The organism is Streptomyces sp. TAA486 (genome assembly GCF_000426165.1).
This window is the reverse complement of record NZ_AUEV01000002.1, coordinates 457,268-514,050: the sequence shown is the minus strand read 5'-3', so window position 1 is coordinate 514,050 and position 56,783 is coordinate 457,268. Positions and strand designations below refer to the sequence as shown.

Genomic DNA, 56,783 nt, shown 5'->3' with positions numbered 1-56,783 from the left:
CCGACCGACCCGCCGCCGGCGGGCAGGAGTTCCCCCATGACTGTGTCCCCGCCGTCCCCGCCGTCCCCGCCGTCCCGCCCGTCGCCCTCGTCCGTCCCCGCGTCGCCGTTCGAGATGTCCGCCCGGACGCTGTCGTACCGCGACGAGCTGCTCGCCTTCATGGACGCGCACGTCTACCCGGCCGAGCCGGTGTACGAGCGGCAGATGCACGAGTCGGGCGACCCGCACTTCCACCCGCCGGTCCTCGAGGACCTCAAGGCCGAGGCCCGGCGGCGCGGCCTGTGGAACCTCTTCCATCCGCATCCGGAGTGGGGCCCGGGGCTGACGAACCTCGAGTACGCGCCGCTGGCGGAGATCATGGGGCGCAGCCGCATCGCCGCCGAGGCCTGCAACTGCAATGCGCCCGACACCGGGAACATGGAAGTGCTGACGCTCTTCGGCACCGAGGAGCACCACGAGAAGTACCTGAGGCCGCTCCTCGAGGGCACCATGGCCTCCGCCTTCGCGATGACCGAGCCCGAGGTGGCCAGTTCGGACGCCACGAACATCGAACTGCGCATGGAGCGCGACGGGGGCGGCTATCTGCTGAACGGCCGCAAGTGGTTCGCGTCGAACGCGATGCGCCCCGACTGCCGGGTGCTGATCGTGATGGGCAAGACCGATCCTGCCGGGCCCGTGCACCGTCAGCAGTCGATGATGGTCGTCCCGATCGACGCCCCCGGCGTGACGGTGGTGCGCAACCTCCCCGTCTTCGGCTACGACGACCGCGAGGGCCACGCCGAGATCACCTTCGACGATGTGCGGGTGCCGGAGCGGGACGTCCTCAAGGGCGAGGGTGAAGGCTTCGTCATCAGCCAGGCCCGCCTAGGGCCGGGGCGCATCCACCACTGCATGCGCACCATCGGCGCCGCGGAGCGCGCCCTTGAGCTGATGTGCGTGCGTGCACGCTCCCGCTCGACCTTCGGGCAGCCCGTGAGTGAACGCTCCAACGTGCAGGACTGGATCGCGGAGGCACGCATCGAGATCGAGATGACCCGCCTCCTGACGCTCAAGGCGGCGCATCTGATGGACACCGTCGGCAACAAGGAGGCCCGTACGGAGATCGCCGCCATCAAGGTCGCGGCCCCGAACATGGCCCTGAAGGTCATCGACCGCGCCATCCAGGTGCACGGCGGCGGTGGTGTCACCGGGGACTTCCCGCTGGCTTCGATGTACGCGCACATAAGGACCCTGCGCCTGGCCGACGGGCCGGACGAGGTGCACAAGCGCGCCATCGCCCGGCGCGAACTGCACAAGTACGACTCCGAGTCCGGCGTGGCGTCGTCCAACGGCACGCGGGTCGCGGTGAGTTGAGGGCGACCGGACGGGCGGCGGGGACCCGCGGGGGAGGAGCGGGCCGGGTCCGTCGCACTCTCCGGCGGCAGTGAGCGTGTTCCTGTTCAGTCGCATCGCAGCAGCGTGGCCGCGGAACACTTCGGCGCTCGTCGACGTGACGGCCCGTGGCTACGGGGGAGGGGCGAGAAGGACCCGAACCCCCACGCGGGGTGCCAACTTCCACGCGTGGGACCAAAACCCCCACGCGTGGGACCAGAACTTCAGCCCGGGAAAGCGAACTCCCGCAAGGGGCGGCCGACTTCCGCTTCCGCATCCGGCCTCAGGTGCCCTCGGCCGGCTGCTCCCGCGCCTCTTCCTTGGCCCCGTCCTTCTGCGAACCGCCGCCGTCCGAGGGCAGGTTGGTCAGGCGCACCTCGCCGCGGGCGATGTCGCGGCCCGTGTTGTCCGTGATGGTGACGAGCCAGAGCTGCTGGGTGCGGCCGCGGTGGATCGGGGTCGCTGTGGCCGTGACCGTGCCGGAGCCGATGGCCCGCAGGAAGTTGGTGTGGTTCGAGACACCCACGACGTTGCCCCGGTCGGCGTACCAGATCGCCGCGCCGACGCTGGCGGCCGTCTCGACCATCGAGCAGTACACGCCGCCGTGGACGATGCCGTAGGCCTGCAGGAGTTCGGGCGTGATCTCGCAGGTGACGACGACCTTGTCGGCCGACAGCTCGGGGAACTCCATGCCGACGGTCTTCTCGAAGCCCGTGCCGAAATCGTTCATTCAGTCTCTCCGTGGTCGAGGGCTTTCCAGTGGCGGACCCGCGTCAGGCCGCCAGGCGCCGTGTGTTCGTGGACGAGCGCGGGTGCCTCAGCTCGGCGCCGCTCCCGGGGCAGCGTTGGCAGGGCGGACCCGCGTGGGGGTGGGGGAAGGCGGTTCCGTCTCCCGTACCAGTCTGCTGTGGCCGGTGAACGTCTCCGCATCGGCCCCCGTCTTCGACGGCGCGGGCATCGTCGAGGAAGCCTCGCAGGCCCGCTCGGCGGCGTCGAGGTCCCAGGTCGGACGGGCTGCGTCGCGCCCCCGCTCACCCCTCCTCCCTCAGCGCTCGGGCCGGTCGGCTCCGGCCCTCTGGAGTCCTGGCCCGCGCCCCGTCCCGCTCCGCCTCCGTGTGGGGAGCAAGTACGCGCCGCGAAGCCGTTGGCGTGCCCATTCATTCCACACTGCTATTGACGATCGTCCAGAACATGTAGAGCATGACGCCACTGTTCCAGGCGAAGGGGAGACCCGATGACCGCCCACGGCGTGACTCCGCCCGTCACTCCCGCCACGCGCGCCGTCACCGACATGTTCAACGCCTCCGACTACCTTCTCCAGTCCGCCGTCGATCCCGGAACGGCCGGGCGTACGGCCGTCACCGGCCCGGCCGGAGAGCTGACGTATGCGGAACTCGCCGAACTCGTCAGCCACATCGCCGCGGGGCTGCGGGCGTGGGGCGTGCGCGCCGAGGAGCGGGTCATGCTGCTGATGGCCGACGGCCCCGAGACGGCCGCCGCGATCCTGGCGGCCATGCGGCTCGGAGCCGTCCCCGTTCCGGTCTCGACGATGCTGACCGGGCCGGAGCTCGCGGAACTCCTCGGGGATTCGCGGGCGAAGGTGCTGCTGGTGAGCGAAGAATTCACCGCCGCCGCGGAATCCGCCGTCGCACGCGTGCCGGGGATCCGGTACGTGGCCGTCACAGGCGATGTCGAGGGCGCGGAACCGGCCGTCCCCGCCGGGGTGCGGCTGCGCCCCTTCTCCGAACTCGTCGAGGAAGGCAGGCGGCGCGGCGGCGAGCTCCAGGACCCGTACATCACCTCCGAGGACTCCGCCGCCCTGTGGCTCTACACCTCCGGAACCACCGGCAAGCCCAAGGGTGCGATGCACAGGCACGCCAACATCCGGCATGTGGTGGAGAGTTACGCGCGGCAGGTGCTGGGCATCACCTCCGCCGACCGGTGTCTGTCCGTGGCCAAGCTCTTCTTCGCCTACGGCATCGGCAATTCGCTCTTCTTCCCGCTGGCCGCCGGGGCCGAGACCGTACTCGACCCGCAGCGGCCCACACCGCAGTCAGTCGCCGAGCGGCTCACCGAGTACCGGCCCACGCTCTTCTTCGCCGTGCCCACCTTCTACGCGGCGATGCTGCGCTCCGACGTGCCGCGCGAGGCGTTCGACTCCGTACGGCTGGCGATCTCGGCGGGAGAGGTGCTGCCCGCCGACCTGTGCCGCAGGTTCGCCGACCGGTTCGGCGTCGAGATCCTCGACGGGATCGGCTCCACCGAGGCGCTGCACATCTTCCTCTCCAACCGCCCCGGCCTCTCCCGCCCCGGCACCACGGGAACCGCCGTGGACGGCTACGAACTGCGCGTCGTCGACGGCGAGGGCAGGGACTGCGCAGCGGGCGAGCCGGGGTCGCTGCTGGTCAAGGGCGAATCGATCGCGACCGGCTACTGGTGCAGGACGAGCGTCACGCGGCAGGTCTTCCAGGGCGAATGGCTGCACACCGGCGACACCTATGTCGTCGACGACGACGGTTACTACACCTGTCTCGGACGGACCGGCGAGATGCTCAAGGCCGGCGGCATCTGGGTCGCCCCGTCCGAGGTGGAGGCACGGCTGCTCCAGCACCCGGCGGTCTCCATGGCGGCAGTGGTGGGCCTGCCCGACGCGGACGGCATCGACAAACCCGTGGCATGCACCGTGCTCGCGGACGGCGCACAGGCCGGACCGGAGGAGCTGATCGAGTTCTGCCGCGACGGACTCGCCGCCTTCAAGCGCCCCCGCGAAGTGATCGTCGTGGACGAACTCCCCACCACCGCCAGCGGAAAGCTGCGCCGTCACGCGGTCCGCGAGCTCGCCGCGGCGCGGCTGGGGCATGCCACGGAGTGAGGCGCGCGAGTTCATCCCGGCACCGGTCGGTCCCGCACTCCGGGCGTCGCACGCAGCGCCGGGGCCGTACCAACGCCGGCCAGGGACCTACCCGGCGTCCCGCCGGGTAGGTCCCTGCTGTTCTCAGCCGGCGACGCTTTCCCGCTCGTCGCCGCTCCCGCGCGGAGCCTCCGAGGCCGAACGACGACCTCGGCCCCTCACCCGCACCACCGCCACGATCACCAGCACCGCGAACGCGCCCGCCACGACGGGGATTCCCGTCCACTCGAGGCCCGCCGCGATCGTCCGCTGCATCGTGCCCGCGGTCTCGATGACCGGGTCGCTCGTCGCACCGCCGCTCAGGGACCGGATCTCGTACCAGCCGTAGTACGCCGTGTAGGCGCCGACGAGTACGAGCAGCCCCCCGCCCACGCGGGAGGCGACGGCGCCCATGCGCCGCAGACGGCCCAGGGCCGAGGTGCGCGCCAGGGCCACGGCCACCGCGGCCGTACCGACGACCGCGCCCATTCCGGCCGCGTACGCCCCGAAGAGCAGCAGGCCCCCCGCCGTCGAACCGCTTTGGAACGCGGAGACGACGGTCGCGAGGAACGGCGCGATCGTGCAGCCGAGGGAGGCGACGGCGTACGCGCCGCCGAAGAGCGCCATCGACGGCACGGAGCGGGTGACGCCGGGCGCGCGGCGGACCTTGGGCAGCAGCGTGGGCAGCTCACGCCCGGCCAGCAGCCACACGCCGACGCCCGCGAGGAGCAGCCCGAACACCACTGTGAACCACGGCAGATGCTGCTGCACCTGGCCCGCGACGGGAGCGACGACCAGGCCGAACAGCCCGAAGACCGCCGCGAATCCGAGAGTCATCGCGGCGGTCGCCGTGAGGGCCCGCCCCAAGGCAGCGCCCCGCGACGGCGAGTCCTCGCCCAGCACCAGCAGGGACAGATACGCGGGCAGCAGCGCGAAGCCGCACGGGTTCACCGCCGCGAGCATGCCCGCGGTCAGTGCCAGAGCGAGGGGCAGGTCGTCCATGGGCCTTCCGCCCGGTCAGCCGGCGAGCCCGGCCACCTGCTGGGTCAGCTGGTCAGGCGTCGTCGCGGCATCCTGCTCGACCGTCTTGCCGTTCTTGTCGAGCATGACGAACGAACTCTGCTGCGTGATCCCGAACTTCTTCCAGACGGCGCCCTTCTGGTCGTTGAGATGCGGGAAGTTGCCGACCTTCTGCGTCTTCACGAAGCCCTTGATGGGTTCGGTCTTGTCGAGCCCGGCCACGCCGATGAAGTTGACCTTGCCCTTGTACTTGTCTGCGAGCTTCGCCGTCTGCGCCGCCTGCCCCTGGCACGTCCCGCACCACGGCGCCCAGAACCACAGCACGGAAGGCTTGTCCGCGAGCGACGCGCCCTTGAAGGCCTTCCCGTCGAGCGTCCGGCTCGTGAACTGCAACGTCGCGGGGGTGGCCTTCCCGTTCGGATCCTTCTCGCCCGGGGCGACACCTTCCGGGGCGTCCTTGTCCGGTGCCTTCTTCTCGTCGTCGGCCTTCTGATCGTCCGCCGCGGCCTTGTCGGCGGGCTTCGAGGAAGCCGAGCCGCCGTCGTCCATGCCGCATCCGGCCAAGGACAGTGAACTCGCCACGAGCAGGGCAGTGAGGGCTACACGGGTACGACCGGCACGCATCATCTGAATCCTCTGGTGATGGATCGGGCTCGTCACGCTAGGACGTGGCGTGCGGCGGCAGTCGGTCTTTAGCGGCAGCTGACTAATCCGCAGGCAGGTGTGGCAATCCGGTTGTGCTCACGTCCCCGCCCTGCCGCGCAGTCACGTGAGTGCGTCCACTCCATCGCGTGACGGCCCGGCCCGGCGCGGGCGGGTCTCCCGGGGCACCGCGGCTCCGGGGGAGCACGATGCGCGGACCGTGGGCTCCGCGTGCGCCCCGGAGGAGCACGGGCCACGGAGGACACGGACGATGGACACCCACTGGCATGCCTTCAGCTACACCGGCCACGCGAGACCGAGCGACGGCGAGGCCCGCGACCCTCAGTCCCCGACGCCGCCGGTCGAGCTCAACATGTGGTTCCGCAAGCCGCGTTCGATGATGGACGGGACGTTCACCGAGGCCCCGGACGCGGCGGAATGGCTGGAGGAGGAACTGACGGAGTCCCCGCCGCCGGACACCGCGCTCCCGGTCCCGCGGCACATGGAGCCGGCCCGTGAGGCGCTCCGCCGCGGAGCGGACGCGTACGTCGGCTACTACACGGCTCATGACCGCTTCCTCGTGAGGGCGGTTCTCGCCTGCCCCCGCCGGGGAGTGCCGTGCCCGTCCCCTCCGCGGTAGACCGCGCTCCTGTTGCCCCATGCCGCGCGGCGGGCCGGGATCTCCGTGTTGCCGACCACGGGGGAGGCCACAGTGACCAGCTCGCGGCCCGGCCCGTCCCGGCATGACATATTGCGGCGATGAGCGGCGAATCGGTCACTTTGTCCCTGTGTGGCGACGTCATGCCCGGCCGCGGCGTCGATCAGATCCTCCCGCATCCGGGCGCCCCGGAGCTGCGTGAGGGATTCATGCGGGACGCGCGGGCCTACGTCGAGCTGGCGGAGACGGTGAGCGGCAGCATCCCCGCCCCCGTCGCCTTTTCCTGGCCCTGGGGAGACGTCCTTGACGTGCTGGACGAGGCCGAACCCGACGTCCGCGTGATCAACCTCGAGGCCAGCGTGACCCGGCACGGCGACTTCGACCCCCACAAGGGCATCCACTACCGGATGAACCCCGCCAACATCGGCTGCCTGACCGTCGCACGGCCCGATGTGTGCGTGCTGGCGAACAACCACGTGCTGGACTTCGGACGGTCCGGCCTCGCAGAGACGCTGAACTCGCTTGCCGGTGCGGGCCTGCGCACCGCGGGCGCGGGCAGGGACGCGGACGCGGCGCGCGATCCCGCCGTTGTGCCGCTCGACGGTGGAAGGCGACGCGTGCTCGTCCTCTCGATGGGGACGCCGTCCAGCGGCATCCCCCTGGACTGGGAGGCACGACCGGGCCGCCCGGGCGTGAACCTCCTGGACCGGCCCACCAGGGACGCGGCCGCCCTGATCTCGCGCCGCCTGCTGAAGTCGAGACGTCCGGGCGACGTGGTCGTCGCCTCCGTCCACTGGGGCTCCAACTGGGGCTACGGAGTGCCCCGCAACCAGAGGGCCTTCGCACACGCACTCATCGACGGCGGCGGCGTGGACGTCGTCCACGGGCACTCCTCGCACCACCCGCGGCCGATCGAGGTCTACCGGGGCAAGCTCGTCCTCTACGGTTGCGGCGACCTCATCGACGACTACGAGGGCGTCGAAGGCCACGAGGAGTACCGCGACGACCTGCGGCTGCTCTATCTGGCGTCGATCGACGCGGACACGGGTGGACTGACGGCCCTGCGCATGGCTCCGTTCCAGGCACGGCGCATGCGGCTCTCCCGTGCCGCGTCGAAGGACTCCGAGTGGCTGCGTGGCGTCCTCGACCGCGTGAGCGGGGAGTTCGGGGTGCGGGTGGAGCACGGTCACGACGGGATGCTGGAGCTGAGGACGGCCGCAGCGGAATCCGGCCCCGCGGGTGACGCTTAGCGACGGGGCCGTCGAGTGCCGCACAGGTCGGCCCTCAGCGACCGCATGTCACCACTCGGCGAACGCCCCGTCCCCGTACCGCCAGAGCGGGTTGTGCCAGCTCTCCGTGGTGCCGTCCGCGTCCCGTACCGCCTGCTCGTCGATCTCGACGCCCAGGCCCGGCCCCGTAGGCCGCAGCAGATGGCCGTCCTCGAAGCGGAAGACGGACCGGTCGGCGACGTAGTCGAGCAGCTCGGCACCCTTGTTGTAGTGGATGCCGATGGACTGCTCCTGGATGAGGAAGTTCGGTGTGCAGAAGGCGAGTTGGAGGGAGGCAGCAAGAGCCAGCGGTCCCAGCGGGCAGTGCGGTGCGACCGCCACGTCGAAGGTCTCGGCGAGCGACGCGATGCGACGGCACTCCGAGATGCCGCCGGCGTGGGACAGGTCCGGCTGGAGCACGGCGATCCCCGCCCGCAGCGCCGGCAGCACGTCCGTGCGGGAGAAGAGGCGTTCACCGGTGGCGACGGGCAGCGCCGTGGAGTCGGTCACCTGCCCGAGCAGATGCGTGTACTCGGGCAGCACGGGTTCCTCGACGAACATGGGCGCGTACGGTTCGAGCACGCCGACCGTCCTGACCGCGCCGGCCGTCGAGAAGCGGCCGTGGAAGTCGATCGCGAAGTCCCGCTCGGGGCCGAGGACTTCACGCGCTGCTTCCGCCCGCGCCGCCACCTCGTTCAGCTCCGAGACGGTGGGCAGCCGGCTCATCCTCCCCGAGGCGTTCATCTTCACCGCGGTGAAACCCGCCTCGACCTGGGCGGCCACCTGGTCCCGCACGGCGGCCGGTTCGTCCCCGCCCACCCAGCAGTAGGCGCGGGCACGCTCCCGTACCGGGCCGCCCAGCATCCGGTGCACGGGAGCGCCGAGCGCCTTGCCCGCGATGTCCCACAGGGCCTGGTCGATGCCGGCGACCGCGCTGGAGAGGACCGGGCCGCCACGGTAGAAGGAGCCCTTCGTCATGACCTGCCACAGGTCCTCGATGCGCGAGGCGTCCGCGCCGATGAGGAACTGGTCGGCGAGTTCGTGGACGGCGGTGCGTACGGTCTCGGCCCGGCCCTCCACCACGGGCTCGCCCCAGCCGACGAGGCCGTCGTCGGTCTCGATACGGCAGAAGAGCCAGCGCGGCGGGACGGCGAAGGTTTCGACTCGGGTGATCTTCAAGTGGTGCTCCAAAACGGTGTGTTCGGGGGCGCCCCGCTGTCCGGGGCGCCCCGGCAGGTCACCCCTTGAGGCTTCCCTCGGTCAGGCCGGTCCTCCAGAAGCGCTGGAGCACCAGCATCGCGACGGCGAGCGGGATGACGGACAGGAAAGCGCCTCCGACCGTGTACTGGAGGAGTTCGGGGATCCTGTCCTGCGAGGTCTGCCACGTGGTCAGACCCAGCGTGATCGGGTACATGCGGTCGTCGGACAGCATGACCAGGGGCAGGAAGTAGTTGTTCCAGATGCCCACGAACTGGAAGAGGAAGACGGTCACCAGTGCCGGCGACATGATGCGCAGCGCCAGCCCGAAGAAGATGCGGCCCTCGTTCGCTCCGTCCACCCGCGCGGCCTCCAGCAGCGTGTCGTCGACGGCTGATTCGGCGAAGATCCGGCACAGGTAGACACCGAAGGGACTCACGACGCTGGGGATCAGCACCGCCCAGTACGTGTCGGTGAGCCCTACCTTGTTGAACAGCAGGTAGAGCGGCAGCGCCAGCGCGGTGTGCGGCAGCAGCACACCCGCGAGTACGGTCTTGAACACCGCTTCCCTCCCCCGGAAGCGGTACTTGGCGAGAGCGAAGCCCGCCGCGGCCGCCAGGAGAGTGGCCAGCAGAGCGCCGACTCCCGCGTACAACAGCGTGTTGGCCACCCAGTACAGGTAGACGTTGTCGTCGTAGGTGAGAACCTTGCCGATGTTCTCCAGCAGACGCGGGCTGTCGAACCACAGTCCGTTGCTGCCGTAGATCTTGTCGGTGGTCTTGGTGGCGGCGATGATCAGCCAGTAGACGGGCAGCAGGAAGTAGACGGACGCGGCTGCCAGTGAGGCGACGAGCAGGATGCGGCCGGGCCTCGGCACCCGACGAGGGCCCGGTGGCGTGCTGCGTACGGGCGGGACCGGAGGCGTCACGGTGGCTTCGGGGGTGGTCGTGGCACTCACCGCTGCCTCCTTTGCTTGCGGGTGACCAGGCTGAGGAATCCGAAGGACAGGGCGCAGGCCACGATGGCGAGGATGACCGCCTTGGCGGCCGCGAGATGGATGTTGGCGTTCGCGAAGGCGTCGTTGTAAGCGTTGAGGTTCGGCGTGAAGGTGCTGGTCACCGCCGGAGTCAGTACCTTGAGCACGAGCGGTTCGGCGAACAGCTGCATGGTGCCGATGATGGAGAAGACGCAGGTGAGGACGAGTGCCGGGCGTACCAGCGGAATCTTGATCCGAAGCGCCGTCTGCCACGGTCCCGCTCCATCGATCTTCGCCGCCTCGTACAACTCCTGTGGGATCGACTTCAGTTGGGCGACGATGATCAGCATGTTGTAGCCCGCGAACTCCCAGACCACGATGTTCGCGATCGACCACAGCACGTTGTCGTAGCCGAGGAAGTCGGGCGCGGCACTGCCGAGCACCTCGGTGATCGGGCTGATCCCCGGCACGTACAGAAAGCCCCACAGGATGGTGGCGATGACGCCGGGAATGCCGTACGGCAGGAAGTACGAGGCGCGCAGCAGACCCGCCCAGCGGTTGGAGAGCTGGTCGAGCATCAGAGCCAGGGTGAGTGCGAGAACCAGCATCACCGGCACCTGTACGACGCCGAAGAGCAGGACCCGGCCGAAACTGTCGACGAAATCGGCCTGTTGGAGGGCGAGGGCGTAGTTCTCCAGACCGGCGAAACCGACGCCGGGCTTGCCGAGGCCGAGTGGCCCGCTGCGCTCCACCGTCAGAAGGCTCTGGTAGATCGCGTAGCCGATCGGCAGGACGAGGGCGAAGAGGAACAGTACGAGGAACGGGCCGAGGAAGTACCACCCGGCGCCATCGGGCCTGGCGGACCGGCGCGCGTTACGTGAGGTGGAGCCGGGTGCGCCGGACGGGCCCGGTGAGCGGGTCTCGACCGGCGAGTTGGCAGTGGCGGCCATCATGCACTCCTCACCTTGAGGCCCTTGGCCTTGAAGTCGTCGATGAACCGGCCTTGAATGTCGCCCAGGGCCTCCACGAGGGTGCCGTTTCCGGCGGCCACCCGCCCCATGGCGTCCTTGATGTGCTCGAAGGACTGACTGGTGGTCGGCGCCCACTTCCACGAGGTGTCCACGTTGCCGTCGGACTCCTGGAAGACCTCGTTGTAGCGCTGGTCGCCGAAGAACGGATCGGGCTTGCCGAGCGCGGAGTCGCCGAGGTCGATACGGGCCGCCGGCCAGCCGTAGCCCGCCTCGACGAGCAGGTCGATGCTCTTGGGGTCGGTGTTGAGCCAGTGCGCGAACTCGATGGCTTCGGCAGGGTGCCGGCTGCCCTGGGGGACCGCGGTGGCGGAACCGCCCTGGTTGGCGGAGGCGTTGTCCCCCCTCTCCCACTGCGGGAGCGTGGTGACCCGCCATTTCCCCTTGGTGCCGGGGGTGTTGCCGCGCAGCAGCGCGTCGCCCCACTGGGGACCGGGCCAGCTGGCCATGCGGCCGGTCTGTGCCGCCCTGTACCAGCCGCTGGTCAAGTCGGGCATCGCGAGAACGAGTTCGTCCCGCAGCAGTCCGTCCCAGAAGTCGGCGACTTCCCGCGACGCCGCCGAGTCGATGTCGACGATCCACGTGTCGCCTTCGGTACGTATCCACCGCGCGCCCCGCTGCCATGAGAAGGCGGCGAACCACAGGGCGCTGTTGGGTGCGAAGCTGCCGATGAGGGAGCCACCCGCGCGCTTCTTGATCTTGATGGCTGCTTCGCGGAACTCGTCCCAGGTGCCGGGGACTTCGGCGTCGCAGCGCTCGAAGATGTCCTTCCGGTAGTAGAAGCCCATCGGGCCGGACGCCTGTGGCATCGCATGGAGCTGCCCGTCGAAGACGCCCTGGCTCCACTGCCAGTCGACGTACTGGTCCTTGAGCTTGTCCACGCCGTACTTGCTCAGGTTCGTCAGGCCGTTGACGAGCATGAACTCAGGAATCGTGTGGTATTCGACCTGAGCCAGGTCCGGCGGGCTGCCGGCCTTCAGCGACGAATGAATCTTCTGGTAGCCGCCGTTGAGGCCGTTCGGCACGATCTGCAGATCGACATAGATGTCGGGATGCGTCTTGTTCCACAGGGCCACGGCCTTCTGCAGCGGCACCCACGTCCAGAAGACCAGCTTGACCTTCTGGCCGTCCCTGTGCGGCGCCTGCTTCGTGAGCCGGGCCGCGCCGGCCTGCTCGCCGCAGGCGGCGAGCAGCGGCGTGGCGGCAGCGGCGGCGCCCCAGGTGAGGACCTTCCTTCGGACCGGCATCTGACCTCCTTGTCAGACGGTCCCCCCAAGGCCGAAGGCCCAGGGGAGTGGGTCCCCCAGGCCCTCCGGCCTGGGGGACAGTCGGCTAGCGCTCCATGACCGCGACGCCGCGCGGCGGAAGCGAAACAGAGGTGACCGCGCCGGAATCCGGGCTCAGACGGTCACGCATCGGCTCCGGGAGTTCCACGACGGACGAGTCGTCGCCGTGGTTGAGCAGGAACAGGAAGCTGTGGTCCGCGTCCTCGCGGACCGTGGCCTGCACGCACTCGGGCAGTCCGGGCAGCACGGGCTCCACGCCCGCAGCCTGCCGCACGTGGTCCACCAGACGCCGCATCGCGGCCTGGCCGAGACGCGTGCCGACGTACCAGGCGGTGCCGCGGCCGTATCCGTGCCGGGTGACGGCGGGACGCCCCGCCAACTCGCCCCCGCCGAAGACCGCCACGGCCTCCGCGCCCTCCAACTCGACCGCCTCGGACCACAGATCACCCTCGGTGCCCCGCTCGTCGACCGGCCCGGCCGGCGCCACACCCTGGACGGGCACGCTCGCGCCCTCCTCCAGCGGCCAGAACTCCTCGACGCGCAGGCCCAGCAACTCCCGCAGCGGCGCCGGATATCCGCCCTGGTGGACACGGTCGCGCTCGTCGACGATGCCCGAGAAGAACGAGACGAGAAGCTGCCCTCCCTCCTCCACGTACTGCGCCAGACGACGGGCGTCCTCCGCACGGAGCAGATACAGGTTCGGGACGACGACGAGTTTGTAGGCGGACAGTTCACTCGCCGGCGGAAGGACCTCGCAGGCCACGCCCGCCTCGAAGAGCGGCCGGTGGTGCGCGCGGTTGATCTGCGCCTGGTCGAGGGCGGTCGAGGGATGAGAGTCGAGCTCCAGCGCCCACCAGCTGTTCCAGTCGGTCAGCAGCGCGACGTCCGCGTGCGAGCGTGTGCCCGCGATCTCCGGTACGGAGGCCAACTCGCGCCCCAGCTCGCTCACTTCGCGGTGGATGCGGGTGTCCGTGCCGCCGTGCGGGAGCATCGCGGAGTGGAACTTCTCCGCACCGCCCAGCGACTGCCGCCACTGGAAATACATGATCGCGTCGGCGCCCTGCGCGACTGCTTGCCAGCTCCACAGCCGCATCACACCGGGCGGCTTCGGGCTGTTGCGCGGACGCCAGTTCACCGCGCTGGGCGCCTGCTCCAGCAGCATCCACGGCTGCCCGCCGAGAGCCGAGCGCATGAGGTCGAAGTTGAACGCGGCGCGCAGGTGCTCGTCCGGGTCGTAGGGGTCCTGGTAGAAGTCCAGGGACATCACGTCCTGGTGGTGTGCCCACTCGAAGGCGTCCACCGGCTTGTGGTGCGCCATCAGATTCGTCGTCACCCGTACGTCCGGAGTGAGACGCCGCAGCACGGCCAGCTCGGCGAGATAGCACTGGCGCAGCGCGTCGTCGCTGAAGCGCAAGTAGTCGAGCTGCTGGGAGGGGTTGCCGAACGAGGGTGCGAGGCGCGGCGGCAGCACCTCGTCGAAGGAGTCGTAGCGCTGCGACCAGAAGGCCGTTCCCCAGGCTTCGTTGAGGGCGTCGACGGTGCCGTAGCGGTCGCGCAGCCAGCGGCGGAAGTCGGCGGCGGAGACGTCGCAGTAGCACTGGCGGATGTGGCAGCCGTACTCGTTGCCGACGTGCCACACCTCGAGGGCCGGGTGCTGTGCGTAGCGTCCGGCGACCTGCTCCACCAGGCGTGTGGCGTAGTCGCGGTAGACGGGGCTGGAGGGGCAGTAGTGCTGCCGGCTGCCCGGCCACTTGCGGCGGCCGTCCTCCGTCTCCGGAAGAATCTCGGGGTGCAGCCGACTGAGCCACGGCGGCGGGGACGCGGTCATCGTCGCGAGGCAGACGCGGAGACCGGCCTGCCCGAGGTTGTCCATCACGCGGTCGAACCAGCCGAAGTCGTACTCACCGGGGCGCGGTTCGACCTGCGCCCAGGCGAAGACCCCCGCCGTCACCAAGGTGACTCCGGCCTCCTTCATCAGCCGGGTGTCCTCGGCCCAGACCTCCTCGGGCCATTGCTCGGGGTAGTAGTCGCCGCCGAAGTGGATTCGCCTGTCTGACCTCTTCATGCTGCAGGGCACCTTCGGGTCGTAGGTCGCGGTCGCACGCGGGAATGTTCAATCCATTAATTATGAATTAACGTAAGTGCAGCTCGGGTAGGGGTCAACCCTCCCGGCGACGGTCCGTACAGACGCGAGGAGCAGCCCGATGACAGGGCCCACGGAGCACCCGGCGACAGGTCCGGAGACAGGCGCGACGGGGGTGGACGGGGCGCCAGGGACGACGCAGGACGCCCCGGTCCCGGCCGCTGCCGCCGCTCGCTTCCGCGGCCTGACCGCCGTCGTCACCGGAGCCGCGTCCGGAATCGGCGCCGCCACCGCATGCCGACTCGCGGAGGAGGGCGCCGCCGTCGTGGTCGCCGACGTCGACGAGCAGCGGGGCGCACAGGTCGCGAAGGACATACGCGGGAGCGGCGGTGACGCCGTGTTCGTCCGTGCCGACGTGGGAAGCGAGGACGGTTGGCGGCGCATTCTCGAAGCCGCCCACGCCTACGGGCCCGTCGGCGTCCTGGTGAGCAATGCGGTGAAGGTCGAACTCGCCCCCGCGCACGAGACCACGCCGGAATCCTGGAACCGGCAGATCAACGTCGGGCTGACCGCCGCCTACCTCGGCGTACGCGCCTGCCTGGCCGATCTGCGCGCCGGAGCCGGAGCCGTCGTCCTCGTCTCCTCCGTGCACGCACACCGCGGCATCCCCGGGCACCCCGCGTATGCGGCGGCGAAGGGCGGACTGCTGTCGCTGAGCGGCCAGTTGACGGTCGAGTACGGACCGGAGGTGCGGTTCAACACCGTGCTGCCGGGACCGGTCCTCACCGGGTTGTGGGACCGCGTGCCGGAGGATGAGAGGGCAGCCAGCGTCGCGGAGACCGCGGCCCGCCGGTTCGGCACACCGCAGGAGGTCGCCTCCGCCATCGCGTACCTGGCCTCGCCCGAGGCGTCGTACGTCACGGGAGCGAGTCTGCTCGTGGACGGGGGCTGGAGCGTCATGAAGTCCTCGGCGTGACGGGGGAGCGGGGAGCGAGGATCGGGGTGCCGGGCCGGACGCAGGCCCGGGAGATCACGGGGCGGGGTGGATCGACCATGAGAGAGAAGGCCAGGGAATGTCCGGTTACGCGCGGCGAGGGGTACACGGCCAGACCGTCGAGGTCATCGCACACCGGGTGCTGAGCGGCCGCATCGGTGAGGGCGACACGCTCGACCTGGGTGCGCTCCAGAGCGAACTCGGCGTCAGCCTCACCGCGTTGCGCGAATCGCTGAAGGTGCTCGCCGCCAAGGGCATGGTCGACGCGCGGCAGAAGCGCGGCACGTTCGTACGGCCGCGTGCCGACTGGCACTTTCTCGACGCGGACGTGCTGCGCTGGCAGTTCGAGTCCGCCGAAGGCCCGGACGCCGGAGCCGGCAACCCCCTGCTGCGTGACCTCGGTGAGGTTCGGGCCATCGTCGAACCGGCGGCCGTACGGCTCGCGGCGGAGCGCCGCACCGACGCGGACCTCGCCGCGCTGGACCACGCACTCGACGCGATGACTGAGGCCTCCGTGGTCGGCGACGAGGCGGTCGACGCGGACCTCGCCTTTCACCGGGCCCTGCTCGCGGCATCGCACAACGAGATGCTGGAGCGGATGGAGATGGTCATCGCCACGGGCCTCGCCTTCCGAGACCGGCTCGTCCACGCCTCCGGGCACCGCCCGCAGAACCCCGTGCCCAGCCACGGGGCGGTCCTCGACGCGGTACGAGCGCGCGACGCCGACGGGGCGGAGGCGGCCATGCGGGCCCTCCTCGACCAGTCGGCCAAGGACCTCGACAAGATCCGCGGCAAGCGAGACGGGTGAGGGTCGAGCCCGGCGCCCTCAGCGTCGGCCGGCGTCCGCGACGAATCCCACGAAGGTCGCCCACTGCCGCGACGGGACCGAAAGCACGGGCCCCTGCGCGGACTTCGAGTCCCTCACGTGGACCGTGCCCGCACCGGCGGCGACCTCGAGGCAGTCACCGCCGTCCGAACCGCTGTGGCTGCTCTTGAACCAGCGCAGCTCGCCGGAACCGGCCTTGTGCTGCTCGGTGTTCATAGCTCTCCCGCAAGCTGCTCGATGAATGCCGTGGACTCCCTGATGTTCAGGGCCATCGAGCGCAGCTTGCCATACCGGAGAGAGAACGAACTCACATGCGCGCGGTCGCAGACGACGTGACCGATGCCCTGCGACTCGAAGTAGCCGAAGTGCTGATGCTCTCCCGTCTCGATGAGCACCATGGGCCCGTTGAGTCCTGGGTGGAACCCGCGCCCAAGCGGCATGACCTGGATCTCCACGTTGCGCAACCGGCCTTGCGTCAGAAGATGATCGATCTGATGCCGCATCGTTTCCGGAGTCCCGAGCGGATTGCGCAGCGCCGCCTCATCGATGACGAACGAGAAGTTGACGGCCGGGCGCTTCGTAAGGAGGCGCTGCCTGTTCAACCGGGCGTCGACGTGCTGCTCGACGACCTCGTCCTCCAGGGGAGGGCATCTGCCCTCGAACACGGTACGTGCGTAGTCCTCGGTCTGCAGTAGCCCTGGAATGAGTTGCGGGTCGTACGAGCTGCGGCTCACCGCTTCCATCTCGATCAGGACGAAGTCCCGGAAGAAGGCCGGGAGTTTGGCGAAGTCCACGTCCTCCTGGAGGACTTGCAGCGCACCGCCCGCCTCCAGCACCCGCTCGGCCGCAGCGGTGAAGGGCGCTTTCGCCGGGCGGCGGCCCTGCTCCACCGAAGCGACCGACTCGTGTGAGTAGCTGATCCGTTCGGCCAACTCCTCCTGTGTCAGCCGGGCGTTCTCGCGGAAGAGCTTCAGCAACTTTCCGTAGCCGACCCAGATGGCGGGCCGGTCGTCGTTCTTCCTGCCGGTCTGCTTGCTGTTCGTGCCGCCCATGCGCGCCTCACGTCGTCGACGAAGATGTGAGGTCCAACGCCGACGTGTCCGGCAGGGCTACGGGCAGTGGCCCGTACAACCCCCGCCGACGCCCGTACACGCTGACGCTCCGGAGAGGTCCGCTGTGTTCTTCTCAGCCCGTTACGCAGCCACGGACGTCGGGTGGCTCGTCGATTACCCGGGCCCGAGGGGTTGAGCGGAATCTCCGCGAGCGGTATGCATGAGTCATGCATGATATGAACCGCACAGCCAACCTCCTCGGCGCCACCGCGCTCGCCGTGGCCGACCTGGCCCTCACCGGTGCCACCAAGGCGGCCGGGACCAGCACCAGCGGCTCCGCCGCACTGGTGGTGCTCTCCGCCTCACCGGGCCTCAGCGTCACCGAACTCGGCCGCCGCGTCGGCCTCTCACAGCCCGCCGCGGCCCGCATGGTCGACTCGCTGGAGGCAGCCGGTCTCGTCGAGCGGCGCCCGGGACCCGGACGCTGGGTCTCCGTGACGCCGACCACCGCCGGCGCCCGCACCGCACGCACGATGCTCACCGCCCGCAGCGCCCCGCTGAACGGGATCGTGGAGGTGCTGGACGAGTCCGAACGGGAGGAACTCGACGGGCTCCTGGGCAAGTTGCTGACGCGGCTCTACGCGGAGGTCGGCAACGCGGATCTGCTGTGCCGCCTCTGCGACCGCGCGGGCTGCGTGCACGGGGGCGCGGTCTGTCCCGTCGGGCAGGCCGAGCGCGACGAAGAGCGCGACCAGCGGGACGGGAACGGCGGGAGCAGTGAAGAAGCCGCGTCGCGCGGCAGCTGATGGGTGCCCTCCTCGCCCTCGCCTCCGCCGTCTTCTACGGAATGGCCGACTTCACGGGCGGCCTGCTCTCCCGCCGTGCGGGCTTCGCCCTGGTCGCCCTCACCGGCCAGGCCGGCGGACTCCTGCTCGCCCTCGCGGCGGCCCCGCTGTACCCGGCGCCCTCACCGGCGTTCCCCGATCTCGCCTGGGGGGCGCTCTCCGGGGTCGGCACCGGGCTGGGCATGATCTTCCTCTACCGGGGGATGAGCCGTGGCGCGATGAGCGTCGTGGTGCCCGTCAGCGCCGTGGGAGGCCTGGCCCTGCCCGTACTGGCAGGAGTGGCGGTCCTCGGCGAACGCCCGTCCGCGCTGTCCTGGCTGGGCATCTTCGTCGCCGTGCCGTCCCTCTGGCTGGCGTCGCGCACCGCTCCCGCACTCTCCACCGCGCCCGCGGCCTCCCTGGACGGACTCACCGCCGGGGCCGGCATCGCCCTCCAGTACGCGGCACTCGCCCAGGCCGGCCAGGGCTCCGGCATCTGGCCCGTCACCGCCGGCCGTCTCACCGCCCTCGCCGTGATCCTGCCCGCCGCGCTGCCGCCGCTGCGCGCCGCACTGACCCGGCAGCGGACCGGGCCTTCCGGGCGGACGGGGAGGACGAGGCGGGCAGCGCGGACCGTGCTCCCGCTGCGCCAGGCGGCCGGGGCCGCCGCGACGGGCATGGCCGCTGCGCTGGCCCTGGTGTTCTATCTCCTGGCCACGCGCGAGCAGATCGTCACGGTCGCCGTCGTGCTCTCCTCGCTGTATCCCGCGATCCCGGTGCTCCTGGGGCTCACCGTCCTGCGTGAACGTCCCACCCGGCTGCAGACCGCGGGCCTCCTCGGCGCGGCCGTCGCCACGGGACTGCTCACAGCGGGCTGAAGCGGTCCGGGAAGAGCCCCGGGAAGACCGCCGCGCACGTGTTGCAGGGCCTTTCGGGGGAACCCCGACCGGAAGCTTCATGAAGCCGACACAGCGTGGCCCGGCCAGCTCGGGTCAGCGGGACGGATTCCAATGACCAGCGGGTACATGGGTCCCGAGGACTTCGGCAGGGACCCGTTCGGAGAGTACATACGGCGGATCCTGGAGGGCGCCGACTCGTCAGTCGGTGGCAGCGACAGCGGCAGCGGCAACCGGGATCCCCGCTACTACGACTTCCTCCGTCTGATGAGCGAACCCGCGCGGCAGCTCATCTCCGAAGCGGCCTCGTACGCGGCGCAGCGCGGCAGCAGCGATCTGGACACAGAGCATCTGCTGCGCGCGGCGCTCACCACCGAACCGACCCGCACCATGATCAACCGCGCGGGCGCGGACACCGACGCGCTCGCCCACAACATCGACCGCGAGGTGGGGGAGGGAGCGCCGCGCAAGTCCATCGCCGTCAGCCCCGCCGTCAAGCGCGCGCTCCTGGACGCCCACGACATCGCCCGTGCGCGGGGCGCCTCCTACATCGGCAGCGAGCATGTGCTCATCGCGCTCGCCGCCAACCGCGACTCGACTGCCGGGCAGATCCTGGGCGCGGCCCACTTCGACCCGCGTGCCGCCTCCTCCGGCCCCTTCCCCGGCCACCCGGGCCAGCCCGGCCAGCCGGGGCACCCCGGTCAGGGCGGGCCGCAGTACCCCGGAGGACAGGCCCCCGGCCCGGAGGCGCCTCCCGGCAGGGGACCACAGGGCAAGCAGCGCTCCGAGACGCCCAACCTCGACAAGTACGGCACCGACCTGACGGAGATGGCACACGACGGGCGCATCGACCCCGTGATCGGCAGGGAGGAGGAGATCGAGCAGACCATCGAGATCCTCGCCCGCCGCGGCAAGAACAACCCCGTCCTCATCGGTGAGGCGGGCGTCGGCAAGACAGCCATCGTGGAGGGACTGGCCCAGCGCATCACCGACGGCGACGTGCCGGACAGCCTTCTGGGCCGCCGCGTCGTACAGCTCGACGTCTCCGGCGTCGTCGCGGGCACCCGCTACCGCGGCGACTTCGAGGAGCGGCTCAACAGCATCATCGACGAGATCCGTGAGCGCTCCGAGCAGCTGATCGTCTTCATCGACGAGCTGCACACCGTCGTCGGCGCCGGCGGAGGCGGAACCGAGGGCGGCTCGATGGACGCGAGCAACATGCTCAAACCGCCGCTCTCCCGAGGCGAATTGCACGTCATCGGCGCCACCACGCTCGAGGAGCACCGCCGCCACATCGAGAAGGACGCGGCGCTCGCACGGCGCTTCCAGCCCGTCCTCGTCTCCGAGCCGAGCGTGCCCGACGCGGTGGAGATCCTGCGGGGCCTGCGCGACCGCTACGAGGCGCACCACCAGGTCCGCTACACCGGGGACGCCCTCATCGCCGCCGTCGAGCTGTCCGACCGCTACCTGACGGGCCGTTTCCTGCCGGACAAGGCCATCGACCTCCTCGACCAGGCCGGCGCCCGCGTACGGCTGCGCACCGCGACCCGCGGCACCGACATGCGGGCACTGGAGCGCGAGGCGGAACGGGTCAGCCGGGACAAGGACCAGGCCGTCGCAGCCGAGGACTACGAGCGCGCCACGCAGCTGCGGGACCGCCTCACGGAGCTGGAGGAGGAGATCGGCCGCGGCGAACGCAAGCAGCATCCCAACGGGCGCATCGCCGAGGTCACCGTCGAGGACATCGCCGACATCGTCGCCCGCCAGACGGGCATCCCCGTCAGCAACCTCACCCAGGAGGAGCGGGAACGGCTGCTCAGCATGGAGGACCGGCTGCGCGAACGCGTCATCGGTCAGGACGAAGCCGTCTCCGCCGTGGCCGACGCCGTGCTGCGCTCCCGCGCCGGCCTGGCGAGCCCTGCCAAGCCCATCGGCAGCTTCCTCTTCCTCGGCCCCACCGGCGTCGGCAAGACCGAACTCGCCCGCGCGCTCACCGAGTCGCTCTTCGGCACCGACGAGCGGATGGTGCGCCTCGACATGAGCGAGTACCAGGAGCGGCACACCGTCAGCCGGCTCGTCGGTGCCCCTCCCGGCTACGTCGGGCACGAGGACGCGGGCCAGCTGACCGAGACCGTGCGCCGCAACCCGTACTCCCTGCTGCTCCTGGACGAGATCGAGAAGGCGCATGCGGACGTCTTCAACCTCCTGCTCCAGGTGCTCGACGACGGACGCCTGACGGACTCACAGGGCCGCACCGTCGACTTCACCAACACCGTCATCGTCATGACCAGCAACCTCGGCTCCGAGGCCATCACCGGACGAGGCGCCGTCCTCGGCTTCGGCAGCGGCGACGAGGAGGAAGAGGAGGACGCCCGGCGCGAGCGCGTGATGCGGCCGCTGCGGGAGAACTTCCGCCCGGAGTTCCTCAACCGCATCGACGAGATCGTCATCTTCCGGCAGCTCTCCGACGAGCAACTGCGCACCGTCACGGACATGATGCTGGACGAGACGCGACACCGGGTCCACGCACAGGACCTGACCGTCGAGTTCACCCCGGCCGCCGTCGACTGGCTCGCCCACCGCGGCTACCAGCCCGAGTACGGGGCGCGGCCCCTGCGCAGGACCATCCAGCGCGAGGTGGACAACCGGCTCTCACGGATGCTGCTCAGCGGTGAACTGAAGCCGCACACCGGGCTGTTGGTCGATGCGGAGGCCGACGAACTGGTCTTCAGGCCGCAGGGCGACGTCGCGTCGGCCGGTTCGGACGACCGGCGCATGCCGTGAACGATCACGGGCACGAGGGACAGCAGCGGTCCTGACACAAGGAGGCGATCATGCCGCTGACGTTCCGTAAGAGCTTTCAGGTTCTGCCCGGGGTCAAGCTGAACATCAACCGCAAGTCGTGGTCGGTGACCACGGGCGGCAAGAAGGGCCCGCGCCGCACCGTCAACTCGAACGGTCGCCAAACGACGTCGATGGACTTGCCGGGCCCGTTCGGCTACCGGCACACCACCTCGTCCTCCTCCAGCCGCCGGACCAGCCGGGGGAGCAAGCTGAAGTACCTCACCCGGGTCATGCGGGGCGGGAAGGGCTAGGCCCCTGGCAGACGGGGCTTATCTGCTGGGCTTCGCGCCCGGGATCTCACCGGTCTCGGTGACGATGTGGACGATCTCGCGCAGCTTGGTGTTCCGGTCCTGCGAACTCTTCTTCAGCACGGCGAAGGCCTGGTCCTCGTCGAGGTGGTAGCGCTCCATGACGATGCCGATGGCCTCGCCGATGTTGTGCCGCGTCTCCAGCGCCGTGTGCAGCTGCGCGTGCGTACGTGCGCTGGAGAAGGCGACCGCCGCATGTGAGGCGAGCAGCCAGCCGACGTGCTCGGACTGCCGCGTGAAGGCATTCGGCTCCGAGGAGTAGATGTCGAGGGCTCCGAGGTTGTCCTCCTCGGTGTAAAGAAGGAAGCCCATCATGCTTCCGATGCCCAGCTTGCGGGCCTCGGGCGCGTAGCGGGGCCACCGCGTGACGGTCTCGGTCATGTCCGCGACCCGGTAGACCTCCTTCGGCGTCCGGGCGGCATCGAAGCAGGGGCCCTCGTTCACCTCGCCCTGCATGCGGTCCGAGGCACGTACCACGTCACTGCTCGTGGCCAGCGTCCTGACCTGCCGGTTCTCCACGGTCATGACACCTGCGGCCTCACACCCGTCCACCAGGTCCACGGCGTGTGCCACGACACGGTCGAGGGTCTTCTGCACCGAATCCTGGGCGAGCAGATCGCGGGCCATGTTGGCCAGGCCTGTGGCGAACTCCTCCAGCTCGTCGGCGGACATACCCGTTCCCTCATCAGTCGTCATCGGTGGCGCCCCTCCCCAGGTCCGAACAGTATGCCCTGCTCTGGCAGCGTCAGGCTTTGTGGCCTGGGGCTACTTCAGCAGCCGCGACATGCGGCGGTCTGCGAGCGGCTTGCCGCCTGTCTGGCAGGTGGGGCAGTACTGCAGGGCGGAGTCGCTGAAGGAGACCTCCCGCACGGTGTCGCCGCAGACAGGACACGGCTCGCCCTTGCGGCCGTGCACCCGCAGCCCTGTCTTCTTCTCCGACTTGAGCTTCCCGGCGGCCAGCCCCCGCGAGCGTTCGACGGCATCGCGGAGGGTGGCGCGCAGCGCCTCGTAGAGGCCGGAGATCTCCTCCTCCGTGAGCTCGCCCGCGATCTTGAACGGTGACAGCCGTGCCGCATGCAGGATCTCGTCCGAGTAGGCGTTCCCGACCCCGGCGATCACGCTCTGGTCGCGCAGCAGCCCTTTGATCCGGTGGCGCTGCCCCTGCACGAGGCCGGCGAAGACCTCCCTGGTGAAGTCGTCGGCGAGCGGGTCCGGCCCGAGCCGCTCGATGCCCGGAACCTGTGACGGATCGTGCACGCAGTAGACCGCGAGGCGCTTGCGCGTCCCGGCCTCGGTGAGATCGAACCCGCCGCCGTCGCCGCCCTGCTCCGGGCCGGCCAGTGACAGCCTCAGGGCCAGTGGCCCCTTGCCCGGGCGGGGCGGACCCGGCGGGACGGAATCGCGCCAGCGCAGCCATCCCGCCCGGGCCAGGTGTACGACCAGATGCAGGCCGCCCGCCTCAAGGTCGAGGAACTTCCCGTGCCGGGACACACCCGTGACCGTCTGCCCCTCCAGCGCGGAGGGCTGCGGCTCGTACGTCTTCAGCACGCTGATCGCCACGGGCGTGACGCGCTCCACCGTGCGCCCCGTGAGGCGGTCGTCCAGGAAGTCGCGCAGCGCCTCGACCTCGGGCAGTTCCGGCATCTCTCCTCCGCTCCCGTACGGCAGCGGGAGGCTCGTACCCGCTTGCCGCCCGGCTCAGCTCAGCTTGGCGGTCAGCGTGATGGTGGTGCCCGAAAGGGCCTGAGAGACGGGGCAGTTGGCCTTGGCCTCTTCGGCCGCGGCGGTGAAGGAGGCCTCGTCGATGCCGGGGACCTCGCCCTGCACGGTGAGGTGGATGCCTGTGATGCCGGTGCCGGGCTGGAACGTCACGTCGGCCCGGGTGTCCAGCCGGGTCGGGGGCTTGCCCGCGGAGTTGAGCCCGTTGGACAGGGCCATCGAGAAGCAGCTGGAGTGCGCGGCCGCGATCAGCTCCTCCGGGCTCGTCCTGCCGTTCGGTTCCTCCGCGCGCGACGCCCAGGTGACGGACTGCGTACCGATGCCGGAGGAGTCGAAGGTGACCTCACCCGACCCCTTCTTCAGGTCCCCGTTCCACACGGTGTGAGCGGTGCGTGTCGTCGCCATCGTCGTACTCCTCGTCGCCTGTGCGTCTCTACCAGTGTGCCGGGTGCGGCCGCTGCCGCACCCGTACCGATCCTCGCCGCCGGGCGCCACGGGTGCCGGGGGACGCGCCGGTGAAGGCCCCGCGGGCAGAGCCGCGTGATCGCCCGGAGTGACCGATCGGCGCCCCACGGTGGCCCGTTCGGGGGTACGGTGCGCCGGGTTGCGGGTATCGGAACTGATGACCGCGCGGCCGGACGGCAGAAGGAGTGCATGGTGATCAAGGGCGTCGACGTCTCGAGCTACCAACCGTCGGACTACAGCACGAAAGGTCTCGACTTCGTCTTCATCAAGATCACGGAAGGCACGTCGTACACCAACCCCAAGTGGGTCGCCCAGCGCAAGACCGCGCGCGATGCCGAACTCGTCACCGGCTTCTACCACTTCGGCCGCGCCGGGAGCATGAAGAAGCAGGCCGACTACTTCATGTCGAAGATCAACCTGGTCAAGGGCGACATGCTCGTCCTGGACTGGGAGGACTCCGAGGTCACCAACGCGGAGAAGGACTACTTCATCAAGTACGTCCAGAAGGAACGCCCCCACACCAGGGTCCTGCTGTACTGCAACACCAACTTCTGGTTCAACCACGACACGACATCGTTCGCCGGTGACGGGCTGTGGATAGCCCACTACAACGGCAAGCCCGGCAAGCCCGGAATCAAGCACTCGTGGCGCTTCCACCAGTACACCAACGACCCGATCGACACGAACCTCGCCAAGTTCGACACCCGCGCCGATCTGCGCAAGTGGACGCACAAGGAGCCCTAGCAGGCGGGGAGTTGGGGCGCCGTCCGGGTTCTCTCCAGGGGCGGGCCGGTCGTTCCGGTGCCCAGGGCGGCCCTCGCGCGACACGCGGTGCCGAATGCGGATAACCTCCCGGCATGCCCGAAGCGAACATAAGCCCGCCGACCGAAGACGAGACCACCGAGGACGGGGCCGCCGCGGTCACCGGGGGAGAAGAGCCCGGGCCCGCGCCGGGTGAGGAGGGGGAGCCGGCCGAGCAGACCGGACCGGCCGCTCGTACCGGTCTGACACCGCGGCAGGCACGCAGGGTCCGCGCCGTCGTCTCCGGCGTCGTCATGGTGGCGGTGGCCGTCGCACTCGTCGTACGGCTGGGCAGCGCACCCTCCGTGCTCACCATGGGCTTCTACGGCATCGCGCTCATCCTCTCCGGCACCGCGATCGTGCTGAGCCGCCGTGGCCGGACCAGGGTCGCCACCGGGGTGTTGGTGCTTGGGTTCGCGGCCGTTGCCCTGGCCGAGTGGCTTCTCGCGTCCGTCCAGTAGCCGGTTCCGGAGGCCACTGTGCGTAATAGGGTGACCACATGAGTGACGAGCACCCGGACATGCGCGCTTCGGACGCCGAGCGGGAGCGCGTCGCGGACGTGCTGCGCGATGCGCTGGCCGAGGGGCGGCTCGGCATGGACGAGTTCCAGGAACGCCTCGACAGCACCTACCGGGCCCGCACGCGCGGGGAGTTGGTTCCTCTCGTGCGCGATCTCCCGCACCACTCGGACGAGGACGCCTCCGGCGGCCGCTTGCCGGAGGTGACGGGTGCGCAGGATGCCTCGCCTGCCCCGTCGCTGCGCAAGACGCGACGCTGGGCGGAGCGGATCGGCGGAAGGGCCACCTCGCGCTGGGGCATCGGCGTCATGGGCGGATTCGGCCGGCGCGGACAGTGGACCGTGCCGCGCGTCTTCACCGGCATCGGCATCATGGGCGGCGGTGAACTGGACCTGCGCGAGGCCCGTTTCGAGGACCAGGACGTCGTCATCCGCTGCTTCGCCCTGATGGGCGGCTTCAGCGTCACCGTGCCGCCAGGAGTTGGCGTCGAGGTTCGCGGCGTCGGCATCATGGGCGGATTCGACTCCTCCGCCTCCGGATTCGGCGACGCCGACGCACCGCGCGTGGTGATCACCGGCGTCACGGTGATGGGCGGCGTCGGAGTCGTACGGAAGATCCCGCGCGAGGAGAAGCTCAAGTTGCGCGCCGAGCGGCGCCAGCAGCGGGAGCTGGAACGCCGCGAGCGCAGGGAAGGGCGGGGCCGCCGCGGACACGGCGGGCCCCACGGCGGTCATGGGAGCCACGGAAGCAGCGACCGCGGCGGCAAGTCCCTGTAGGGGAGGTCGCCGACCCCCGGGTGGCCGGCGAGTCGGACCGGCCTGCGGTCGCCCCGCCCGGATCACCACCAGCCCGGATCACCACCAAGCAGCGGGATCCGTGCCGGGCATGCCGGGCGGGTGCGGCCAGTCCGCGGGGGAGCCGTCATAGGCGACGGGTGGCAGCGCATAGCGCAGACGGCCCAGCGGGCTGTCCGTCTCGGCCAGCCAGGCTGCCGGATCCACCGGGTCCTGGGCAGCGGCCTCCGCCGCTTGGGACAGGGCAAAGGGTGAAATCTGCGAAGTCAGCCCGTTCATCAGCCAGTTGGCGGTCTGCGAGAGGGCCAGCCGAACGAGCCTCGAGCCGCACCGGCCACGCCGCTGCTCGGTGAGTGCCCGCATCAACGCGGCTGCCAGCAGGTAGCCGGTGCCGTGGTCGAGGGCCTGCGCCGGCAGGGCGCCCGGGATCCCCTCGCCCGCCTCGTCCTGCTGCCCCTCGATGATGGAGATTCCGCTTGCCGCCTGCACGAGGCTGTCGAAGCCGCGTCGCCTGTGCCAGGGCCCGTACGCGCCCCAGGCGCTGAGCTGGCCCACGACCACTCCCGGCCGGCGGTCGGCCAGGGACTCGGGTGCCAGACCGAAGCGGTCGAGCGCCCCGGGACGGTAACCGGTGACGACGACGTCCGCCGCCGCCAGCAGTTCGTCGAACGCCGTCTGTCCGGACCGGGACGAGAGGTCCAGGAGGGCGGAGCGCTTTCCGGCGCCGGTGTCGGCGTGCGTGTCCAGGTTCTCCGGAAGCTGTGGGGCGTCGACGCGGAGCACGTCAGCGCCGAACAGGGCAAGCGCGCGGCTGGCGACGGGACCCGCAAGGACTCTGGTGAGGTCCAGCACGCGCACCGCGTGCATCGGGCCCTTGCCCGAGGGGTCCGGCAGGGCGCGGACGGGCGCCTGGTCCATGCGTGCCGTTGTCAGCAGCGGACGGCGGGACGCCTGCACGCCCTGAGGATGTGCGGCCCACTCCTTGGCCGTGCGCACCGCGACGGCGAGGCCGCCCGCAGCGTGCACCGTCTCCTCGACCTCGGCGGCGTCACGCTGGGCCAGTTCCGTGGCCAGGATCTCCGCCAGCGTGGTGTCGTCGCGGTCCTCGACCGAGATTCCGAGGGCGGAAAGCAACCGCGTGCGGTGGTGCGGGTAGTTCGCGTGGGTGCGCAGCCAGCCGTCCGCGGTGCGCCAGAAACGGGACAGCGGGGAGAACGTCACCGGGGCGCGTCCGTCCGCTCTCAGATGACGCCCGCTGGTGAACGAGGTCGCCACCGCTCCGTCGTCCACCTGTACGGACGGCACCGCCCGAACGCCGCTGCCATTGCCATTGCCATTGCCATTGCCCCCGCCCGCGGTGGGGCCCGTCCCGGTTCCTCCGGACCGTACGGACGACAGCTCGGCCGCGGCCAGTGAGCACACCGCGACCGATGCCCGGGCCAGTTCGAGCACCGGCAGCCGGGACGGAAGCACCGCGCGCTGTGTGCAGGAGATCCTTTCGAGCAGCGCGCCGTCACCTCCCAGTGCGGCCCAGGCGTGTGCGATGCCCGGAAGACCGGCATCGGGGCCGGCACCGGCTGCCTCGGTCTGTGCCCTGGCGGGGTCCGTGCCCACCGGGTCACTGCCGGGACCGCTCGCCGGGCCGGAGGGGATCGCTGTACCGACTGCCGCTGAGGAAGATCGTTCCATGCTGGGCATTCTGGCACTGGCGGTGCGCTGTACAGAGGCAACGGACTCGCAGGTCGGCTCCGCGTCGTCGGCGACGACGTACCCGAGCGGCCATGCGGGCGCCGGACGGGTGGCAGGCGGGTGCCGGGCGGACGCACGCCGCCATGCGTACGCGTGAGCCCGCCTTCGGGCTGCCGCTCAGCTCTCGGCCATGGGCGGCGCGGCCGTCACCACACGCAGCCCCTGGTCGGTGAATTCCTGCCGGGCGGCTTCGTCCATGGCCGCGTCGGTCACGAGCGTGCCGAAGACGTCCGCCCCGCCGACGCGGGCGAAACAGCGCAGGCCAAGCTTCGAGGAGTCCGCGACGACAACGGCACGGGCCGCCCGCTCCGCCATGAGCCTGTTCGTGCTGGCCTCGGCCTCGTCGTGGACGGTGCCGCCCCACTGCGCGTCGATGCCGTTCACACCGATGAAGGCGACGTCCAGCGTCAGCTGCCGCAGCACCATCTCGCTGTAGGGACCGGTGAGTTCGAAGGAACGGGAATGGGCCACGCCGCCCGTCAGCACGATCCTGATCTGCGGGCGGACCGCCAACTCGTTCGCGATGTTGAGGGAGTTGGTGACAATCGTCAGACGCGCCTGCGGGCCCGCCTCCGCGAACTCCGGCCGGGTCGCGAGCGACCGGGCGATCTCCGTCGTCGTCGTGCCGCCGCTGAGTCCGACGACGTCGCCCTCCTCCACCATCGTTGCCGCGGCCTCGGCAACGGCGTGCTTCTGCGCCGCATGGTGACCGCGCTTGTAGCGGATCGGCAGGTCGTAGGCGACAGGGGCGAGCACGGCGCCGCCACGGGTGCGCTTGAGCAACTGCTGCTCGGCAAGTGCGTCCATGTCGCGGCGCATGGTCGCGACCGACACCTCCAGGGATGTCGCGGCCTCCGCCACGTCGAGCCGCCCACGCTCGCCGAGGAGTTCCAGCAGGGCGTTCATGCGCTCGTGCCTTCTCATGAGGCGGGTGCCCCCAGCAGGCGCAGCAACCGCTCGGCCTCCCGCGAGACCGCGTCCCTGGCGGGGCCCACGTACTTGCGGGAGTCGATGAGCGACGGACTCTCCGACAGCGTCCTGCGCACCTCACCGGTGAACACCGAGACCAGGTGTGTGGAGATGTTGATCTTCGTCATTCCGGCGGCGACGGCCGCACGCAACTCGTCGTCGGGGACCCCTGACGAGCCGTGCAGTACCAGCGGTACGGGGAGGCACTGCCGCAGGGCGCGGATCAGTTCCTTGTCGAGCACGGCCGTCCGCTCCCGCATCGCGTGCGAGGAGCCGACGGCGACCGCGAGGGCGTCCACCCGCGTGGCATCGACGAAGGCGAGCGCTTCCTCCGGATCCGTACGAGCGCCGGGGGCGTGCACCCCGTCCTTGCCGCCGACCTCGCCCAACTCGGCCTCGACGTAGACCTGTTCACCGTGACACCAGTCCGTCAGCTCCGCGGTGGTGGCGACGTTCTCCTCGTACGGCAGGGCGGATGCGTCGATCATCACCGAACGCACCCCGGCGGAGACGCCCTCCCGCACCAGAGCCGCGTCGGTGATGTGGTCCAGGTGCACGGAGACGTCGGCCTCGGAGGCCTCCGCCAGGGCGAGCGTGGCGCGCAGGACCGGCAGCAGACTCCCGTGATACCGGACGCAGTTCTCGCTGATCTGGAGGATGAGCGGGACGCCCGCGCGCTCCGCCGCGGCGACCAGTGCCTCGGCGGTCTCCAGATGCAGCACGTTGAAGGCGGGAGCGCCGAAGCCCGCCGCACGCGCCGGACCGACGACCGCGTCGGTGGAGACAAGGGGCATGCTGCGACCTCCGTTGAGGGCGGGAAAGTGCAGGGATCAGGAAGGGGGAGAGCGCCAGGAACGGCGGGGGAGTGGCCCCCGGACGGGCTCTGCCTCGGCGGTCAGGGAGTCTCCAGCATGACCGAGCGGGTCAGGCTGCGGGGTGCGTCGGGATCGAGGCCGCGCGCCCGTGCGCGCGCCAGCGCCACCCGCTGCACCAGGACCAGTTCCGCCATCGGATCGCGCTGCCCGTGGTTCACGAACAGGGCCCCCGTGCGGGCGACTTCCTCCTCCAGTCCTTCCGGTGACGGGCCGAACAGCCAGGTCACGCGCCCGGGGGCGGCGATGGATATGGGCCCGTGCCGGTACTCCATGGCCGGGTAGGACTCCGTCCAGGACTGCGAGGCCTCACGCATCTTCAGCGCCGCCTCGTGCGCCGCCCCGACTCCCCAGCCGGTGCCCAGGAACGTGAACTGCTCGGCATCCACCCACTCCTGCCGGATCTCGGCAGTGAGTGCCTCCTCGGCGTCCCGCACGGCCGCCGTGACGTCCTCGCCGAGGTGTGTCCGGAGCAGAGCGAGCGCGCTCGTGGCGAACCGCGTCTGCACGACGGACTCTTCGTCGGCGAAGGGCAGCGCGACCATCTCGTCCGAGACTCCGGTGGCCGGGGTGTCCGGGTCGCCCACGACGGTGACGGTGGGGATGCGCCCTCGCACCGCCTCCAGCAGGCGGAGGACCTCTGTCGTCGTCCCGGAGCGGGTGATGGCAAGCAACCGGTCGTAGAGCCGGCCGGCTCCGAGCATCGCCTCGGAAGCCGCGAAAGCGTCCGTCACACCGAGTCCGGTGCTCTCACGCAGCGCGGCGTACGCCTGAGCCATGAACCAGGACGTGCCGCATCCGACGACCGCCACCCGCTCCCCGGCGCGGGGCAGCGGAGCCTCCGCAGCCAGCTGCGCGGCCGCGCGCCATGTCTCCGGCTGGCTGCGCAACTCACGCTCCATGTGCGTGGTTTCGCCCATCGACCCCACCTCTCCGTGCCTGCCCGGCACCGTCTCCGCCCCGTCTGCTCGTCCCGGAATCCGTTGATCCGGTCGTCCGGCGGTGGCCTGGAGATGACGCACGAGCCAGAGTGCGCGAACATGCACTTTTCCACCGCGGTTCAATCAGTATCGCGCATGGCTTCACGTCGTGCCAGGCCACGTATGGGTGAGCAGGTGCGCACGGCATTGACGCCCTCGCTTCCGCGTTCAGTGACTGCCCGGGGCGCCGCCCGGTGGGCCTGCTTCCCGTGTGGCGCATGCCACGGCACGGCCGGTGCTCCGCCTGCCGTCCGGGCTTGTGGAATGCGCAACGCGTCCTTAGCATCACTGGTGTTACATCAGTTGTGTCAAAGTGTCAGGGGACGGGCGTGATGACAGCAGCGGCGTCGGGCGGCGAAGGTCCGCTTCGCGGTGTACGCGTCGTCGAACTGGCCGGGATCGGCCCCGGGCCCTTCGCGGCGATGCTGCTCGGCGACCTGGGCGCCGATGTCGTGCGCGTCGACCGCCCCGGCGGTCCCGTCCTGGGAATCGACCCGTCCAGCGACGTGACCAACCGCAACAAGCGTTCCGTCACGCTGGACCTGAAGGATCCGGACGGACTCGCGGCCGTCCTCGACCTCGTCGAGCGCGCCGATGTCCTCGTCGAGGGCAACCGGCCCGGCGTCGCCGAACGCCTCGGCGTCGGCCCGGATGCCTGCCTCGCTCGCAATCCCGCCCTCGTCTACGCACGCATGACGGGCTGGGGCCAGGACGGACCGCTCGCCCCGCGGGCGGGACACGACATCGGGTACATCGCCCTGACCGGTGCCCTCGGGATGACCGGTCCCGCCGACGGCCCTCCCTACGCCGCCGCCAATCTGCTCGGGGACTACGCGGGAGGTTCGCTCTACCTGGTGATCGGCGTGCTGGCCGCCCTGCAGCACGCGCGTACCCCGGGCGGGCGCGGCCAGGTCGTCGACGCCGCCATCGTCGACGGAACGAGCCACCTCACCGCCATGATCCACGGGATGCTCGCGGCGGGTGTCTGGCAGGACCGGCGGGGTGCCAACCTGCTGGACGGCGGCGCCCCCTTCTACGGCACCTACGAGACGGCCGACGGCGGCTTCATGGCCGTGGGCGCTCTGGAGCCGCAGTTCTACCGGGAGTTCACGAGGCTGCTCGGTGTCGAAGGGGAGGTGCCGGGGCGCGACGACCCGGCCGCCTGGGGCGAGTTGCGCGCCGCTGTCGCGGACCGCTTCAGGACCCGTACGAGGGACGAGTGGGACGAGGTCTTCCGCGACTCGGACGCCTGCGTCGCCCCCGTGCTCTCGTTGCGGGAGGCCCCCACGCATCCGCATCTGGCCGCCCGCGGCACCTTCGTCGAGCACGGGGGCATCACCCAGCCCGCCCCCGCGCCACGCTTCTCCGTGACTCCGACCGCCGTCTCCCGGCCGCCCGCGCTGCCCGGTGCCGACGCCGCCGAGGTGGCGCGCGACTGGCAGCTGCCCGTACTCGCCGAGCACGCCCCCTCCGACCCCGCCAAGGACAGTGACGCATGAAGATCGCCACGCCCCTCCAGTACGCAGACAACCCCCGCACCGCGGCCGAAGAGGTCGTGAAGCTGGAGGCCGCCGGTCTCGACGCGGTGTGGGTCGCCGAGGCGTACGGCTTCGACTCGCCCACCGTCATGGGCTACATCGCGGCCCGCACCGAACGCATGCTCATCGGCGCGGGCATCCTCAACGTCTACTCCCGCACCCCCGCCCTCATCGCCCAGACCGGCGCCGGTCTCGACGTCCTCTCCGGGGGACGCGCCCTGCTCGGACTCGGTGCCTCCGGTCCGCAGGTCGTCGAGGGCTGGCACGGCCGGGCCTACGACAAGCCGCTGGGCCGCACGCGCGAGACCGTCGAGCTGTGCCGGCGCATCTGGCGGCGCGAGGTCATCGACCACCACGGCATCACCGACATGCCGCTGCCCGCCGAGAAGGGCGGCAAGCTCGGCAAGCCCCTGAAGTTCCTCAACCGCCCCCAGCGCGAGGAGATCCCCCTCTACATCGCCTCCCTCGGCCCGGCCAACGTCCGGATGACCGCCGAGATCGCCGACGGCTGGCTGCCGCATCTCTTCGTCCCCGAGAAGGCGAAGCAGGTGTGGGGGACCGCGCTGGAGGAGGGCACCGCACTGCGCGCGCCGGAACGCGGCCCCCTGGAGATCTCTGCGGGCACGCTCCTGGCCATCGGCGAGGACGCGGCGGCGGTCCGGGAGCACGTGCGCCCGCTGATCGCCCTCTACATCGGCGGCATGGGCGCCAAGGGCAAGAACTTCTACAACGATGTGGCCCGGGCGTACGGTTATGAGGAGGCGGCCGAGAAGGTGCAGGACCTCTACCTCGCGGGAAAGAAACGGGAGGCAGAGGCCGCGGTCCCCGCCGAGTTCTGTGAGCTGGTCTCCCTCTGCGGTCCCGAGGGATACGTGCGTGAGCGCATCGAGGCGTTCCGCGAGGCCGGGGTGACGATGCTCAACGTGACGCCCGTCGGGTCCGACCCGGCCGAGCTGATCGAAAAGGTCAAGAGCTGGCTCTGACGGAGCCGCCGTCCCCGCGGTGCGCGGCACGGCGTACCGGTGAACAGGCGAGACGTGAAGAGCGACCACGCGAAGGCTCGAAGGGGAGCACCGACCACATGAAACGCCAGATCTTCACCGAGGACCACGAAGCGTTCCGGCGGACCGTCCGCACCTTCCTCGCCAAGGAGGTCGAGCCGCACTACGAGCAGTGGGAGAAGGACGGGATCGTCTCCCGCGAGGCATGGCTGGCGGCCGGGCGCCAGGGCCTGCTCGGGCTCGCCGTCCCCGAGGAGTACGGAGGCGGTGGCACCGCCGACTTCCGCTACGCGGCCGTGCTCGGTGAGGAGTTCGCCCGCGCGGGCGCAGCGGGCATCGCCCTGGGCCTGCACAACGACATCATCGGCCCGTATCTGACGTCTCTCGCGACGGACGAGCAGAAGCGCCGCTGGCTCCCCGGCTTCTGCTCCGGCGAGATCATCACCGCCATCGCCATGACGGAACCCGGCGCCGGCTCCGACCTCCAGGGCATCAGGACGACCGCGGAGGACAAGGGCGACCACTGGGTGCTCAACGGCTCCAAGACCTTCATCTCCAACGGCATCCTCGCCGACCTGTTGATCGTCGTGGCCCGTACGAAGCCCGAGGGCGGCGCCAAGGGGCTCAGCCTGCTCGTCGTCGAACGCGGCATGGATGGGTTCGAGCGCGGCCGCAACCTCGACAAGATCGGGCAGAAGTCGCAGGACACCGCCGAGCTGTTCTTCAACGACGTGCGCGTGCCCAAGGAGAACCTCCTCGGCGAGCTGCACGGAGCCTTCATCCACCTGATGACCAACCTCGCGCAGGAGCGGCTGGCCATCGCGGTCGGAGCCATCGCCGCCGCCGAGGAGATCCTGGAGCAGACCACCAGGTACGTGAAGGAGCGCGAGGCGTTCGGACGGCCGCTCGCCAGACTCCAGCACGTCCGTTTCGAGATCGCGGAGCTCGCCACGGAGTGCGCGGTCACCCGCAGCTTCCTCGACCGCTGCATCGAGGACCACTCGAAGGGTGAACTGGACGCCGCACACGCCTCCATGGCCAAGTGGTGGTCGACGGAACTGCAGAAGCGCGTCACCGACCGCTGTCTCCAACTGCACGGCGGCTACGGCTACATGAACGAATTCCCCGTCGCCCGTGCCTACACCGACGGACGCATCCAGACGATCTACGGCGGCACGACCGAGATCATGAAAGAGATCATCGGCCGTTCGATCCTCGACTGACCCGACCCCGACCCGCCCGACCCGTACGCACCGAAAGGCTGCCGATCTTGAGCACCGAAGCGTATATCTACGACGCGATCCGCACCCCGCGCGGCCGCGGCAAGGCCAACGGCGCCCTGCACGGCACCAAGCCCATCGACCTGGTCGTCGGCCTCATCCACGAACTGCGCCGCAGGCATCCCGACCTGGACCCGGCCGCGATCGACGACATCGTGCTCGGCGTCGTCAGCCCCATCGGTGACCAGGGCTCCGACATCGCCAAGACCGCTGCCATCGCCGCCGGACTCCCCGTCACCGTCGCGGGAGTCCAGGAGAACCGCTTCTGTGCCTCCGGCCTCGAAGCGGTCAACCTCGCGGCGGCGAAGGTGCGTTCGGGCTGGGAGGACCTCATCCTGGCGGGCGGCGTCGAGTCGATGTCCCGCGTACCGATGGGCTCAGACGGCGGAGCGTGGCACATGGACCCCATGACGAGCCTGGAGACGGGCTTCGTGCCCCAGGGCATCGGCGCCGACCTCATCGCCACCATCGAGGGCTTCTCCCGCCGTGACGTGGACGAATACGCCGCCCGCTCGCAGGAGCTGGCCACCGAGGCGTGGAAGGACGGGCGCTTCGACCGCTCCGTCATCCCCGTGCTCGACCGCAACGGCATGACCGTCCTCGACCGCGACGAGCACATCCGGCCGGGCACCACGGTCGACTCCCTCGCCGGGCTGAAGCCCTCCTTCAAGGACATCGGCGAGATGGGCGGCTTCGACGCGGTGGCGCTGCAGAAGTACCACTGGGTGGAGGAGATCGACCACGTCCACCACGCGGGCAACTCCTCGGGCATCGTCGACGGCAGCGCCCTCGTCGCCGTCGGCAGCGAGCAGGTCGGGCAGCGCTACGGGCTGCGCCCCCGCGCGCGCATCGTCTCGGCCGCCGTCTCCGGCGCCGACCCCACCATCATGCTGACCGGTCCGGCGCCCGCCTGCCGCAAGGCCCTCGCCAAGGCCGGGCTGACGGCGGCCGACATGGACCTGGTCGAGATGAACGAGGCATTCGCCGCGGTGGTGCTGCGCTTCGCCCGCGACATGGAACTGCCGCTGGAGAAGATCAACGTCAACGGCGGCGCGATCGCCATGGGGCACCCGCTGGGCGCGACCGGCGCGATGCTGCTGGGCACCGTCGTGGACGAGCTGGAGCGCCGTGACCAGCGCTACGGCCTGGTCACCCTGTGCGTCGGCGGAGGCATGGGCAGCGCCGCAGTCGTCGAACGGCTCTGACCGGCCCGAACCGGTATCCGGCCGTCCGCACGGGAGCGATGGCTCCCGTGCCGCGGCACTCCCGCGCCCACCGCACCCCGCCTTCACGTACGGAGAGAAAACCCACCATGCCTGAGTCCACGACCATCCGCTGGGAGCAGGACGGGACCGGCGTCGTCACCCTCGTACTGGACGACCCGGACCAGTCCGCGAACACCATGAACGCCGCGTTCAAGGAGTCGCTCGGCGTCATCGCCGACCGCCTGGAGCGCGAGAACGAGTCCGGCAACCTCCGCGGCGTCATCTTCACCTCCGCCAAGAAGACCTTCTTCGCCGGCGGCGACCTCAACGACCTGATCCGTGCCCGCCCCGAGGACGCCCAGCAGGTCTTCGAGAACAGCATGGAGCTCAAGCGCGACCTGCGCCGCATCGAGACCCTCGGCAAGCCCGTCGTCGCGGCGATCAACGGCGCCGCGCTCGGCGGGGGCTTCGAGATCACGCTCGCCTGCCACCACCGTGTCGCCCTCGACGCGAAGGGTTCCAAGATCGGCTGTCCGGAGGCCACCCTCGGCCTGCTTCCCGCGGCCGGCGGCGTGACCCGTACCGTCCGTCTGCTGGGGATCGCCGACGCGCTGCTCAACGTGCTGCTCCAGGGCCAGCAGTACTTCCCTGCCAAGGCCAAGGAGAAGGGCCTCGTGCACGAGGTCGTGGACAGCGAGGAAGCCATGCTGGCCGCTGCCCACGCCTTCATCGACGCCAACCCGGAGTCCGTGCAGCCCTGGGACGTGAAGGGCTACAAGATTCCCGGCGGCACCCCGTCGCATCCGAAGCTCGCCGCCAACCTCCCTGCCTTTCCCGCCAACTTGAGGAAGCAGACCGGCGGTGCTCCCTACCCTGCCCAGCACAACATCATGGCGGCGGCAGTCGAGGGCGCACAGGTCGACTTCGAGCTCGCCCAGGTCATCGAGGCCCGCTACTTCGTCGAGCTGGTCACCGGCCAGATCTCGAAGAACATGATCCAGGCCTTCTTCTTCGACATGCAGGCCGTCAACGCCGGACGCAGCCGCCCCAAGGGCATCGAGTCCCGGCCCGTACGCAAGGTCGCCGTTCTCGGCGCCGGCATGATGGGCGCGGGCATCGCCTACTCCTGCGCGAAGGCCGGCATCGACGTCGTCCTCAAGGACGTGTCACTGGAGGCCGCGGAGAAGGGCAAGCGCTACTCCGAGGGACTGCTGGAGAAGGCGCTCAAGCGGGGACGCACGACGGAGGCGAAGCGGGACGAGCTGCTCGCCCGCATCACACCCGCCGCGGACCCGCAGGCCGTCGCGGGCTGCGACGCCGTCATCGAGGCGGTCTTCGAGGACCCGGCGCTCAAGCACAAGGTCTTCCAGGAGATCCAGGGCATCGTCGAGCCCGACGCCCTGCTGTGTTCCAACACCTCCACGCTGCCCATCACCACCCTCGCCGAAGGCGTGGAGCGCCAGGCCGACTTCATCGGGCTCCACTTCTTCTCACCCGTCGACAAGATGCCGCTGGTGGAGATCATCAAGGGCCGCAGCACGGGGGAGGAGGCCCTCGCGCGCGCCTTCGACCTGGTGCAGCAGATCAAGAAGACCCCGATCGTCGTCAACGACTCCCGTGGTTTCTTCACCTCGCGGGTCATCGGGCACTTCATCAACGAGGGCGTCGCCCTCGTCGCCGAAGGCGTGGAGCCCGCGACGGTGGAGCAGGCCGCGGCCCAGGCCGGCTACCCCGCCAAGGTGCTCTCCCTCATGGACGAGCTGACCCTCACCCTGCCCCGCAAGATCCGCGAGGAGACCCGGCGTGGCCTGGAGGCCGAGGGCGTCGAGTGGAAGGCCCACCCCGCGGACGTGGTCATCGACAGGATGGTCGACGAGTTCGGACGTACGGGCCGCAGCGGCGGCGCCGGCTTCTACGACTACGGCGAGGACGGCAAGCGCGGCAAGCTCTGGCCGGGCCTGCGCGAGCACTTCAAGAAGGACGCCGACCCCGGCATCTCCTTCGAGGACATGAAGGAGCGGATGCTCTTCGCCGAGGCGCTGGACACCGTGCGGCTCTTCGAGGAGGGCGTGCTGACCTCGGTCGCCGACGCCAACATCGGCTCCATCCTGGGCATCGGCTTCCCGCCGTGGACGGGCGGCGTCGTCCAGTACATCAACGGCTACGAGGGCGGCCCGGCCGGGTTCGTGGCACGCGCCCGCGAGCTCCAGGACCGCTACGGCGACCGCTTCGCCGTGCCGGAGCTGCTGGCCGACAAGGCCGCCAAGGGCGAGTCCTTCAAGGACTGACATCCGCCGGCAAGGACTGACACCCGCTAGTCGGAGGACTGCGGGGGGCTTCCCTTCGGGAACGCGCCCCGCAGTTCCTCCTTCAGCGACCGCTGGAAGGCGGTCATCAGCGCCTGCACCACCATCGGCTGCATATGGGCCGACAGGGACTTCATCCGCTCGACCTGCTCCGGGTCGGCCTCGCGCGCCCGGTAGGGCTCCCACACCTCGTCCTTGAAGAGGCGGCTGAGCTCCCGCGCGGCCGCACGTGCGTGCTCCATCATGGCTTCGCGCGCGGCCAGGATCGTCTCCTGCGACATCGGCATGTCCAGCAACCGCACACCGAGGTGCAGCAGCGCGGGATCCACGAGGAAGCGTGCCGGGTCGTCCGTGGTCTCCAGGACGCCCATCGCGGTCAGCCGCTCCAGGTCGTCGCCCGTCAGCTCGCGGCCCACCCGCCGCTCCAGGACCTCGCGCGTCGCCTCGTCGACGGTGTCGGGCATCCAGGAGGCGACCATGGCCCGGTGGATGGCCAGGTCGTGGGGGTCGGTGTCCTCGGGCAGACGCTGCAGGTAGCGCTCGATGGCCGCGAGCGTCATGCCCTGGTTCTGCAGTTCCTCGATCAGGGCCAGCCGGGAGAGGTGTGCCGGGCCGTAGCGGCCGACCCTGCGGGGCCCGATGGCCGGTGGCGGGAGCAGCCCGCGGGTGCTGTAGAAGCGGACCGTGCGGACCGTGACGCCCGCCCGCGCGGCGAGCTCGTCCACGGTCAGGCTGTCCGCGCCTCCCTGGCCGTTCGGCTGCTGCTGCTCCATGCGCCTGTCTCCCTGACACGGTCCGTCGAACTGTGTTCAACAGTATTGCTGTCTCACCACTCTTGTACTGCAATGCTTTCCCAGGGAAATTCCCGGCACCCCCGGCCCGCCCTGAGGGCCGTGTCCCAGGCACAGCCGTATCCAGCCCCGGAGGCCGCCATCACCAGCACCCTGCGACTCCCCGAAGCAGACCCGGCCGAACTCACCGTCCCCGCGCTGCTGTTGCGCAACGTCGAGGACCACGGCGACCTGCCCGCCCTGTCCTGGCGGGAGGACGGCGGGAGCGGGGAGTCCCACTGGGCGACTCTCACCTGGGCGGAGGCCCGCGAGCGCATCGCCAGGCTCGCCTCCGGCCTCGCCGGTCTCGGCGTCGGCCGCGGCGACCACGTCCTGATGATGATGTCCAACCGCCCCGAGCACTGGCTGACCGACCTCGCGCTCACCCATCTCGGCGCCGTCCCCGTCTCCGTCTACGGCACCGCTGCGCCCGGCCAGATCGCGCACATCATCGAGCACAGCCGCGCACGGCTCGCCGTGATCGAGGGAGCCGGCGAGGTGCGGACGTGGCAGCCGCTGATGGACCGTCTCGTCGTGGTCGAACCGGACGCCGCCGACGGGCACATCTCCTACGCCGAACTCGACCGCGCGTACGACGCGGAGCTCTTCGAGCGCACCTGGCGCGAGACGCGGGCCGGCGACTCCGTGACGGTCGTCTACACCTCCGGCACCACGGGCGACCCGAAGGGCGTCGTCGTCTCGCACCGCAACGTCGTCCTCAACTGCCTGGCCCTGGACAAGGTCGTCGAACTGCCGGAGCACGTCGAGCACATCTCCTATCTGCCCTTCGCCCACATCGCCGAGAGGATGCTGGGCATCTATCTGCCGGTCCACCGGGCCGCCCACGTCCACCTGTGTGCCGACCCCCTGCAAGTCGCCGCGACGGCAAGGGAGTTGCGTCCCGCGCAGTTCTTCGGGGTGCCGAGGGTGTGGGAGAAGCTCGCCGCGTCCGTACGGGCGGCGCTCGCGCAGCTTCCCGAGGAGCAGCGCCGGGCCGTGGAGCAGGCGGGCGACGTCGCCCGCGAGTACGTCGCACACCTCGAACGGGGCGAGGAGCCGCCCGAGGCGGTCTCGGCCCCGTACGAGCGGGTCAGCCGGGAGATCCTGCAGCCGCTGCTGGCCATGGCGGGCTTCGACCGGCTCGTATGGACGGCGAGCGCCTCCGCTCCGATGCCCCAGGACGTGGTGCGCTTCTGGGCAGGGTTCGGCATGGTGATCATGGACGCCTGGGGACTGACCGAGACGGTCGGCGCGGCCACGACCAACAGCCCGGGGGCGTTCCGGCTCGGCTCGGTCGGCCGGGCGCTCGAAGGCATGGAGATGCGCACGGCCGAGGACGGCGAGATCGAGGTGCGCGGGCCCACCGTCGTCGAGGGCTATCTGCGCGCGGACGGTTCCGTGGAGCCCGCCACCGACGACGAGGGATGGTTCGCGACCGGCGACATCGGGAGCATCGACGACGACGGCTTCCTGTGGCTCGTCGACCGCAAGAAGGAAATGATCGTGACCTCGACGGGCAAGAACGTCTCACCCGCCCTCGTGGAGAACACCCTCAAGCAGCACCCGCTCATCGGCCAGGCGTTCGTGCACGGCGACGGCCGCTCCTACCTCGTCGCGCTGCTCGTGCTGGACGCCGAGACGGCACCCGGCTGGGCGGCGGCCAACGGCATCGGTGCAGACCTCTCCGCGCTCGCCTCACACGCCGAGGTCCTGGCCGAGACCGACCGCGCCGTGGCGGCGGCCAACGCCCAGCTCAACCGCACGGAACAGGTCAAGCGGTACTGGCTGCTCGGCGACGAATGGGGCCCGCAGACCGGCGAGTTGACGCCTTCACTGAAGCTGCGCCGCGCCACCGTGCGGGAGAAGTACGGACCCGTCATCGAGGAGCTGTACGGGCGGGGCGGGCGGACGCCGGACGGCTGATCCTCCGCCGTCTCCCGCTGTCCCGCATCGCGCCGCTCCCCGTCGACGGGCCGGTAGGTTCACCGCCCGCCGACGGCGGAGGTGGGCGTGAAGGTGACGGGCAGCGACTCCAGGCCGCGCAGGAAAGGGGAGGGGCGCCACGCCAACTCCTCCTCGTCCACGGCCAGATCGACGTCCGGAAGCCTGTCCAGCAGCACCTCGATGCCCGTACGCGCGATGCCCTCGGCGATCTCCTGTGCCGGGTACGGGCAGCGGTGGGAGCCGTGCCCGAAGGAGAAGAAGGCGCTGTTACCGCCCGTGAAGGAGTGCTGGTCCGGGCGGATGTGCGGGTCGGCGTTGGCGGCGGCGAAACTGAGGACGAGCAGGTCCCCGCCCTGGATGCGCCTGCCGCCGAGCTGGGTGTCGCGCGTCGTCCAGCGCCCGGCGATGTTCTGCGTGGGCGTCTCCTCCCACAGCACCTCGTTCATCGCCTCGCCGACGCTGGCACGTCCTCCCGCGAGGGAGGCGGCGAACCGGTCGTCGGTGAGCATCAGCCGCAGCGAGTTGCTGATCCAGTCGGCGGTCGGCTGATGGCCCGCGATCAGGTCGACCATCATGTCCTCGAGGATCTCCTCCGAGGAGAACTCACCCGAGTTGGGATGCGTCTGCATCCGCGTGGCGACGTCGCCGGCGGGTGCGATGGCGCGGGAGCGCAGCAGTGTCCCCATGGCGCGCTGGAGATACTGCCTGCCCTCGATCGCGCCGTCGGATCCGTCGACGACCGCGTTGATGCTCGGGACGAGCGCGGCGCCGTCCTCGCCGGTGAAGCCGAAGATCCGCGCCAGCACGAGGGCCGGGAGCTGCATGGCGTACTGGTCGACGAGGTCGGCCCGGGCGCTTCCGCAGAAGGCGTCGATGAGCTCGTCGGCGTGCTGCTCGGAGTGGGTGCGCAGCTCGAACGGGTCGACCTCGCGCAGCGCGTCGCTCACCAGTGTCGACCGGCGCTCGTGGCGGGCGCCCACCTCGTAGAGGATCGACGGCTGACGGCCCACCATCGGCATCAGCGGCCAGTCCGGCGGTATCTCGTCCCACATGTTCCACACCGACGAATCACGCGTGAACAGACCGGGGTTGCCGGTGATCTGGTGAAGTTCGCGATAGCCCAGCACCAGCCAGGCCGGTACGTCGCCGACGAGGGTCACGGGAGCGATGGGACCGTGCTGCTCGCGCATCTCCCGGTAGAGCTTCCCCCGGTCCTCGCTGATGAAGCGGGTCCCGAACATGGGGACGGCGTCAGGGTGCGCTGGGCATCCGGACGACGGTGCGGCCCGCCCATCGGCGGAGTCGCCGGTCGCCGCCCGGGACTCGTCGGAGGCGGACTGCGGGTCTGGCGTGGTCACTGAGCGCTCTCCCGGGCGGAGGAGGACAGGGTGTACAGGTGATTGACGAGGGTGATCAGCACTTCCTTGCTGGACTCACGGGAACGGGCATCGCACTCGATGAGCGGGATGTTGTCGGGCAGGTCGAGCGCCTCGCGCACGTCGTCGGCGGAGTACTCGGGGCCGCCGAAGTCGTTCCGGGCGACGATGAAGGGCATGCCGTGCGCTTCGAGCCGGTCGATCGCGTACCAGGAGTCGACGAGCCGGCGCGTGTCCACGAGCACGACCGCGCCGAGCGTGCCGGTGAAGAGCCGGTCCCACAGGAACCAGAAGCGCTCCTGGCCCGGCGCCCCGAACAGGTACAGCACCGTCCGGTCGTTGAGGCTGATGCGCCCGAAGTCGAAGGCGATCGTGGTCGTCGTCTTGCTGGGAACGCCGTCCGCGTCGTCGACGCCTTCTCCCGCCCGCGTCATCGTCTCCTCGGTGTTGAGCGGACGGATGTCGCTGACGGAGCGCACCATCGTCGTCTTGCCGACACCGAAACCGCCGACAATGACGATCTTGAGGCCGTTGTCGGCGGTGCTGCGCAGTGGCGGGCGGGTTCCGGTCAGATCAGAGGTTGCGGAGTCCAACGAGCACCTGCTTCAGGATTTCTGGATCGGGGAGTTGATCCGCGGCTGCAGCCGTACGCGGATGGCGGGCGGTGATCCGGCCCGTGGCGTGCAGGTCGCCGAGGAGGATCCGGACGATGCTCACGGGCAGCCCGAGATCCGCTGCGATCTCGACCACCGCCGTCGGTGAGTGGCAGATCCGCAGGATGGAGGCGTGCTCCGACTGCATCCCGGGGGTCGGCTCGCACTCACTGACCACCAGCGTCACCAGGTCGAAGGCGCCGGTGCCGGACCGGCTGCGCCCACCCGTGACGGTGTACAGCCGGTCCGGGTCGTCGTCCCGGCCCGGCCGTTTCATGCGGGGTCTCTGGTCTCGTCCTGCTGCCTGGGCGGCGTGGTGAGGTACTCGCTGAGTTGCTCGACGAGTTCGTTCATGTTGTGGCCGATGAGGCCCACGTCCGAGTCCTCCGTCGCCACGACCGCCAGGTGGGCTCCGGAGCCCGCCTCCACCACGAAGAGGATGCCGCCGTAGAACTCGGCCATTGCCTGCCGCACGCCTCCGGTGCCATTGCCGAACTCCACGGACGCGCCGTGGGAGAGGCTCTGGATCCCTGCGGAGATGGCGGCCAGCTGGTCGGCCTGGTCCATGTCGAGTTCCGCGGAACTGCACAACTTGAGTCCGTCGCGGGAGAGCACGAGCGCGTGCCGCGCCCCCGGGGTCCGCCTCAGCAGACTCTCCAGCAGCCAGTCGAGCTTGCCGTCGGTGATCATTCGGTGTTGTCCTCCGGACGTGAAGAGGAGGTGGAGGGGGACACGGAAGAAGCGTCGTCGTCGGGTTTCTTCTCCCGGGCGGACGAACCGCCCTGCACAGCGCGGCGGAAGGCACCGAACCGCGACCCGGACTGCTCCGACGATCTGGCCGGCTCGGCCGCATTCCCCGGTTCGGACGACGCGCTGCGCCGGTGTGACGCGGCGAGTGTCTGTCCGCGGCGCCGCCTGGGCAGGCCGCTGGGGCCGGACTCGGTCAAGGAGGTGTGCTCGGGGGAGGGCTCGGCGGAGTTCCCGGACGAGAGGTCCAGGGCCGGCTCGGTCTGTCCCGTCCCCTCGCTCACCGGGGTGGTCTCGGGGCGCCTGCGCCGGGGCAGTTCGCTCGTGCGCGCAGGCTCCCGGCCGGGCAGGGACGTCTCGCCGCCGCCCGACAGTGAGACCGGCTCGGACGGACGTGGCCCCGAGGAAGGGACGGCCGCGGGGGAGGAACGCGGACTCGCGCCGGCACCGGACTCGCGGGTCCGCGCGGGCGGCGGCGTCTCGGCCTCCCGCTTCGCCTGGGTGATCAGCATCTGAGGGATCATCAGCAGCACGCCGGTGCCCCCGTGCGCCGACGGGCGGAAGGAGACGGAGAGCTTGTGCTTGTGGGCCAGCCGTCCCACGACCGCGAGGCCGAGCCGCGTACCGGAAAGGTTGGTCAGGTCCAGCGACTCCGAGGAGACGGCCTGCTGGGCGCGCTCCAGGGCGACGTCACCCATGACGAGGCCGCCGTCCTCGACGGTGATGATGACTCCGGCCGAGGCCTCCTCCACGTAGACGTGCACCTCGGAGGTCGGCGGCGAGAAGTTGGCGGCGTTGTCCATGAGTTCGGCCAGCGCGTGCATCACGCCCTCGGCTGCGTGACCGGCCACGGCCAGGTCGCACGAGGAGTGCAGGCGTATGCGCTGGTAGCCGCTGATGCGTCCCATCGCGCCGCGCAGGATGCTCTCCATGACGATGGGCTTGGCCCAGCGCCGCCCTGTGCGTGCGCCGGTCAGCACGGCGATGGAGTCAGCGAGGCGTCCCGTCTGCGCCGTGCGGTGGTCCAGGTGCAGCAGGTCGCCCAGGACGTCCTCGTCGGAGTACTTGTGCTCCATCTCCCGCAGGTCCGCCGCCATGCTCGTGGCCAGCGCCTGGACGCGGCCCGCCGCGTTGGCGCACGCGGCCATCGCTGCGGCCCGCATGCCCTCACCGCGGTGCACCTCGTTGGCGAGGGAGTGCAGGACGCGCTGGTGAGTGGCGTTGGCGACCGTCGGTACGGCGGCGAGGGCGGTCTGCGCGGAGGCGCCCGAGCGGAGCCGCTCCACCAGGATCGGGACGACGACGTCCGCGAAGTGCGCTGCGACCGCCCGCTCGGCCTCGGCTTCGGAGTTCTGGTGCGCGACGACTGCGCGCAGCCCGCGCGAGACGAGGATGCTGCGTGTGGCGACGGCGATCGCGATGCTCAGCGCGAGTGCTGCCGCGCCGCTGCCCCAGGCGATGCCGGGGCGCAGTGACTGGGGCGCCGCGTAGACGGCGATCAGGCATGCCGGACCGGTGACGAGCACGGCTATGAGCAGCGCGAGCGCGGTGCCCGTCCCCGCTCTCGGCTTCTTCGGCGGCTGCCCGGAGCCAGCTGCCGCTGCGCCGTGGGCGGAGCGCTTCTTGGGTGGAGAGGTCTCGGGGGTCATCAATCAGGGTCCTTGTGGGGACAGGTCCGGGCAGGGAGGGGAAGTGAGCCACGACAGTCCGGTCAGCGCCGCACCAATATAGGGGAGGCAGCGATCATTCATAGCCGCAGGCCGAAAACATCTGATCAATCGCTCACATACGTCCGCCCGTTCAGATCTCCCGGGTGTGCAGGACCGGCCTCGAGGCGGTAACTCCTGCCGATTGCGTCCCGTTGGATCTCATTCCCGGCGCAGTGGACCGTGAAAGGGGCCAGTGCGCGCAAATGCCGTTCCATGTCCTGTTCGGTCGTGGCCGTAACCGCCCGTCAACTGCGTTCCTACCGGGGCGGTGTGCTCGGCCGGTTGCCTCCTCAGTCTGTCCATGGATGCCTCCCGTGGGAAGAGTTCGGCAGGTTCCGCATCGCACTGCGGTCCGGTTCCGGGCTCCCCGTCGGGCCTGCGGCCGGAGGGGAGCCCTCAGAAAGCCGGGCGCACTCCAATTCGGTGGCCAAATCGGCCAGACGGTGGCGCAGTGCCTGGAAGGGAAGGAACGCAATGGCCACCCACAGACGTACGGGTATTCGTCGTCCGCTGGGAGCATGATGAACAAGATGAGCAGCACGAGCAGCGACAGGGGAGGCGGTACGGGCTCCGAGGGCTCCCACACGGCCCGCGATGAGCCCCAGCCGCCCCCTCCGGACGGCATGTTGTGGGACCTCGCGGGCGAGGTGCGGGTGCTGCTGACGCTGCCGGCGGCCCTGACCATGCAGGTCGCCCACCCCGCTGTCAGCGCCGGCGTCGATGAGTACTCGGTCTTCCGGACCGACCCGTGGGGCCGGGCCGAGCGTTCCGTGACGAGCGTGCAGCTGTGGGTCTACGGCGACGAGGAGGCCGCCGAGGAGGGCCGCCGCCTTCGGCGCCTGCACCGGGGGATCCAGGGTGCCGACGCGCACGGGCGTGAGTACCACGCCCTGACTCCGGCCAACTACGCGTGGGTGCACGCCACGGGCTTCCCCGTCTTCCAGCACTCTCGGCGCTACCTCGGCCCCCGCCCGTACACGCCGGAGGAGGAGCGGCAGTTGTACGCCGAGTGGCTTCAAGTGGGGCGGGTCCTCGGCATCCAGGACCGGGACATGCCGCAGACAGTCGAGGAGTTCTGGCCGTACTTCCGGCGGAGGCTCTCCGAGGAGGTGGAGAGGACCCTTGTCGTGGAGGAGCTGATCTCCGTCGGCCGCAGGGTGCCACCGCCCGACCGCGGTCCGCGCCCCGTGCGCCTGCTGCTGACACTGCTGTGGCCCCTGGTGCGGCCCGGGTTCACCCGCTTCCAGCGCTTCGTGACCATTGGCTTCATGCCGCCGGACGCCCGCGAGGCCATCGGACTGCCGTGGTCGCCGCGGCAGGAGCGGCGACTGGTGCGACTCGGGCGGGTCGTGGGAGCCGTGGTGCCGAGGCTGCCGGAACGGCTGCGGTTCCTGCCGCCGGCGTACGCGGCCCGCAAGGCGCACCGCGAGGCCGCGCGCGCCTGAAACCGGCGGCTTCGTCCCGTTGCGGGGATGCGGGTGAATTCGGTGCCCGCCGGGCCCGGGGGCGGCGTGGCGGAAGGGTCCGGGCACAGCTGTCTCGGCACAGTGACCGCCACCGAGTCCCGACAAGGAGTTGTCATGCCCGAGGTAACTGAGAGGTACGAACCCGGTGTCCCGTGCTGGGTCGATTTGATGGTCCCCGACCAGCAGGCGGCCCTCGACTTCTACAAGGATCTCTTCGGCTGGCAGGGCGAGGTCGGGCCGCCGGACACGGGCGGATACTCGGTCTGCACCCAGCAGGGCAGGCCCGTCGCGGGCATCATGGCCGCGACGGCCCCCGACGATCAGCCGCCCCCACCGCCCGCGTGGACCATGTACCTGGCGACGGAGGACACGGACGCCGCCACGGAGCGCATCACGGACAACGGCGGGGCACTCACGGTGCCGGCCATGGACGTGATGGACCTCGGGCGCATGGCCGTCGCCAAGGACCCGACGGGTGCGGTGTTCGGCTTGTGGCAGGCGAAGGACTTCATCGGCGCGAGGACGGTCAACGAGCACGGCGCCGTGATCTGGAGCGAGCTCAACACATCCGGCCTGGACGCCGCCAAGTCCTTCTACCGCAACCTCGGCATCGAGACCGCGCCGATGGAGGGAGCGCCCGGCTACCACGCGCTCAACGTCGGGGGCCGGACGATCGGCGGCATGCAGGGCCTGGAGAACTCACCGCCCGGGACGCCCTCGCACTGGATCACGTACTTCGCGATCGACGACACCGACAGCACGGTCGACGCCCTGACCCGGGCGGGCGGCTCGGTGCTCGTTCCGCCGTTCGACATGATGGCGGGCCGGATGGCGGTCGTTCAGGATCCGCAGGGGGCGGTCTTCGCGGTCATCAAGCCCGTGCCGATGGGGAACGCCTGAGCCGGCCGCATGCGGCCGGCACGCGGCCCGGCCCCGGGAGCGGACAGCGCTTCCGGGGCCGGGCCATGTGGTGTGTGTGGCGTGAGGTGCCGGTGCTGGTACGGCGTGCCGTGGTTCAGTGGCGGTGCGCGCCGTGCACGGCCTGGATCTCGTCCCACGACTTCGGCCGCTCCTGCTTGCCGTTCGTGGCGTTCACCTCGCCGCCGAGTGCCGGCTTCTTGGGCTTCGAGGTCTTGTACAGCCAGGTGTCGAACAGCGACGAGAGGGACTTGCCGGAGGCCTTCTCGGAGTACTTGATGAAGTCCTCGACGCGCGCGTTGCCGCCCTTGCGCTCGGTCTGCCAGCCCTCGAGGATCTTGAAGAAGTCCTTGTCGCCGATCTTGTTGCGCAGCGCCTGGAGCGCCATGGCACCACGGTCGTAGACGGCGCCGTGGAACTGGTTCTCCGCTCCCGGGTCGCCGGGGCTGACCTTCCAGAACGGGTCCTTCGCGGGATACGACTCGTAGACCTCGGAGGCGATCTCCTGTGCCGTGCCCTCGCCCTCCTTCTCCGACCACAGCCATGACGCGTACGAGGCGAAGCCCTCGTTGAGCCAGATGTCGCGCCAGTTGCGCACCGAGACGCTGTCCCCGTACCACTGGTGCGCGAGCTCGTGCACGACGACGGAGACGTCGGTGCCCTTCTTGAAGCGCGCGTTGCCGTAGAACGGCCGCGTCTGGGTCTCGAGAGCGAAGCCTGCGCCGGTGGCGGGCACATAGCCGCCGACGGAGCTGAACGGGTACTTGCCGAAGACGGTCTCCAGCCAGTCGGTGATCTCGGCGGTGCGCTCGATGCTGGCGCGTGCCGAACCGTCCTCGTCGCCGAGGCTCTCGCTGTAGGCGTTGACGACGGGGATGCCGCTCTCCGTCTTGCTCTTCGTGACGTCGAACTTGCCCACGGCCATGGTCGCCAGATACGTGGCCTGCGGCTGGCCGGAGCGCCAGTTGGAACGGGTCCAGCCGCCTCCCGCCGGTTCCTCGGAGACCAGGTCGCCGTTGCTGAGGCTCTTGTAACCCTTGGGCACCGCGATGCTGATGTCGAAGGTCGCCTTGTCGCTGGGGTGGTCGTTGCTGGGGTACCACCACCACGCCGATTCCGGCTCGTTGGCCGCGACCCCTCCGTCGGGCGTGCGCTGCCACGAGGTGAAGCCGCTGACCTCGACCTCGGAGGGGATGCCCGAGTAGCGGACGACGACGCTGAACCGCTCACCCTTCTTCAGCGGTTCGGCGGGCGTGATCTCCAGTTCGTGGGCACCGGTGGCGCTCACCTTCGCCTTGCGTCCGTTGACGTGCACTTCCTTCACGTCGAGCGCGAAGTCCAGGTTGAACCGGCTGAGATCCTGCTCGGCCCTGGCGAGGACCGTCGTCGTCCCGCTCAGTTCGTCCGTCTTGGGTTGGTACTTCAGCCGCAGGTCGTAGTGCGAGACGTCGTAGCCGCCGTTGCCGTAGTCCGGGTAGTAGGAGTCTCCCGCCCCGGGCGCGCCCGGTGAGGGTCCGGCATCGGCAGCCGAGGCCGGGACCGTCAACGCGAGAACGGCAGCCACCGCGCCCGTAACGATGAGTCTTTGACGCACGAGTCCTCCAACTCCCTTGCGACAGCGCAGAGATGCGCGATGTGAACAGTCGCAGGGTATGTACTCCGCTCGAACGCCGTATCTGTTTCGTACGCATCTCCATATGAATGCCATGCGATTGGCATCGGCCGTTGCTACTCAGCCGCTTCCGGTCCTGTGCCCGGCGGCCCCGAGTAGCCGCACCGCCTCCAGGGCGCAGCCCCACGAGACCGTGACACCCCCGCCGCCGTGACCGTAGTTGTGCACGCACAGCGCACCGTCCGGCAGCGTCTCCGTCTCCAGCCGTACGCGCGGGCGGTACGGGCGCAGGCCCACCCGGACCTCGAGGATCCGCGCCTGCGCGATCTCGGGGTGGACGCGGGCGCAGCGCTCCACGATGGCCCTCGTGGTGGCCGGGTCGGGCGTGGTCTCCTCCGCGTCCTCGTCGGCCGTGCCGCCCAGCAGCAGACCGTAGGGCTGCGGAAACACGTACGTGGTGTCACTCGTCCCCGCCTCGGACGAGAGGAACCACTCCTCGATCCCCGGGTTCTCCACGACGACGATCTGTCCCCGTACGGGCCGCATCCCGGTGTCCCCGGTCAGTTCGCGCGCGCCGAGTCCGCTGCAGTCGACCACCACCGGCGCCTCGGCCGACGCCTCGGCGAGGGAGGTGAGCGAGCGCTGCTCGCAGCGGCCGCCGGCGGCTGTCAACCGGCCTCGCAGATAAGGGAGATAGGTCTGCATGTCGACAAGAGGGGTGCGTGGCGGTGACCCGATGAGTGAGATCCACTCCGGCGGCACCGTGGAGGCGGCACCGCCCTCCAGGGTGCCCCGCATCAGCCGCACCCCCGTGAGTGCCGGCTGTTCGGAGAGCCATGCGAACTTCCGGAAGGAACGCACCGCCCACTCCAGCGCCTTCTCCGCGGGTTCGATGCGGTACGGCCAACACAGGCCCCCGGAGATCCCCGACGCGGTGTCCGCGTCGTCGTCGCGGCTCCACACCCGCACGTTCATGCCGCGCTCGGCGAGAAGCACGGCCGTCGTCAGTCCGCTCACCCCGCCGCCCACGACGATCACTTCATCCATGCCGCGACGTTATCCCGCGGCGCCGCGTGGGCACCGTTCGGCGGGAAGCACCCTTCCCGCGACCCTCTCGTGCACACGTATCGGCCGCAAAACACTCACGTCCTGCACATCCCTGCGAAGAACTCTTACGCAGCGCACAGACAGCGGGCAGAATCCCGGCCATGTCCCGTGCAGCCGCCACCGAATTTCTCGACGGCCTCGAGCCGCTCGCGTCTCCGCAGCGCACCCGGCAGGTCGCCGCCCACGCACGGGCTGCCGACCGCGAGGAGCTGACGGGTCTTCTGCACGGGCTCGAGGAGCACGGCACGTACGGGCAGCGGATCGCCGTCATCGCCGCCTGCGCCGGCCAGGACACCGACTACCTCTCCGCCCGGCTGGCACACCCCGACCCCTTCATCCGCGGTCACGCCCAGCGCGCGGCAGCCGCACCCTCCGCCGACGTCAGCGACGACGCGCTGTGGGTGGCCCTGCACGACGCGCCGTCCGCCGTACGGGCCCAACTGGTGCGCACCATCGTCAGGGGCCGTCGCACGGAGCTCGCCGACGGCCTGATCGACGCCGTCCGCGGCCGCTGGGGCGACCGGGAGGCCGCGCGGCTGCTCCCCGCCTGCGGGCCGGACACGGCGGCCCGGCTGCTGCCGGCGCTCTTCCATGCCGTCACCGGCTGGCGCTCGCTCGCGGCCCGCCACCCGGACATCCTGCTGGCAGAGGCGGGACGGCAGTTGGATGATCTGCCCCACGTGCTGCGCGAGCAGTGGTGGCGACGGTACGGCGCAGGCGTCGCCCGCACCGCGGACGACCGGCCGCGGCGCGTGCTGGATCTGCTGGAGCAGTACCGCGAAGGCGGCCTGCTGGACCCGGAGTTCCTCCCGCACCTCGTGCGGCTCGTCTCGGCCGACGCCGGCCGCGCGCTCCGGCTGCTGCTGCGTCCCGCGCAGATCGACGGGCTGCGCGAGACCGGTCTGCCGGCGCCCGTGCTGAGGCGTCTCGTGCACGTCGATCCGTCCGAACTCGAGGATCTGGGACGGGTGTTCAGAGGCAACCCGGCCCGTCTTGCGGAGCTGCTGCACGCGCTGCCGCCCGGCCGCCGGGCCGAGTTCTACGAAGCGGTGACCGACGCCGAGGAGCGTGCCCACGCACCGGTCCACGAAGATGTGCTCCGGGCTCTGCCGCACGACCTCCGGGAGGACGAGGCGCGGCGGATGTCACTGCAGGCGCGGGCCCGCGGAGCGCACTGGTCCACCGTCATGGCCGCGCTCGCCCATCTGCCCGACGAATCGGCGTACGCGGAGGTCACCGCCGCCACCCGCCGTCCCTCGCCCGAGGACAGGGCGCTGGCCTGGCCGATGCTGGTGAGGCAGGCCGAGCACACCGCGCAGCGTCACGGCGGCAACAGGACCGTCGTGACGGCCCTCGTGGCGGACATGGCGCGGCTGCGCGACGAGCACGAGTCCGTACGGGCCGCCGCGCTCGGCGCGCTCGCGGACCTGCCGGCGGGACTCTTCGAGGACGAGGCCGTCGAGCATCTGGACCGTGTGGCGGGTGACGCCGTGGGAGCGGCGGGCTCGTCGCACGAGAGCCGCGCCGCCCTCGGCCGCCTCGCCCGTTCCGTGCTGCGCGAACACGTGGCCGGCTCCCAACAGGGCCTGACCGGCTGGGCGTTGCGCACGATCGTCAGGCTCACGGGCAACACCGACGCGGCGGACCTCGGTCATCTCGACAGGAGGCTGCCGCGCGGCGGGGAGTACGCCGTCTTCGAGGCACTGCGCTACTGGCTGGAGGCGGGCGCCGAGAACGACGACCATGGCCTGACGTTCGCGCTCGCGCGGGCCGTCGGCAGACGCGCGGCCGGGATGCCGGAACTTCAGCAACTGCTGTGGCAGGCCGTTCAGTTCGGCACCGAGTCCACCGCCCGTACAGCCGTCGAACTGTGGATGGCCGAGCCGGCGACGAGGGCGGAGAGAGCCGAGCGGGTGCTCGCCGTGGACGGCTCCGCGGCCCTCCTCCCCAGCATCTCGCGGACGATCACGACGCGGCGCACCGATCTCCTCGACCCCGTCCTGGACGCCACCCCGCCCTGCGGCCGGTTCCTCAGCAAGGAGACCCGCCGTCCGCAGCCTCCGGTCGGCAAGTGCACGGCGCGCTGGCTTCCCCGCCAACTGCGCGCCGCCGCCAAGCTTCTGGCGCAGGAAGCGGACGACAACACCAGCGACATGCCCACCCGGCGGGCCGCGTTGCGGCGGCTCGCCGCGATCCCCGGCGAGGGCGGCAGAGAGCTGCGGCTGTGGGCGAACGACCCCGTCGAGGCAGAGTCGGAACTCGCAGACACCGCCCTGGCGGCCACCGTCCGGACCGACCGCCCCGATGAGGCGCTGTCGCTGCTGCTGGAGCATGTCCGCGACGGCCGTGCGCGCATCGCCGTCCCCGCGCTGGGACGCGCGTTCCGCTACACGGACCCGTGGCGGCTGTCGGACGTGCTGCACCGCCTGCTGCTTCCGGCGTCCCGGAAGCGGGCGACGGAGGAAGAGGGCGGCCCGGGCGCAGAGGACGGCCCGGAGGAGTCCCGGACCGGGGCCACGCCGGTCGTCGGGCACAAGGCGGCGGTGCGGCTCGCCGTGGAATGCCTGCCCCTCGCCGAGGCCGCGGAGCTGCTGCTGAAGGTCTACTCGCTGCCGGGCCAGCACCCGGATGTGAAGGCAGCCTGCGTCACGTGCGCGCCGCGCCTGCTGGACGACGACCGCGCCTGGGAGCTCGTCGAATCCGCGGCACGGGGCGTGCCCGTACTGCGCCACGCCCTGCTGCGTGCACGTCCCCTCGAACTGCCCGAGCGGCACCGGGAACGGTACGCCGGGATGATCAGCGGCCTGTGCCACGCGGACGACCGGGGTGTGACCGAGGCCGTCTACTCCTCGCTGGCCGACTGGGCGCTGTGGGCACCGGGCGCGGCGGCCGTACTCTCCTCGGCCGTCACCGACCTGGGCAACCGCGGCACCTGGCGGCAGGCCGCCGAGGGACTCATCGAGCTGGTGATCACGCTGCCCGGTACCGGCCGCACACTCGAACAGGTGCTGTCCGGGCTCATCGCCGCGGACTCCGCGCCCGACACGCCCGACGCCCGTGCCGACCGCGACCGCCCGGCCCGGCGCCGTGTCGAACACCTGGCGCTGACCCTCGGCGAGTGTGCGAAGCAGCGGGGCATCGCCCGCCGCCCCGCCGGACGAACGGGCGTACTCCTCGCCGGGCACGAGGAGTTCATACCGATCGCGGCGAGGTTGCTCTGCTCGGCGGTGACCCTGGAGAGCGACGCGGAGACCCTGGGCCGGCAGCTGCGCGGCATCGCCGGTCTGCACACCCACCGGCCCGCGCTGGCATGGCGGACGGCCGAGGAGTTGCGCCGCTCGCTCCGCCCCGTCCAGCGTCCGTCGGAGACCAGGGAGCGGCTGCTGCCCGTGGCACAGGAGCTCGCCGATGACGGCGGCACCGCGGCGGGGCTGCTGGCCGTGACGCTGGCCGCCGCCGTCAACCCGGCATCGGGCTGGGCGGAGCCGTGGCGTGACCTGCTGCGGTCGATGCGCCGTCACGACGCGCCTGACGTCCGGGCCGCAGCGCTCGACCTGGAGACCCATCCGGGGGAGTGACCCGGCGCGGGCGCCCCCGCCTCTCCGGCGGGCCGCGCTGCCGTCGCACCCCGAAATGCGCGCGACCGCCGGCGGAAGTGCCCGTAGCATCGGCGGCCATGTCCGCCACTCTTGTCGCCAAGGCACTCGCGGCCGGTCACGGCGACCGCTCGCTCTTCTCCGGACTGGATCTCGTCGTCGCGCCCGGAGAAGTGATGGGCCTCGTCGGGGTGAACGGCGCCGGCAAGTCCACCCTGCTTCGCATGCTCGCCGGGCTGGTGAGCCCCGAGGAGGGGGAGGTGTCGCTCAACCCGCCGACGGCGACCGTGGGGCACCTTCCGCAGGAACCGGAGCGGCGTGCGGGCGAGACCGTCCGCGCCTTCCTGGAACGCCGCACCGGCGTGGCGGCGGCTCAGACGGCGCTGGATGAGAGCACCCGCGCCCTGGAGGAGAACCGCAACGGAGCCGAGGACACCTACGCCCTCGCGCTGGAACGCTGGCTGGCCCTCGGCGCCGCCGACCTGAGCGAGAGGGCGGAGGAAGTCACCGCCCGGCTCGGACTGGACGTGGCCCTCGACCGTCCGATGATGACCCTCTCCGGCGGTCAGGCCGCCCGTACCTCCCTGGCGTCACTGCTGCTCAGCCGCTACGACGTCTTCCTGCTGGACGAGCCGACGAACGACCTCGACATGGACGGTCTCGACATCCTGGAGACCTTCGTCACCGGCCTGCGCGCCGCCACGGTGCTCGTCAGCCACGACCGGGAATTCCTCTCCCGGACCGTGGACAGCGTGCTCGAACTCGACCTCGCGCAGCAGCTCGTGCGCCAGTACGGCGGCGGATACGACAGCTACCTGGATGAGCGCGAACGCGCGCGCAGGCACGCACGCGAGGAGTACGAGGAGTACGCACGCACCCGTGCCGGACTGCAGGCCCGGGCGCGGCAGCAGCGCGGCTGGATGGACAAGGGCGTGCGCAACGCCCGCCGGAAGATGCCCGACAACGACAAGACGCTGCGCAACGCCCGCATCGAGGCGACGGAGAAACAGGCCGCCAAGGCACGGCAGACGGACCGGATGATCGAACGCCTCGACGCCGAGGCCGTGGAGGAGCCGCGCAAGGAGTGGCAGTTGCGCATGGAGATCGCCGCCGCACCTCGTTCCGGATCCGTCGTCGCCACGCTCCGGGGCGCCCAAGTGCGCCGCGGAAACTTCGTGTTGGGACCGGTCGACCTCCAGATCGACTGGCGCGACCGCGTCGCCGTCACCGGGCCCAACGGCGCGGGCAAGTCGACGCTGCTCGCCGCGCTGCTCGGCAGGACCGAACTCGACGCCGGGAGCGCCTCTTCGGGGTCCGGCGTGGTCGTCGGCGAGGTCGACCAGGCACGCCGCCTCTTCCACGGGGAGGAGAGCCTGCTGGACGCCTTCCGCGATGCCGCGGAAGTGGAGCCCGAGGAAGTACGCACGCTGCTCGCGAAGTTCGGGCTCTCGGCACGTCACGTGCTGCGCCCCGCGGTGACACTCTCACCCGGCGAGCGGACGCGGGCGGCGCTGGCGCTGCTTCAGGGGCGCGGTGTGAACCTGCTGGTGCTGGACGAGCCGACGAACCATCTCGACCTGCCGGCCATCGAGCAGCTGGAGTCAGCGCTGGCCTCCTACGAGGGCACGCTGCTGCTCGTCACTCACGACCGCCGCATGCTGGACGCCGTCCACACGACGCGGCACATCGAGGTGACCGGCGGCCTGGTCACGGAACGCGTCGTCCCGTGACTGATGGCACGGGACACGGGGCGGTCGCCGTTCCGGTAGGGCGAGTGACGCTGTCGGATTCCGTAACGTCCTGTCCCTCGACCCCTTCAGTACAGTGCGTGGATGGCAAACCTACGGGAGCAGATTCTCGCTGAACTGGGCGTCAATACGGCTGTTGTGCCAAAAGTGGAAATCCGGCAACGGATCGACTTCCTCAAGCACTACTTGCGGTCGACCTCGGCCAGGGGCTACGTGCTCGGGATCAGCGGGGGCCAGGACAGCACGCTGACCGGCAGGTTGTGCCAGCTCGCCAGTGAGGAGCTGCGTGCCGAAGGGCATGAGGCCACTTTCGTCGCGGTGCGGCTGCCCCACGGCGTCCAGGCCGACGAGCGCGACGCGCAGATCGCGCTGCGGTTCATCCACCCTGACCGGTCGGTCACGGTGAACGTCAAGCCGAGCGCGGACGCCGTGGCCGCTGAGACGGCGCTCGGTCTGCGGGAGTTGCTGGGCGATGAGCCCGAGCTGCGGGACTTCGTGCGCGGCAACATCAAGGCCCGCGAACGCATGGTGATCCAGTACTCGATCGCGGGGCAGCTGAGCCTCCTCGTCGTGGGCACCGACCACGCGGCCGAGGCGGTGACCGGGTTCTTCACCAAGTACGGCGACGGCGGTGTCGACGTCACCCCGCTGACCGGCCTGACCAAGCGCCAAGGCGCGGCGCTGCTCCAGGAGTTGGGCGCGCCGCCGAGCGTCTGG

The 56,783-nt window shown here is 70.6% G+C and carries 49 protein-coding genes (1 of these 49 cut by a window edge); 24 read left to right on the top strand and 25 right to left on the bottom strand.

Features of this window, described 5'->3' with window-relative positions; genetic code table 11:
- Positions 1–114: 114 nt before the first annotated feature.
- Positions 115–1,353 carry an acyl-CoA dehydrogenase family protein gene (locus tag I004_RS0106235; RefSeq protein ID WP_028434772.1) on the top strand — a complete coding sequence of 413 codons (1,239 nt, stop codon included), beginning with the start codon at positions 115–117 and terminating at the stop codon, positions 1,351–1,353.
- 301 nt (positions 1,354–1,654) lie between these two features.
- Here I004_RS0106235 and I004_RS32525 read toward each other — a convergent pair whose 3' ends face one another.
- Positions 1,655–2,101, bottom strand: a complete 447-nt coding sequence (locus tag I004_RS32525) for a PaaI family thioesterase (protein ID WP_078510870.1) — start codon at positions 2,099–2,101, stop codon at positions 1,655–1,657.
- 504 nt (positions 2,102–2,605) lie between these two features.
- Here I004_RS32525 and I004_RS0106225 point away from each other — a divergent pair.
- Positions 2,606–4,243 carry a benzoate-CoA ligase family protein gene (locus tag I004_RS0106225; protein ID WP_486579768.1) on the top strand — a complete coding sequence of 546 codons (1,638 nt, stop codon included), beginning with the start codon at positions 2,606–2,608 and terminating at the stop codon, positions 4,241–4,243.
- Positions 4,244–4,366: 123 nt separating this feature from the next.
- Here I004_RS0106225 and I004_RS32520 read toward each other — a convergent pair whose 3' ends face one another.
- Positions 4,367–5,263 carry a cytochrome c biogenesis protein CcdA gene (locus I004_RS32520; RefSeq protein WP_051344746.1) on the bottom strand — a complete coding sequence of 299 codons (897 nt, stop codon included), beginning with the start codon at positions 5,261–5,263 and terminating at the stop codon, positions 4,367–4,369.
- Positions 5,264–5,278: 15 nt separating this feature from the next.
- The gene (locus I004_RS0106215) at positions 5,279–5,905 is read right to left on the bottom strand and encodes a redoxin family protein (RefSeq protein WP_028434770.1); all 627 of its coding nucleotides are present in this window, start codon (positions 5,903–5,905) and stop codon (positions 5,279–5,281) included.
- Positions 5,906–6,194: 289 nt separating this feature from the next.
- On the opposite strand from I004_RS0106215, the gene I004_RS32515 reads away from it, so the two are divergent.
- Positions 6,195–6,563 (top strand): hypothetical protein, encoded by a 369-nt coding sequence (locus I004_RS32515; protein WP_051344744.1) that lies wholly within the window; start codon positions 6,195–6,197, stop codon positions 6,561–6,563.
- Positions 6,564–6,682: 119 nt separating this feature from the next.
- Entirely contained in the window at positions 6,683–7,831 is a 1,149-nt protein-coding gene (locus I004_RS0106205) for a CapA family protein (RefSeq protein ID WP_028434769.1), read from the top strand.
- 48 nt (positions 7,832–7,879) lie between these two features.
- On the opposite strand, the gene dgoD is transcribed toward I004_RS0106205, so the two are convergent.
- The 5 genes from dgoD to I004_RS0106180 all read right to left on the bottom strand — a co-directional run bounded on the left by dgoD (position 7,880) and on the right by I004_RS0106180 (position 14,401).
- Entirely contained in the window at positions 7,880–9,028 is a 1,149-nt protein-coding gene (dgoD, locus tag I004_RS0106200; protein WP_028434768.1) for a galactonate dehydratase, read from the bottom strand.
- A gap of 58 nt (positions 9,029–9,086) precedes the next feature.
- Positions 9,087–10,004, bottom strand: coding sequence for a carbohydrate ABC transporter permease (locus I004_RS0106195; protein ID WP_078510869.1), 918 nt, complete (start codon positions 10,002–10,004; stop codon positions 9,087–9,089).
- Complete coding sequence (locus I004_RS0106190) at positions 10,001–10,972, bottom strand: carbohydrate ABC transporter permease (RefSeq protein ID WP_037975080.1); 972 nt, start codon at positions 10,970–10,972, stop codon at positions 10,001–10,003. The genes I004_RS0106195 and I004_RS0106190 overlap by 4 nt, the downstream gene beginning before the upstream one ends.
- On the bottom strand, positions 10,972–12,297 hold the full coding sequence (locus tag I004_RS0106185; RefSeq protein WP_028434765.1) for an extracellular solute-binding protein: 1,326 nt from the start codon (positions 12,295–12,297) through the stop codon (positions 10,972–10,974). Before I004_RS0106185 ends, I004_RS0106190 begins: the two co-directional genes overlap by 1 nt.
- An 85-nt stretch (positions 12,298–12,382) precedes the next feature.
- Entirely contained in the window at positions 12,383–14,401 is a 2,019-nt protein-coding gene (locus I004_RS0106180) for a beta-galactosidase (RefSeq protein WP_037975078.1), read from the bottom strand.
- A gap of 139 nt (positions 14,402–14,540) precedes the next feature.
- On the opposite strand from I004_RS0106180, the gene I004_RS0106175 reads away from it, so the two are divergent.
- Both I004_RS0106175 and I004_RS0106170 read left to right on the top strand, forming a co-directional pair.
- Complete coding sequence (locus I004_RS0106175) at positions 14,541–15,395, top strand: SDR family oxidoreductase (protein WP_078510868.1); 855 nt, start codon at positions 14,541–14,543, stop codon at positions 15,393–15,395.
- 97 nt (positions 15,396–15,492) lie between these two features.
- Positions 15,493–16,221 (top strand): FadR/GntR family transcriptional regulator, encoded by a 729-nt coding sequence (locus tag I004_RS0106170; RefSeq protein WP_028434762.1) that lies wholly within the window; start codon positions 15,493–15,495, stop codon positions 16,219–16,221.
- 18 nt (positions 16,222–16,239) lie between these two features.
- Here the strand turns inward: I004_RS0106170 and I004_RS0106165 are convergent, their stop codons facing one another.
- Entirely contained in the window at positions 16,240–16,455 is a 216-nt protein-coding gene (locus I004_RS0106165; RefSeq protein WP_028434761.1) for a DUF397 domain-containing protein, read from the bottom strand.
- A complete protein-coding gene (locus tag I004_RS0106160; RefSeq protein WP_028434760.1) occupies positions 16,452–17,291 on the bottom strand; it encodes a Scr1 family TA system antitoxin-like transcriptional regulator in 840 nt (279 codons plus the stop codon). The genes I004_RS0106165 and I004_RS0106160 overlap by 4 nt, the downstream gene beginning before the upstream one ends.
- Before the next feature lie 227 nt (positions 17,292–17,518).
- On the opposite strand from I004_RS0106160, the gene I004_RS32510 reads away from it, so the two are divergent.
- The 4 genes from I004_RS32510 (at position 17,519) to I004_RS32505 (ending at position 22,106) form a co-directional block, all read left to right on the top strand.
- Entirely contained in the window at positions 17,519–18,097 is a 579-nt protein-coding gene (locus tag I004_RS32510) for a MarR family winged helix-turn-helix transcriptional regulator (RefSeq protein ID WP_051344743.1), read from the top strand.
- Positions 18,097–18,993, top strand: coding sequence for an EamA family transporter (locus I004_RS0106150; protein ID WP_028434759.1), 897 nt, complete (start codon positions 18,097–18,099; stop codon positions 18,991–18,993). The genes I004_RS32510 and I004_RS0106150 overlap by 1 nt, the downstream gene beginning before the upstream one ends.
- Before the next feature lie 132 nt (positions 18,994–19,125).
- Positions 19,126–21,795, top strand: coding sequence for an ATP-dependent Clp protease ATP-binding subunit (locus I004_RS0106145; protein ID WP_028434758.1), 2,670 nt, complete (start codon positions 19,126–19,128; stop codon positions 21,793–21,795).
- 50 nt (positions 21,796–21,845) lie between these two features.
- Complete coding sequence (locus I004_RS32505; RefSeq protein WP_051344741.1) at positions 21,846–22,106, top strand: DUF4236 domain-containing protein; 261 nt, start codon at positions 21,846–21,848, stop codon at positions 22,104–22,106.
- Positions 22,107–22,124: 18 nt separating this feature from the next.
- Here the strand turns inward: I004_RS32505 and I004_RS0106135 are convergent, their stop codons facing one another.
- The 3 genes from I004_RS0106135 to I004_RS0106125 all read right to left on the bottom strand — a co-directional run bounded on the left by I004_RS0106135 (position 22,125) and on the right by I004_RS0106125 (position 24,287).
- Positions 22,125–22,859 (bottom strand): GAF and ANTAR domain-containing protein, encoded by a 735-nt coding sequence (locus I004_RS0106135; RefSeq protein WP_486579764.1) that lies wholly within the window; start codon positions 22,857–22,859, stop codon positions 22,125–22,127.
- 69 nt (positions 22,860–22,928) lie between these two features.
- A complete protein-coding gene (locus tag I004_RS0106130; RefSeq protein WP_028434756.1) occupies positions 22,929–23,807 on the bottom strand; it encodes a DNA-formamidopyrimidine glycosylase family protein in 879 nt (292 codons plus the stop codon).
- 54 nt (positions 23,808–23,861) lie between these two features.
- Positions 23,862–24,287 carry an OsmC family protein gene (locus I004_RS0106125; RefSeq protein ID WP_028434755.1) on the bottom strand — a complete coding sequence of 142 codons (426 nt, stop codon included), beginning with the start codon at positions 24,285–24,287 and terminating at the stop codon, positions 23,862–23,864.
- Positions 24,288–24,536: 249 nt separating this feature from the next.
- On the opposite strand from I004_RS0106125, the gene I004_RS0106120 reads away from it, so the two are divergent.
- The 3 genes from I004_RS0106120 to I004_RS0106110 all read left to right on the top strand — a co-directional run bounded on the left by I004_RS0106120 (position 24,537) and on the right by I004_RS0106110 (position 26,442).
- Positions 24,537–25,091: a GH25 family lysozyme gene (locus tag I004_RS0106120; RefSeq protein ID WP_037975077.1), complete on the top strand. Its 555-nt coding sequence runs from the start codon at positions 24,537–24,539 to the stop codon at positions 25,089–25,091.
- Positions 25,092–25,204: 113 nt separating this feature from the next.
- Positions 25,205–25,609 (top strand): hypothetical protein, encoded by a 405-nt coding sequence (locus I004_RS40185; RefSeq protein WP_028434753.1) that lies wholly within the window; start codon positions 25,205–25,207, stop codon positions 25,607–25,609.
- A 38-nt stretch (positions 25,610–25,647) separates the two neighbouring features.
- A complete protein-coding gene (locus tag I004_RS0106110; RefSeq protein ID WP_028434752.1) occupies positions 25,648–26,442 on the top strand; it encodes a DUF1707 SHOCT-like domain-containing protein in 795 nt (264 codons plus the stop codon).
- A 78-nt stretch (positions 26,443–26,520) separates the two neighbouring features.
- On the opposite strand, the gene I004_RS0106105 is transcribed toward I004_RS0106110, so the two are convergent.
- The 4 genes from I004_RS0106105 to I004_RS0106090 all read right to left on the bottom strand — a co-directional run bounded on the left by I004_RS0106105 (position 26,521) and on the right by I004_RS0106090 (position 30,970).
- Positions 26,521–28,149: a CoA transferase gene (locus tag I004_RS0106105; RefSeq protein ID WP_078510867.1), complete on the bottom strand. Its 1,629-nt coding sequence runs from the start codon at positions 28,147–28,149 to the stop codon at positions 26,521–26,523.
- 177 nt (positions 28,150–28,326) lie between these two features.
- A complete protein-coding gene (locus I004_RS0106100; RefSeq protein ID WP_028434750.1) occupies positions 28,327–29,133 on the bottom strand; it encodes a DeoR/GlpR family DNA-binding transcription regulator in 807 nt (268 codons plus the stop codon).
- Positions 29,130–29,972 carry a class II fructose-bisphosphate aldolase gene (locus I004_RS0106095; RefSeq protein WP_028434749.1) on the bottom strand — a complete coding sequence of 281 codons (843 nt, stop codon included), beginning with the start codon at positions 29,970–29,972 and terminating at the stop codon, positions 29,130–29,132. The genes I004_RS0106100 and I004_RS0106095 overlap by 4 nt, the downstream gene beginning before the upstream one ends.
- A gap of 101 nt (positions 29,973–30,073) precedes the next feature.
- Complete coding sequence (locus tag I004_RS0106090; protein ID WP_028434748.1) at positions 30,074–30,970, bottom strand: sugar isomerase; 897 nt, start codon at positions 30,968–30,970, stop codon at positions 30,074–30,076.
- A 392-nt stretch (positions 30,971–31,362) separates the two neighbouring features.
- Here I004_RS0106090 and I004_RS0106085 point away from each other — a divergent pair, with 392 nt between their 5' ends.
- From I004_RS0106085 to I004_RS0106065, 5 genes are all read left to right on the top strand, one after another.
- Positions 31,363–32,529, top strand: coding sequence for a CaiB/BaiF CoA transferase family protein (locus tag I004_RS0106085; RefSeq protein ID WP_028434747.1), 1,167 nt, complete (start codon positions 31,363–31,365; stop codon positions 32,527–32,529).
- Positions 32,526–33,551 (top strand): LLM class F420-dependent oxidoreductase, encoded by a 1,026-nt coding sequence (locus I004_RS0106080; protein WP_028434746.1) that lies wholly within the window; start codon positions 32,526–32,528, stop codon positions 33,549–33,551. The genes I004_RS0106085 and I004_RS0106080 overlap by 4 nt, the downstream gene beginning before the upstream one ends.
- A gap of 98 nt (positions 33,552–33,649) precedes the next feature.
- Entirely contained in the window at positions 33,650–34,792 is a 1,143-nt protein-coding gene (locus I004_RS0106075; RefSeq protein ID WP_028434745.1) for an acyl-CoA dehydrogenase family protein, read from the top strand.
- Between the two features lie 47 nt (positions 34,793–34,839).
- Positions 34,840–36,054, top strand: a complete 1,215-nt coding sequence (locus tag I004_RS0106070; RefSeq protein ID WP_028434744.1) for an acetyl-CoA C-acetyltransferase — start codon at positions 34,840–34,842, stop codon at positions 36,052–36,054.
- Positions 36,055–36,161: 107 nt separating this feature from the next.
- Positions 36,162–38,342, top strand: coding sequence for a 3-hydroxyacyl-CoA dehydrogenase NAD-binding domain-containing protein (locus I004_RS0106065; protein WP_028434743.1), 2,181 nt, complete (start codon positions 36,162–36,164; stop codon positions 38,340–38,342).
- Between the two features lie 26 nt (positions 38,343–38,368).
- Here I004_RS0106065 and I004_RS0106060 read toward each other — a convergent pair whose 3' ends face one another.
- Positions 38,369–39,133: a MerR family transcriptional regulator gene (locus I004_RS0106060; RefSeq protein WP_028434742.1), complete on the bottom strand. Its 765-nt coding sequence runs from the start codon at positions 39,131–39,133 to the stop codon at positions 38,369–38,371.
- Between the two features lie 159 nt (positions 39,134–39,292).
- Here I004_RS0106060 and I004_RS0106055 point away from each other — a divergent pair, with 159 nt between their 5' ends.
- Positions 39,293–41,113 carry an AMP-dependent synthetase/ligase gene (locus I004_RS0106055; RefSeq protein ID WP_028434741.1) on the top strand — a complete coding sequence of 607 codons (1,821 nt, stop codon included), beginning with the start codon at positions 39,293–39,295 and terminating at the stop codon, positions 41,111–41,113.
- 59 nt (positions 41,114–41,172) lie between these two features.
- On the opposite strand, the gene I004_RS0106050 is transcribed toward I004_RS0106055, so the two are convergent.
- From I004_RS0106050 to I004_RS0106030, 5 genes are read right to left on the bottom strand one after another with little or no spacing between them, the layout of a single operon-like run.
- Positions 41,173–42,492 (bottom strand): cytochrome P450, encoded by a 1,320-nt coding sequence (locus tag I004_RS0106050; RefSeq protein WP_078510866.1) that lies wholly within the window; start codon positions 42,490–42,492, stop codon positions 41,173–41,175.
- Positions 42,489–43,103, bottom strand: coding sequence for an ATP/GTP-binding protein (locus I004_RS0106045; protein WP_028434739.1), 615 nt, complete (start codon positions 43,101–43,103; stop codon positions 42,489–42,491). The genes I004_RS0106050 and I004_RS0106045 overlap by 4 nt, the downstream gene beginning before the upstream one ends.
- The gene (locus I004_RS0106040) at positions 43,084–43,440 is read right to left on the bottom strand and encodes a DUF742 domain-containing protein (protein WP_028434738.1); all 357 of its coding nucleotides are present in this window, start codon (positions 43,438–43,440) and stop codon (positions 43,084–43,086) included. The genes I004_RS0106045 and I004_RS0106040 overlap by 20 nt, the downstream gene beginning before the upstream one ends.
- Positions 43,437–43,853 carry a roadblock/LC7 domain-containing protein gene (locus tag I004_RS0106035; RefSeq protein WP_028434737.1) on the bottom strand — a complete coding sequence of 139 codons (417 nt, stop codon included), beginning with the start codon at positions 43,851–43,853 and terminating at the stop codon, positions 43,437–43,439. Before I004_RS0106035 ends, I004_RS0106040 begins: the two co-directional genes overlap by 4 nt.
- Complete coding sequence (locus tag I004_RS0106030) at positions 43,850–45,559, bottom strand: ATP-binding protein (protein ID WP_078510865.1); 1,710 nt, start codon at positions 45,557–45,559, stop codon at positions 43,850–43,852. The genes I004_RS0106035 and I004_RS0106030 overlap by 4 nt, the downstream gene beginning before the upstream one ends.
- A 590-nt stretch (positions 45,560–46,149) precedes the next feature.
- Here I004_RS0106030 and I004_RS32500 point away from each other — a divergent pair.
- Both I004_RS32500 and I004_RS0106015 read left to right on the top strand, forming a co-directional pair.
- Positions 46,150–47,064 (top strand): oxygenase MpaB family protein, encoded by a 915-nt coding sequence (locus tag I004_RS32500; RefSeq protein ID WP_078510890.1) that lies wholly within the window; start codon positions 46,150–46,152, stop codon positions 47,062–47,064.
- 135 nt (positions 47,065–47,199) lie between these two features.
- Positions 47,200–47,985: a VOC family protein gene (locus I004_RS0106015; protein ID WP_028434735.1), complete on the top strand. Its 786-nt coding sequence runs from the start codon at positions 47,200–47,202 to the stop codon at positions 47,983–47,985.
- 115 nt (positions 47,986–48,100) lie between these two features.
- Here the strand turns inward: I004_RS0106015 and I004_RS0106010 are convergent, their stop codons facing one another.
- On the bottom strand, positions 48,101–49,597 hold the full coding sequence (locus I004_RS0106010) for a M1 family metallopeptidase (RefSeq protein WP_028434734.1): 1,497 nt from the start codon (positions 49,595–49,597) through the stop codon (positions 48,101–48,103).
- 138 nt (positions 49,598–49,735) lie between these two features.
- Positions 49,736–50,662, bottom strand: coding sequence for an FAD-dependent oxidoreductase (locus I004_RS0106005; protein WP_028434733.1), 927 nt, complete (start codon positions 50,660–50,662; stop codon positions 49,736–49,738).
- Between the two features lie 161 nt (positions 50,663–50,823).
- Between I004_RS0106005 and I004_RS0106000 the strand changes: the two genes are divergently transcribed.
- The 3 genes from I004_RS0106000 to nadE all read left to right on the top strand — a co-directional run.
- Complete coding sequence (locus I004_RS0106000) at positions 50,824–54,300, top strand: hypothetical protein (protein WP_037975075.1); 3,477 nt, start codon at positions 50,824–50,826, stop codon at positions 54,298–54,300.
- Between the two features lie 98 nt (positions 54,301–54,398).
- Positions 54,399–56,048 (top strand): ABC-F family ATP-binding cassette domain-containing protein, encoded by a 1,650-nt coding sequence (locus tag I004_RS0105995; RefSeq protein WP_028434731.1) that lies wholly within the window; start codon positions 54,399–54,401, stop codon positions 56,046–56,048.
- Positions 56,049–56,150: 102 nt separating this feature from the next.
- Positions 56,151–56,783: the 5' portion of an ammonia-dependent NAD(+) synthetase gene (nadE, locus tag I004_RS0105990; protein WP_028434730.1), read on the top strand. Its footprint extends 210 nt past the window's final position; 633 of the gene's 843 nt are visible here — the first part of the coding sequence; its start codon is at positions 56,151–56,153; its stop codon lies off the right edge, out of view.

Excerpts from the sequence above, each read along its gene's own strand:
- I004_RS0106235 (WP_028434772.1), top strand. The coding sequence starts at position 115 with ATGTCCGCCCGGACGCTGTCGTACCGCGACGAGCTGCTCGCCTTCATG.
- I004_RS32525 (WP_078510870.1), bottom strand. The coding sequence starts at position 2,101 with ATGAACGATTTCGGCACGGGCTTCGAGAAGACCGTCGGCATGGAGTTC.
- I004_RS0106225 (WP_486579768.1), top strand. The coding sequence starts at position 2,606 with ATGACCGCCCACGGCGTGACTCCGCCCGTCACTCCCGCCACGCGCGCC.
- I004_RS32520 (WP_051344746.1), bottom strand. The coding sequence starts at position 5,263 with ATGGACGACCTGCCCCTCGCTCTGGCACTGACCGCGGGCATGCTCGCG.
- I004_RS0106215 (WP_028434770.1), bottom strand. The coding sequence starts at position 5,905 with ATGCGTGCCGGTCGTACCCGTGTAGCCCTCACTGCCCTGCTCGTGGCG.
- I004_RS32515 (WP_051344744.1), top strand. The coding sequence starts at position 6,195 with ATGGACACCCACTGGCATGCCTTCAGCTACACCGGCCACGCGAGACCG.
- I004_RS0106205 (WP_028434769.1), top strand. The coding sequence starts at position 6,683 with ATGAGCGGCGAATCGGTCACTTTGTCCCTGTGTGGCGACGTCATGCCC.
- I004_RS0106190 (WP_037975080.1), bottom strand. The coding sequence starts at position 10,972 with ATGGCCGCCACTGCCAACTCGCCGGTCGAGACCCGCTCACCGGGCCCG.
- I004_RS0106185 (WP_028434765.1), bottom strand. The coding sequence starts at position 12,297 with ATGCCGGTCCGAAGGAAGGTCCTCACCTGGGGCGCCGCCGCTGCCGCC.
- I004_RS0106180 (WP_037975078.1), bottom strand. The coding sequence starts at position 14,401 with ATGAAGAGGTCAGACAGGCGAATCCACTTCGGCGGCGACTACTACCCC.
- I004_RS0106175 (WP_078510868.1), top strand. The coding sequence starts at position 14,541 with ATGACAGGGCCCACGGAGCACCCGGCGACAGGTCCGGAGACAGGCGCG.
- I004_RS0106170 (WP_028434762.1), top strand. The coding sequence starts at position 15,493 with ATGTCCGGTTACGCGCGGCGAGGGGTACACGGCCAGACCGTCGAGGTC.
- I004_RS0106165 (WP_028434761.1), bottom strand. The coding sequence starts at position 16,455 with ATGAACACCGAGCAGCACAAGGCCGGTTCCGGCGAGCTGCGCTGGTTC.
- I004_RS0106160 (WP_028434760.1), bottom strand. The coding sequence starts at position 17,291 with ATGGGCGGCACGAACAGCAAGCAGACCGGCAGGAAGAACGACGACCGG.
- I004_RS32510 (WP_051344743.1), top strand. The coding sequence starts at position 17,519 with ATGCATGATATGAACCGCACAGCCAACCTCCTCGGCGCCACCGCGCTC.
- I004_RS0106150 (WP_028434759.1), top strand. The coding sequence starts at position 18,097 with ATGGGTGCCCTCCTCGCCCTCGCCTCCGCCGTCTTCTACGGAATGGCC.
- I004_RS0106145 (WP_028434758.1), top strand. The coding sequence starts at position 19,126 with ATGACCAGCGGGTACATGGGTCCCGAGGACTTCGGCAGGGACCCGTTC.
- I004_RS32505 (WP_051344741.1), top strand. The coding sequence starts at position 21,846 with ATGCCGCTGACGTTCCGTAAGAGCTTTCAGGTTCTGCCCGGGGTCAAG.
- I004_RS0106135 (WP_486579764.1), bottom strand. The coding sequence starts at position 22,859 with ATGACGACTGATGAGGGAACGGGTATGTCCGCCGACGAGCTGGAGGAG.
- I004_RS0106130 (WP_028434756.1), bottom strand. The coding sequence starts at position 23,807 with ATGCCGGAACTGCCCGAGGTCGAGGCGCTGCGCGACTTCCTGGACGAC.
- I004_RS0106125 (WP_028434755.1), bottom strand. The coding sequence starts at position 24,287 with ATGGCGACGACACGCACCGCTCACACCGTGTGGAACGGGGACCTGAAG.
- I004_RS0106120 (WP_037975077.1), top strand. The coding sequence starts at position 24,537 with ATGGTGATCAAGGGCGTCGACGTCTCGAGCTACCAACCGTCGGACTAC.
- I004_RS40185 (WP_028434753.1), top strand. The coding sequence starts at position 25,205 with ATGCCCGAAGCGAACATAAGCCCGCCGACCGAAGACGAGACCACCGAG.
- I004_RS0106110 (WP_028434752.1), top strand. The coding sequence starts at position 25,648 with ATGAGTGACGAGCACCCGGACATGCGCGCTTCGGACGCCGAGCGGGAG.
- I004_RS0106105 (WP_078510867.1), bottom strand. The coding sequence starts at position 28,149 with ATGGAACGATCTTCCTCAGCGGCAGTCGGTACAGCGATCCCCTCCGGC.
- I004_RS0106100 (WP_028434750.1), bottom strand. The coding sequence starts at position 29,133 with ATGAGAAGGCACGAGCGCATGAACGCCCTGCTGGAACTCCTCGGCGAG.
- I004_RS0106095 (WP_028434749.1), bottom strand. The coding sequence starts at position 29,972 with ATGCCCCTTGTCTCCACCGACGCGGTCGTCGGTCCGGCGCGTGCGGCG.
- I004_RS0106090 (WP_028434748.1), bottom strand. The coding sequence starts at position 30,970 with ATGGGCGAAACCACGCACATGGAGCGTGAGTTGCGCAGCCAGCCGGAG.
- I004_RS0106085 (WP_028434747.1), top strand. The coding sequence starts at position 31,363 with ATGACAGCAGCGGCGTCGGGCGGCGAAGGTCCGCTTCGCGGTGTACGC.
- I004_RS0106080 (WP_028434746.1), top strand. The coding sequence starts at position 32,526 with ATGAAGATCGCCACGCCCCTCCAGTACGCAGACAACCCCCGCACCGCG.
- I004_RS0106075 (WP_028434745.1), top strand. The coding sequence starts at position 33,650 with ATGAAACGCCAGATCTTCACCGAGGACCACGAAGCGTTCCGGCGGACC.
- I004_RS0106065 (WP_028434743.1), top strand. The coding sequence starts at position 36,162 with ATGCCTGAGTCCACGACCATCCGCTGGGAGCAGGACGGGACCGGCGTC.
- I004_RS0106060 (WP_028434742.1), bottom strand. The coding sequence starts at position 39,133 with ATGGAGCAGCAGCAGCCGAACGGCCAGGGAGGCGCGGACAGCCTGACC.
- I004_RS0106040 (WP_028434738.1), bottom strand. The coding sequence starts at position 43,440 with ATGAAACGGCCGGGCCGGGACGACGACCCGGACCGGCTGTACACCGTC.
- I004_RS0106035 (WP_028434737.1), bottom strand. The coding sequence starts at position 43,853 with ATGATCACCGACGGCAAGCTCGACTGGCTGCTGGAGAGTCTGCTGAGG.
- I004_RS0106030 (WP_078510865.1), bottom strand. The coding sequence starts at position 45,559 with ATGACCCCCGAGACCTCTCCACCCAAGAAGCGCTCCGCCCACGGCGCA.
- I004_RS32500 (WP_078510890.1), top strand. The coding sequence starts at position 46,150 with ATGAGCAGCACGAGCAGCGACAGGGGAGGCGGTACGGGCTCCGAGGGC.
- I004_RS0106015 (WP_028434735.1), top strand. The coding sequence starts at position 47,200 with ATGCCCGAGGTAACTGAGAGGTACGAACCCGGTGTCCCGTGCTGGGTC.
- I004_RS0106005 (WP_028434733.1), bottom strand. The coding sequence starts at position 50,662 with ATGGATGAAGTGATCGTCGTGGGCGGCGGGGTGAGCGGACTGACGACG.
- I004_RS0106000 (WP_037975075.1), top strand. The coding sequence starts at position 50,824 with ATGTCCCGTGCAGCCGCCACCGAATTTCTCGACGGCCTCGAGCCGCTC.
- I004_RS0105995 (WP_028434731.1), top strand. The coding sequence starts at position 54,399 with ATGTCCGCCACTCTTGTCGCCAAGGCACTCGCGGCCGGTCACGGCGAC.